We start from the raw sequence: 45758 nt of genomic DNA, 5'->3' as shown, positions 1-45758 counted from the left end.
GTGCATACGAACAGCATATACAGTATTCTCAACTTTAAAAGTTAATTATGAGAATTTAGTTTATCAGGTAATTTTTGAGCCAGGATCACAGCTGCGCCATTGTGTTTGAGAACGGATTTTACAACCTCACGCGGATATACAGAGGCACTATCAATCGTTCCCTGAAAAAGCTCTACGGCTTCAATTAGTCGGTGCTGATTATCGAGTATTAGCAGCATGAAAATTTCACGCTCAGATGTAGCAAGTCGAGCCTGGCAAAAGCCTTTAACTAGATCAGGACTGGTAAAGGCATCACAAGTTTTGATTTTTTTTGCAAAAATAGCGGCTGCTTGGTCAATGATGCTTTGTTCTTCTGGTGTAAACATTGCGTTTCTCCATTTATAGGTCATGGAACATTCCCGACCTTTCGTAAACAATTATACCGCCCCGCTGTGGCGGTGTCTACTTTTTTTAATTTATTTCTTCATTATTTCCAATGTGCAATAAGACTTTAGGGCTAACGCTCCACTCAAAAATTGATAGCATTTACTCTTGGCGTAAAAACAATCATGTGTCTTTTTAAGAGGTGTTCATTTTAGGTATGCTCTATTTACCTAGTGAATGTTGATAGGACAATATAAGTGAACAGCAAGGCTATTTGACCAGCCCAATTTAACCAACCCAAATTGGCTAGGTTAGGCTGTTTTCTAGCAGCTAAAAGGAATAAAGCTATTGGATTTCCTTCCTGGCGTAATTTTCATCGAGTATAGGGGTCACACGACGATTCGGAAAACATTGTACGTTAAGAGCCTAACGCAATGATTATCTTAGCCAAGATAACCAGTTTTCGATGGGTAAACCCAAAAACTACTCACAAGAGTAAGCTGAAATGAAAAGAGCCGACAAAAATCGGCTCTTTTTTAAGTCTGAAGCCCAATGGAACGAAAACGTACGCTAAGCTTCTTACCCATATAAAATCATCATACTTTCCTATAGCTGCTAACACAGATCAAATGAAACTCTCAATAATCCGGTCTACACATGCTTGATTAAACTCTGCAAAATCAATTGCTTCACCCATAGAAATAAGCTGTTCTCTGGTTGGGTAACGTAATGTTCTTAGGTCTGTAGCATTTACTTGAGTATGACCGTTCATCTGACGGAAATACTTATCTACTAACGTGCTGTTAAGGAATACCCATAGACCTTTTGCAAGACCATCATCTAACGGCTCACCCAATGCATGAAAGTAATTTGTTTTATTTTCAAAACCCACTACTTCAACATCAGCAATATCAGCTGTGTAGATTGACGCAACGATTCTACGTTTCTCTTCTTTAGCGGTCAGTCTGCGAGTTAGAACATAAGTTCCGTTTTTAACCATCAGGTTAGCTGTGCTTTCGTTGTTTAAAAGTGCGTTCGGCTTTTTGGCATTTTCTACTGGCCATTCAATCGCACATTTTTGTAAATGTTGTGGAAAGATTAAAGGCACTGAACCATCAACAAAGTCGGTGCTTAAATTTTCTCTAGTGCGAAAATCTACAACTTTACCTGTGCTTGCCTGAATACCAAGATCTTCAAGTGAACACGGTAAACCACCTGCTCTAGTTGCTACGCTCTGTTCTTCTTCATCAGTGATGATATGAATAAAACGCTCTGGATTGTTTTCACTTACTACTCTGTCAAAAGGCACTTCATAAACATACGGGCTTGGATCTTCTGCACAAGAGCTAGAAGTGACAATAACCGTGTCTCTTTGTGGTTCACCTTTTGTTAAGTGATAAATAACGTTTTCCTGCAGCACTTTATCAGCCTTGAATGCTGATTTACGGCTATTAAAAACATGAATTTTGTTGATTGAGCAAGAGTCTAATAACAATCTACGGAAATCGTTGAAGTATGGACCGTTACAGAATGAACGGGGAGTGATTGCGACAAGTTCACCGCCTTCTTCTAATAATTTTATCGCTAACCCTACAAACGCTGAGTATAGATTTCCAGTTTCAAAACTAACCTTTCTTAGTGCTGCTCGCTCAGTGCCTTTTGAAGAAATTTTTAAGTAAGGTGGGTTAAGAATGACTTTGTTATATTTAGGTTTGAAATTGTCGTTTAAGAGCTGTTCAACTGAGTGTTGAATAAAATCATCTTCAACTACGGTTTGATCCCACTGGACACCATATGATTCACACGTATTTGAACAATGCTTTAATGTATCAGACAGGTAATGATTCATTACGCTTGATAGTTCGAAGCAAGTTGAATCAATGCTTGTTGCATCGTTCTTAACTCGCTCAACAAACGCAGCCGTTAACGATCCTACTCCTGCTCCTGCATCAAGTAGACGGTGTTCACCATCTACATTTTCAAACATATCAGCAAGAAGCTTAGATACAGCAGAAGATGACATAAACTGACCTAATTTCCCTCTAAGCTTTTCATCGAGTTTTCCATTTGCCGCAACTCGGTTAACATCCGCAATATCATTTAAGTTAAGGGGTAAATTTTGAGCCAATTCAGTCATATATGTTTTTTTATACAGTTGTGTGTTGGACGGGCAGTATCGCAAAAAACCTGCACAAAAGGAAGAAAAAAACCTGCACATAGGTTACATTGTGGGATCTGTTAGTTTACTGGCTGATAAATAAAGAAAATGAGAGACAAAAAACTAGAACAAGCTAAAGAAATTCTCAAAGCTTTAGGCTTGCCAAAACAGCAATACAACGACAGATCCGCTTGGGTCTTTCTTGCTCTTGCTAATGTAAAACCAACTGACGATTGGAGTGTAGCGACAGCGCCACTTTTACCGACTGTTGATATTATGAGTTTTATACGCTCAGAGTATGGAAAAGATTACCAACCGAACTCTCGTGAAACGATTAGAAGACAAACACTCCACCAGTTCGACCAAGCTCAAATCGTTGATAGAAACCGTGATAATCCTGCTAGAGCTACAAATAGCAAAGACAATAACTACTCATTGAATCAACCTGTCATCGAGATTCTACATACTTATCCTAACGGTAATTGGAAAGAGCTTGTGAAGAAGTTCCTTTCTGATGTTCCAACGCTGCAAGAGATGTATGAACGCACTCTTAATAAAGAGAAGATTCCTGTGCTCTTACCTGACGGTAATGAAATCAAGCTGTCCCCAGGTGCTCATAACCAACTTCATGCTGATATTGTTCACGAATTTTGTCCTAGATTTGTGGGGGAAGGTGGTAAAGTCCTCTATATCGGCGATACAGCGAGTAGCCGTGATGAAGGTGGTAAACATATGGTTCTTGAAACTGAATATCTTGAATCATTGAACGTCCCTCCTATGTCTCACGACAAGTTGCCTGACGTTGTTGTATATGATGAAAAACGCCAATGGTTGTTTTTAATTGAAGCTGTAACGAGCCATGGACCAGTCAGCCCTAAACGATGGCTAGAGCTTGAAAAAGCTTTGAACGGTTGTTCTGTGGGGCGTGTTTATGTCACCGCATTTCCCCATAGGGTTGAGTTTAGAAAAAATGCAGCAGACATTGCTTGGGAGACGGAGGTTTGGATTGCTGATAATCCAGATCATATGATTCACTTCAATGGTGACCGATTTCTTGGGCCACACAATAACAAACCTGAGATTAGCTAACGTTCTTCTCCTAGAATTAAATAACAAAGGTAGCGAGGAATACCTTGCTGCCTTTTAGTATTAACCCTCTTACAGCGATTATTCCTTTATAAATATAAAGTTACGTTCTTAGCGTACAATATTTTCCGAATCGTCGTGTGACTGTCGGTGGACAACAAAGTTTGAAACTCGAACAATAAAGATTAGAACTATGACAATAAAGTACGAAACTTTTCGGTGCCATTTGTCGTAGTTTGCCTTCTTCTCTGAGACGATTTTGCCCCAAAGCTAGCTAGATGCTATTGCATGTCTTATTAGTATATCTAACTTGAAATGTCATAATTACTATTTGAGCCACTTGTAGCACCATCCATCACTCATGAGCAATTTCCTGATTTTTGCTCTGTCATTAGCTTTAGCTCGCATATATATAGAGCGTATTTCTTGCTCATAAGAATCAGATTCAAAACCACGGTTAATCGCTTTTTGATACCACTCATGACCTTGGGAGATATCTCCACTCAACATTTTGCACGCACCAATCAAAGTGCATGGGCGGTAGTCCTGTAGAGTCAATTCATGAGCCTGTATGCCAAATTCGATAGCTTGTTCTAGCATATTTAAATCACGTTTAACACCGCCAGCCGTAGTAAGCAAAGCAGATTTTAACTTCTTATTTCCATTCGCAAATTTGAATGGAAAGTGCTTATTCACCAAGGTTAGGGCTGTTTTTGCCTTATCTGCTTTACGATAATCAGCAAGAGCATTAACCAAGTTCCACGGCTTATTGGTCGTATTCCATATTCGCTTGGAGTTCTCTGCGCGACGAAGGTAATACATGCTATTCACCTGATCATTCTCAAAGCCCTTCTGCTTAAGCCACAAGTAGTCGGCATCAGTGATCATACCTTTGTTGAGAGTCGTGAGAATATAAGCTGCTTTAGAGTGCCTACGAATCGAACTAATATTGAGTGAGGGGAAGTCGATGAATTGCTTATCATACTTAGCTCTAAGATCTGCAAACATCTTGTCAGACGCTATTTGCCGCTGTTTTAGCTTTTGTTCCTGTGCTTTTTGTTGCTCGATTCTTTGCTCTTGAGGAGTTTTTGTCGTGTTATATTTAGCGAGTTTTGACTCGATAAACTCTATATTCGTTGAAAACTCAGCACCTTCAACTGACTTACGTTTTTTCACACAAACCTTCAGGCTCAAGAACTCACTAAACACATCAGGGTGATCTTCAAGCAATGAATTCAAGATCGCTACATACTCTAAACCCATTGCACTTGTTATACAGTTGGCTTCATCGAGTAATGGTTTATCGAGCACGCTGCCATCTATAGCTTCAGATAAAAGCTTCAACCAAGCATGGTGAAGTGGGAATTGAACTCGATCAAACAGCCTAATTACTTTAGTGACCAACATAACGATTTAATCTCCATCCTCGTTTAAAGCACTGTCCATCATAAAGGGGCCATGCTAAACCGCACCACCAATTATAGCGGCTGAGTTTTTCGAATTTTCTATACTTGAAGTTATCCATACTCTACTAATTTAGTAAAGTCACTGAAACGAAATTGTCCAAAAGCGAGTTTCAAACTTTGTTGTCACACTTTCGTTGGATAGCCACATTGATTGAGTCTAAGTGTCGATCTTTATTGTCAGTATTGGGTTCTTTTAGCCACGATAGTAACGCACTTCGGAAATAGAAAAGTTTCAAACTTTAATGTCCTCCGACAGTTATTATCCTTGGAGACTTAGTGTTAAACGATACTGGCGTCACCAGATATGTAAATGGGAATGACTTCGATGCCCAAGGCGCACCTAATGATCTTCCTGGGCAAGATGCTGAATTTGGCGCTGATACTGACTCACCAAACTACTTAGATGGTTATGCAGGTTTCTCTTTTACAAAATTAGACGTTTCCGGAAACCACCTTCCTCATACAGCGACGGCATGGTCATGTGTCTTGGATAACCGAACAGGGATCGTCTGGGAAAACAAAGGTGATGCAATTACTGATATTCCATCTTCACTTTCGGAAGCAGAATTCAAAGCCCTAGTAAATGATGCTTGGCGTGCCAGCAGAAACCCAAGCTCAAAGGATTATGTTCCTTACCCTTATTATCACTGGCATCAAAACTGGCAAGCTAAAAACTACCTATACACCTGGTACAGCAAAGATAGAACTAATGACGGTGGCAGTGCTGGTGGCGCTTCACTAGAATTCCAAAACCGTAATGCTCCTGTTCACGATAAGGCACAATGCGCGTTCCCTACGACAGATAACGCTGGCTATGTAAAAGTCACATCATGTAGTACCGATGACTACATTCGTGCGGCCAACGAGCTAGCCGTTTGTGGCTATAAAGATTGGCGATTACCTTCCATTGAAGAGCTACGTTCTATTGCCAATTATGAAAACAGTCAAACACTGCTCGATACCGACTATTTCTATAACTACGAAGGTGGCGCACCGATTTGGTCTGGAACCCCGAGTTCAAATGGTGAAGGTACAGCATGGTGCATGGACTCAAGCAATGGACAAGCTAAGTTGTGTCATAAACAAAGCAACTCGGCGAGCATTCGTTTAGCAAGAGGAGGGAAACAGTGATGAAGTCCAAACTAACCGTTGCGGCAAGCATTCTTTGTCTTGTAGGGATATCAACTCAAACTTACGCACAGACTTGTAAGTCAGATATTATCGCTCCCACCACCAATATAGAGCAATTTACAGTACATAAAGACGGCACAGTTACTGACGCCGCAACAGGCTTGATGTGGACCACTTGCACTATGGGACAAAGATATAGTGCCGATAACTGCATTGGAACTCTAAAATCATTTCCTACTTGGTCTGATGCGTTACTAGCTGTGGACGACGCTAACAGCAGCAATTTACTAGGGTACTCTGACTGGAGACTACCCAACATTAAAGAGCTTGGTTCCATTGTCGAAAGGTCATGCTCAGCTCCTGCGATCAGATTGGAGGTATTCAAAAGCACCCCAAAAGTACTTTATTGGTCAAACACTCCTGACAGCAAGGTTAACCCTCAGTTGAAAGCGCGAGTTATTGATTTCAATGAAGGAACTGAGTTCGCATCGTTAGCACAATCTAATATATATCTGCGGCTAGTTCGTGACCTTAAAGAAACGTCCAACTAATTCCATCGTAAGCCCCGGATTTTATTCTGGGGCGTTCCCATAGTGAAGTACACGCGATGAACAAAACATTACCACCTGATACCCCAGAGCAAGCCCGAATCACCAACTATCAAGGAAACCAACTGATAGTTAGGGCCTATGCTGGCACGGGAAAGACAACAACCCTCATCAAATATGCTCTTGCTAATCCTCGCCTAAGAATGCTGTATATCGCGTACAACCGAGCGATAAGAGATGAAGCTGCGGAAAAGTTTCCCCGAAATGTTACGTGCAAAACCTCTCATCAACTAGCATTCGCATCTGTTGGACGTATGTTTGCGCACAAATTAGTGGGAAACATTCGCCTGACCGATATAGCACAAGCGTTAAACACAAAAAACTGGACTCTTGCAAGAGACTGCCTGGATACGCTAAATGCATTTATGTGCAGCGCAGATGACCAAATTCTGTATGACCATTTCGAAAGAGCAGATACTGGATTACTACTAACAACAAAGCAAGAGAGATACGTAATAGAAGTCGTTCAAAGTGCAGAAGATATTTGGAAGAGGATGTGTGAACCTCAAGATCCTTTCCCTATGGTTCATGATGGATACTTAAAGCTGTACCAATTATCTCACCCCAATTTATCATTGAGATACCAGGTAATCCTCTTTGATGAAGCACAGGACGCTAACCCAGTAACTAGTGACATTGTAATTAGGCAGCGCTCAAGGACTATTCTTGTTGGAGACGTCCACCAGCAAATCTATCGTTTCAGAGGTGCAAATGATGCGATGAATAACCCCCGCTTCTCGAACGCAGATCAACTCTACCTCACACATAGTTTCCGATTTGGGCCTAATGTAGCGATGGTTGCTAATGCCCTTCTCGAACTAAAAGGAGAGACCAAGCCGGTAATTGGGCGCGGAGCTAAAGATCAGGTTCTTATGATGCTACCTCAAAATATCGGGCATCATGCTGTGTTACACCGCACGGTAATGGGAGTTATTCAAACTGCTTTGGGCTACACAGGTGCGGGACATAAAGTTTTCTGGGCTGGTGGTATAGAGTCTTACCAAATCGACTATCTGGAAGATATCTTTTGGTTCTCACGTGAAGAAAGAGAACGTGTCAGAAACAAGCAGATACTTAATGATTATGAGGACTATCAAGAGTTCACCGAGATAGCTCGTGCGACTCAAGACAACGAGATGTTTAGAGCGATGGCAATTATCGAAGCCTACGAAGATCTTCCTGAACATCTTGCGATATTACGCCTTAACACCGTAAAAGACGAATTGGTTGCAAATGTCACTGTGTCTACCAGTCATAGAGCAAAGGGACTGGAGTGGGATTATGTCCAACTATTTGATGACTTCCCTGACGTTTTGGACCCCGAGCTAGAACCTGAGGCACGGGATGATGAGATCAATCTACTTTACGTTGCAAGCACGAGAGCCATGCGAGCACTTGCGCTTAACGCTTCAGTGGAAATGGTGATCAGGTACATCACCCATAAGCGTCAACTTGAAAAGATTCAGCAGGAAGAAGCAACTAACAATCAGTCAGAACACATAAAAACAGCCTAATCGACCAAAAATACAACAATAAAACCTCCCCTAATTGCCCTAAATGGGAGGTTTCAGATGCATTCCTTAATCCTCCCCCCCGTTACCATATGCCTGAATGGGAAAATATGTGTGGTGACATGAACAACAAGACTTTAAAGAAAGCTACTTTAGCGCTGGCATTGATAGCCTCAATGCCAAATATCTCCGTAGCAGAAGACAGTAGGCCCGGCTTTTACGATAGAAAGGCGGAAGGATGGTTTTTCTATGAAGTCGAGCCAGAAGAAAAAGAAGTACCTAAACCTAAGCCAGTAGCAGTGCAACCTCCCCCACCACCTCCTGAGCAAGAACAGATGGCCCAGAGTGAAGGACCTGAATATTTTTCTGCTGCGTGGTTTAGAGAGAACTTACCTAAATACAAAGATGCTTGGTGGGATAACCCAACCATTGAGAACGCTAAAGCTTTTGCTTACATGCAGCGATTCGCAATGGATCGTTCAGAACAAGCGCAAGATGCATATGAACTGGCTATTTTAGGTGATCCTTATCTTGATGAAGTGTCCAGAAGACCTTATGCCACGTTCGCATCTCAGCAAGTAGATAGTAAGGCTGGGAAGGAAAGGCAGACATTACTTGGGACTGTAGCAAGTCGTGTGGGTCTATTTTTCTTCTACCAGCCAAACTGCGAAATGTGCGAAATACAGGCTCCAATAGTCAAAATGCTTGAGCAAGGATATGGATTTACTGTCGTGGCAGTATCTTCTGACGGCACCCCTTTCCCAGGAAACATTTTCCCCGAGTTCAAAGTAGATAACGGCCATGCCGAACAGCTAGGTGTCGTCACCTACCCAGCTTTATTCTTAGCTTCACCAGATGGGAGTTTTGCTCCTGTTGGGCAAGGGGTAATGTCACTTCCAGATACAGCCAATCGAATTCTAGTTACTGCTCGCCGAGCAGGTTGGATCAGTGATGACGAATTCAACAAAACAAGAGCACTGGTTAATACCGACAACAACATTGCGGAAATTCTTACCGATAAAACAGGTGAGGCTTCCTTAGAAGAAATCATGACGGATGATAAAGGGAACTATATCCCGCCGGAACAATTGATGGACTTCATCCGCGAAAAAATTAAGGAGAAATAAGATGTTCAGAAAGAACAAGCTGCGGAAGAAAGCTCTCGCTATTTGCGTAGCATCCGTTCTGTGGACAGTACCGAGTATATCTACAGCTAACGGCTTAAAGTCTGAAATGGACGCCCTTTTCAATGAAATGAGCAATGTCACTCAACCAGGTGTATTTGAAACACAGCGTCGAGGGGTTCTGGCTGGTGGTCGATACACCACGAAAACACGCATATTTAATGAAAACCTAGTGTCATTCACACCTCCATCATGGAAAGCTGGTTGTGGTGGTGTTGACCTATTTGGGGGCTCATTGAGCTTTGTTAACGCAGAACAAATCGTCACTTTGCTGCGTTCGGTAGCTGCAAATGCAAAGGGATACGCATTCCAATTAGCATTGGATAACGTCTTTCCTGATGGTGCAAAATGGATAGAAAACTTCCAAAAGAAAATACAACAATTAAACCAATATTTGGGTAATTCTTGTCAACTTGCACAAGGTATCGTAAATGACGCTACCTCTTCATTCGATGTTAAACACAAAACTGACGCTTCCATTACAGCTACCACAACGGGTCTGTTTGACGATGTATTCTCATCTAAGCAAGAGCAAGGCGGTTCTACACCACTCGAACAATTGAAATCAAACAACCCAGATGAGTACAAGAAAATGATTGGTAATATCATCTGGAAGCAATTGAAGAAAAATAATGCAAACGCATGGTTCACATACGGAGACAACACATTACTAGAAGCCATAATGTCTGTGACGGGAACAGTAATAATCGGTGATATTGTTAATGATTCACACGCAAGTATTACGGAAAAAACGACACCAATCACCACTTTACCTGGCAATAAAATCCAAATTTCAGATCTAATCACTGGTAGTAACGTTGAAATATACTCATGTGGTTCAGATACTGAAAATTGCCTAAGCGCTGGGGCAACTGGTGGCGGTGTTAAAACCGTCAACATCACAGGCATAAAGAGCCAAATTGAAGATATGCTTATTGGTTCAAGTACATCTACAGGTATTATTTTCAAGTTTGCTAGTAATGCTGGAACACTATCAACTAGCGAGCAAAACTTTTTAGCTAGCTTACCTGTTGGTATAGGTGCAATCATCCGAAATCTTTCTGTTCTATCTAAAGACTCTGCAATGTTATTTGCCTCAGAGTCGTCTGGAGCGATTTCTCTAGCAATGATGTATTCATTTACTAATGAGCTTTTCAGAGCTGCATTTATTGCTATATCAAACAGTGATAGTCCTTATAAACAGCAAGCGTTGGAAGTATTACGTGAATCTCAAGCCAACATGAGAGCCGAATACTCAATTCTTACAGCTCAATATGGAGATCTCTCTTCTCAAATCGAAAAGTACAACAACCTCCTAAATAACGTTCGAAAGCAAAAATATATGTTATCGACGCTAACTAAAGCACCAAGAACAAAGGAGTAAAACTTCATGCCTGAATTTACTATTTACTCCATTGGCGACTCAGCATTTCTTGAGCAGATATTAATTGCTGTAGCCATGATCACGGGGACCAATGACTTCACCAAGATGGTCAGTGTTGGGTTGCTTATTGGTGTAGTGATGATAACCGTTCAATCTGTTTTCCAAGGGGCAAAACAGATCAATATTCAGCAAATTTTTATGGGGTGGCTACTATACGCCTGCTTCTTCGTACCGACTTCATTAGTCAAGATTGAAGATGCTTACACCGGGCAAGTTCGTCCTGTGGCAAACGTGCCGATTGGTATAGGCTTTGCCGGAGGTGTTATATCGAATGTTGGCTACACCCTAACAAAATTATTTGAGACTGGTTACGGCATTATCGTACCCAATGTTACTGAAACTCACTTTTCTGAAACACTCAAGCTACTGAATGATGTAAGACGCGGTGTGTACGATAGCGCTATTTTTACAGCCCTAAACCAAGAGCAAGGTGGTGGCTATGTTGATGTTCGTCGCTCAGTTTCTAATTACATTAGAGAATGTACGCTAACAAAAGTAGATCTCAACCTGATGAGCTTAGATGAGCTTCTAACACTCCCTTTAGATCAAGCCTTACAATTCAATTCTTCACTATACGGAACGCGTGTATATCTAAACGCGTCGAATCCCGATGGTGGTGATTTTACTTGTAGTGAGGCATGGTCTACAGCTGAGGGGGTTGGCATTGTTGGGGCATTAAATAACCTAAGTGGGTCCAATGTAAATAACGCTTTAAACAATCTACTTGGTGTAGATCCTACCTATACAGGTGTAAATGCTCTAACAAAGATAGCTGACTCATTACAAGCAGTAGGAGCAATTTCCACCTCAGCAGTAGAATATACAAAAGTCGCTCTACTAGAGCCTTTGTATTATGAAGCAGCTGCCGGACGATACCAGGACCTTCAAGACTATGGTTCTGCATTGATGATTAACCAAGCGATTCAACAGCGAAACACTCAATGGGCAGCAGAGCAATCTATGTTCATGTCAGTCGTCAGACCGATGTTAACGTTCTTTGAAGGTTTTGTTTACGCGATAACTCCTATAATGGGCTTTATCATCGTTATGGGTTCAATGGGAATGACGTTGGCAGGAAAATACTTCCAAACGGTTCTCTGGATACAGCTATGGATGCCAGTTCTATCTATAACAAACCTATTCATTCATACAGCAGCGACTAATGAAATGGCAAGCCTGTCTACACCAGGCTTAAACTCAATGTATGCATTATCCTCAACAGGAGACATTCTACAGAACTGGATCGCTACGGGGGGAATGTTAGCAGCAGCCACTCCTATTATTTCACTATTCATAGTGACAGGATCAACATACGCATTTACCAGTCTAGCTAACAGGGTTAACGGTTCTGATCATGTCAATGAGAAAATTCAGTCGCCTGACGCTTTGAATCAAGGCCCAGTAATGAACAGTCAACCTGCATATAACCACAACCAATTTAGTGGGACGATGGCAACAGGAGCGGAAAGCATGATCAGTTCATTTTCTCTTGGCTCATCTATTGGAAGCGGGGTTAGCTCAGCAAGGGCAGTACAAAGCCAGAAGTCAGAAGCATTCTCAGACACCCTTGGCCGAGGTTTTTCTCATGGCGTATCACAAGACCAAGCATACTCCCGTCTTTCTAGCATTGGCCGAACAATCGGTTCACAAAACACTCAACAAAGCCAGTTGGTTAATCAACAAGCTAAAAGCTTCATGGATAAGTTTCAAGTTGATGATCAACATGCCGATGCTGTAAAAGGCGCGTTCGCAATGCAGGCTACAGGCTCTTTAGATGTAAAAGAAGCTGCGGCAATGGTAATGCCACTGATGGGCACCGCTCGTGCAGCAGTAAAAAATGCAGTTAAAGGTCCCTCCAAAGGAACTGGTTTGGCAACTATACCTTCTCAAGAGGATGGAGCCAAAGGCGGTGGTGGTGATATTGTAGGTCTAACTGCTCAAGCCCAGGGAAAAACGGAATCGTCTGCAACAGATACGTCAACATGGTCTGCCAGTGATGTATCGCAATTCATGAAAAATGTTTCATGGGGGAAGACTGATTCTCAGGCACTTACCAATCAATTAGCTCATGGCATTAATAGACAAGGTGGCGAATCCTTTAAACAGTCATGGGGTGATAATTTATCTCAAAATCTATCTAAGTCTGCACAAGAGCTTGTTTCTGCCACTAATGCATATACAACAATGGATCAATTGCAAAACTCTATGGGCTCGATGACAAATAGCGACTTTAAAACATTGGGTGGCGAAGTCGCTCGCTCGCCAGAAGCAATGGATTACCTCAACCAACATTATCAAAATGCACCGGACTCAGTTCGAAAAGAAGCGGCAAATCTCGAACAAAGATATCGTGGTTATGGCATGGACCCAGGTGTAGCTAAAGCGGCAGCTAGACTGACAGCTATGACAAATACCAACAACTATCAGCCAGGGCAACAAGTTGGAGGCTTCCAAGCTGCTGTTAGTGCAATCAACTTAGCTACCGGGAGAAATAGCGGATTTGAAAGCGACCCTCTACAGTACAGCGGCCTCACTCCTCCGACTGTGCCAGAGAATTTAGGGCAGACAGTTGGCAGCAACGTTGGAAGCGGTCCTGTTTTACCTTCCAATTTTAGGGAGAACACAATCAGTACGTCTGGCACAGCTCCGGTAACAGAAACGCCACCAACACCTCCTGTTACTCCGGTAACTGGCGAACATGATGCAAACCTCCAACAATTAGGCAATCTTGCAAATCAGACTAACCGAGCTGTTTCTAGCCCAGAAGAGCAAAAAGCAAGAAATAATATGCTCAATGCTTTGCCGGATATGTCATGGAGCGCTTCCACTTGGGGGGCAGTAGACAATACTGGAGACTGGTTGGCTCGAAGAGCTGAGCAAGTTGGTGGTGCAGCAGTAGCTGGTGGACAGGCGACAGCGAGCGATTTTTCAAATGCAATGGATCAGTTGCGAACCATGACACCAGAACAAAGGGACCAGTTTATCGAAGCGACTCAACGTGGTGACGACTATATATCCGAAGAGTACGGCTTTGGCGGAGAAATGGCAGTTGCAGCGGCAAAATTAGGTCGTAATGTTATTGGCGCAGCAGCTAGCGGTTACAACGCAGCCAAAGAGTGGTTAACGGGAGAGTCGGATCTCTCAGAAGCAGCTAAAGGAATGAGCTTAGAACAACGAGGGGCATTCTACGCAGCAGCGGCAGCGTCGGCAGCGGAAGCTGGCGGTAGTGCAGCAGCTAATTTCATGGAACAATATGGAGATGAATTCAAGCAAACTATGGCTGAGCTCGGGACATCGAGATACGGTTTAACAAACGAACAAGCGGCTGTTTATGCTGAATCTTTTGATACTAACCAAGATAGAATGAGTCAAGCTGTTAACAACTTAAAAATGCAGTATGCTGAAACTGATGCTAATGGTTCAGTAATGATGAATGAAGATGGCAGCCCTGTTTTATCTCAACAAAACCAAGAGTTTACAGACCAACTTGTGAATGTTTTACAAAATGCAGGTGACGCTGGAGATAGATCAGGAAGTTATCTTACTGCCGTTCGTGGCTACAACATTGCAAATCAGCAATTCGATTAATTCTTCCCTTTCACCCGAATCCAAAAGGAGCACCAAGTGCTCCTTTTTATTTAGAAGGTATTAAAAGGATTACCATTTGAATCTACATCCATACCTTTGTGGCCCATCATTGGCAAACCTGTAGCGGGATTGTGTCGTTTTTTCTTTGCGCATCTCCCAGTTCCTATTTTATTAACACCACCAGAATAAACAGCGCGCATCCCAACGAAAAGAATAAAAGCCATCATTGCTACCAATGCTACTTGCCACTGTATGTATGCGACAGCAGACCAGAAAACAATCGCTGCAAATGGACTTTTATGAACCAATAACACAAACCCCAACGTCCAGTACATTACAGGAACAGACATCAAAGCCCATCCCCAAGCAGTATCCGCTGCCATAACAAACCCCAGCAGCAACAGAAACAAACCGATAATATTAATGACATGCTTCATGCTCTTACCCTCAACGAATTTCATAATACCAATATAACACAGAATCAAATAATGCAACCATGAATCCGTCTTCTACTACTCACTTTCACATGTGAAAGTGCCTATAACGCCATCTTCATATAGAAAAATATGAAAAATGTGACTTTCACTCAGCAAAAATGTGATGAATACGCTAAATATAATAAAGAACCATTTGTGAAATCAGTTGATTATAATTTTATTAGTGGTTAAAATGCACCCTATTCGGTCAAATGTAATGGTTGCAATTGCATCTGATCCCATCTGCAAGTCAGAGTATTAATAAGAATCACCCTTAGGGTTAGTTGTGAATTTATTAGGAACCAGCGCCCGCTCGGTTCCTAAACCTTATTTAGCTTACTACACACACGTAGAGTACATTCCTTTTTGGTACTCTGCCTCTTCGTACCACTCCCCCGAATGGTACGCCTATAGCCCATGACTCCAACCCAACTGGGCATAAAATTCTAGCAGGTCAAAAGCACCTGCATAAAAATTAAACTTCAAATTTCAATTCGCTTACTGCAAAAAACGTTACCACGCAAGATAAAACTATTTTTAAAGTTTTTTTCTGTTGATAGGCTCACTTTATGATCCTATAAATAAGGTCATAATACGTCAAGAAATGTCAACAAACGACAAGAAAGCAACTTTAAAAAGAGTTTGGTAATAGAGAGACAAAGGATGTATTTGAATAGCGAAATTCCCCAAAACGAAGAACAGAAACGCAGTTGGATAAAGTATCAATTAAAGATACAAGGGAAATCCCTGGCATCCCTGGCAAGGGAGCACAAAACATCTCGACAAGTACTTTCTAACACTTTGTACGAACCGTCCCCGCGCTGGGAGTACGTTATCGCACAAGCGTTAAACAAAAAGCCTACTGAGATATGGCCGGAAAGATACGAAGACGGATTACCAAAAGAAAAATTGAAAGTTTAAGGGATCACCCCGAAGGACTGGCTAGGAAAATAAGGGTTTTCATATATGGCAAGGGTCAAGAAGTTTATAGCAATTACGTTGCTCGGGATGTCTAGCGTAGCAAACGCGATTGACTTAACTGGTACAGTATTCGAAAAGGCAGCAATAAAACACGGTGTAGAAGCGAAGCTTTTGTACTCTGTTGCGTTGGCTGAGTCAGCTACAGGTCGAGGTGATGGAAACATTAGCCCTTGGCCTTGGGCATTAAGGACACTCAAAGGTGGTCCTCATTACGAGACCTCTCTCGAATCAGCCAAGTTAAAACTCGATGCACTTCTCGCTCAGCACGGAAGAAATGTTGACGTAGGTATGATGCAAATCAATCTGCGTTGGCATGGAGATAAAGTAAGTTCTCCAGATGAGCTCTTGGACCCTGCTAAAAACGTTGACGTCGGAGCTGGTTACTTAGCCCAGTGCATTTCGTCCGCTCCTGGAGATTTGGAGCTAGGCATCGGTCGTTATTACACCTGGTCTGATGAAGCTAGAGCAAGAAATTACGGCAGTCGAATCCTTGCCATTTATAGAAACTTGGATACTGAGGGCATTTAGGATGGACTACTCATGTTCTTACAATATGAATATTGCCTCTCTTAGTGAATCCCAGGCTGATAGAAATGTTTACGAATTTGATCTGTCTTTATGGACATTGTTGAAGCACCTAGCAGAAATCCACCCACGAGAAGTCTCGGAGCAATTTTCTCTTCCACTGGAAACAGTGGAAGCACTTGCGGATGCTACAAAGCATCAATTAGAGCTCTTATCATCAGGTGTAATCCTTTCTTTTAAGCTTTCCTCGCCAGAAAAAATCTATATCTCACACTTGGAGCAATCCTTCGATCAAATTTGTTTGACGCCTTCTTCTGACTCTGGATTTGGGGCTGCATATTGGCTGCTTATGGGAAAAGTGTCACAGCAAGACATTAATATTGCAGCGCAAACTTTCGGGGTCTCAGTCAACCTTACAAAAATCGTATCTCAAGCCTCTGATAATCAACTAAGAAACTTAGCATGTAGCCAGGACATGCCATTTTCGATCAGGTTTTCACCTGAGCTGGTGAGAGAAATTCTGGACAGTGACGAACAAAGGGTTACACACCTCATTTTAAAGAAGCATCAACAATCTATAACTACAACGGGAGGCGGCAATGAGTTGTAATTCAAACTCTTTGGCCCGATGGATATCGGCTAGGAACATGGCTTTGGCTGGATACATTACCAAGATCATCATGGTAGAAACAGGACTTACCTACAAGCAAGTACGTAGAATGTACAAAGAGCTAGAAGATGAAGGTCTTGAAATTTGCAGGAAGAGTAGAACTGCGCGTGGAGGTGCAACTTTGATTCATAGCCATACATCAAAGATTGAAGCGTCTCTATTGATGCAGCTTTATTACAATATAGCTGGCGAAGCGGCCCTTCGTTCAATAAACATTGATGCACTCCATGTGGCTTACCAAATGTATTGCGCTATTAGAAATGAGACGCCTGGAATGAAAGGAACTCGTTGGCAGATGCTCGACATCACCGATGCGTGGTGTTTAGCCCAAGAGCTGCGTTCTGGTGAAGCTATGATAGAAACTTGTCATAGCTGCAAGTGCAACTACTTCACATCAGTTAATCAAAGAACAAGTGTGGATTGCCCTTTCTGTAAAAACCAAGCATGTAGCGGAAAAAATGAAGAAGAATCGCTCACCCATGAAAGCAACTATTCTTATGCTTGATTTGCTCATTGATTAAAAAAGGGGTGAGATTTCTCACCCCTTTTCTATTGGAACAACGCTCTATTTACAATCTGCGTCATACACTTTGCAGCAATTTACCTTTCAACCCATTCCTAGCTTTGTCTAACTTATTATTTTTCTCTTCAACCTGCTCTTCAAGTGGAGGGCTAAAGTGTTGGACTGTAGTCATTGCCCCACCTCTAAGAGCATACATACCTAACATAGCTAAACATCTAAGACGGTCACAACGTTCCTTATGATGCATTTGAGATAGCTCTTGATAAAGCTCGGGAAATGCCTGCTCTGAGACTTTGAAATTACTAATTTTCCCATCCCAATCACTACTAGCCATATGTCCCCCTTAACTAGCCGCAGAACCAAAAACCACGAGCATTCGATGCCACTGCGTTGGAAGGAACCACAACCTTTGAATGAGGGAACAGTTCTTTTGCAGCTTCTTTGTAAGCCGAAGCTCCTCCACCAGCAAGCAACACAGCATCAGCAGCCATACCTTCTTCACGCATAGACTTCTTCATAGGCGTTAATGCATTTGGAGCAACCTTAGACGCAGCCTTATCGAAGTACTCACTAAGAGGAACTTTCGAACCGTGTAGAAGCAATTCTTTCTTATTCGAGCGGATAGCTTTTTCGATTTTTTCTAATCCAGGTCCCGTACCATAGTCCTCTTGTATTAGTCTATTTAGTTCCTGTAGAAGAATAGACATTGCTTTCAGAGACGTACCAGAAGATTGATAACGTACCTCCCCCTCTTCGAGAGCGACCCAATCAACACTAAAAAACCCAGGGTCAATAACAACTGTTCGACCTTCATTTATGATTTCTAACAGTTCCTCATCATCGCAAGAACTAACCACATCCATATACGCTCCGGCAGGCTGAGGCACGACTACAACTGATTTCACCAGCACCTTTCTTTTAGGTGAAATTTGATGCTCACCAGTAAGACGTTCAACAAGTGCATCTCTCTTAGACTTATCCATAAACTGATCAACAGGAAGACCAGTTACAAGAACATCAATCTCTGAACGTCCGCTCAAAAGTAAGCCAGCTAAAAATAAAGCCTTATACGATTTGGTTGAGGGATAATCACCATGTAACTCTCTTTCCCAACCCTGCAATCGATCTGGCTCTACCCCAGCGACCCATTTTTCTCCGTCTATGTCCACCAGGATACAATTAGACGCGCCTCCCATTAACTGCTGAGGCATAAGCTCTGCTGGCCCAGCGCCTACAGGCAGAACTTCAACCTTAGGCTCTTCCCCCTTCTCTCCGTATGCAAGTTTTAAGTTTGAGTATCCAATATCTAGACCAAGAACAAACATGCCCCACTCCTATTAAATCAAAAAGTAATCACAAGATGGCTTTTAGATGCAATTCAGCCGATGAGAGACAATTTACATCACGACATTTACCAAGACCGCCTCCACAATTGCCCAAAAGGGGCGTTTAGATTGCTTTTCGATTAAAAAAACCAAAAAAAAGCAACAATCGAAGCATTTGCTCAAGACTCTTTAATAACCTCGCTGGTGTATAGTGAAATATTTATGAGTAGAAATCCTATATCTATCTGGATAAAACCGATACATAATCATAAAGATTGCAATATCTAGGATATTGGTAACAAATTATCCAGATAGATAGAGCGTTGACAAAAATAATTCACGAGCTATCGTAAGAGAGTACCTATCTATCTGGATAAAAGAGTTAAATCCTCCAGATAGATAGGTATTTGGATAGGAATTGGTTAGGAATTTTGCTATTAGCCACGCTAAAGCCAGCTCAGGAGCCTAAGAAATGAGTACGGATAAAACCAGTAAGAAGGCAAATATAGACTGGGATCTTTTGTTAGATCCCAAAAATGAGGATGAAAGATCTGAACTGTACCTTGATGACATTGAAGCAATATCAAGAGACTTTGTTCTAGAGATACAAACCGCACTAGAGCAAGAGATGAAAGTTCTTATCGTTGAAGCAAAGAAAAGAGCAGACGTACATTGGGCATCAAACAGAATAGCCAGAGAAGAAGAGGACGAAAATAATCAATGGCGATTCGGAACTAGGGCAAGAATGAATGGAAGAAGCCTATCTGCCGAATGGTTTTTAAACCGTTTCAAGCCAGATCCAAAGGGGGGTAAATCCCAAGTGTATTCAACATACCTCAAGAAAGGGACAGGCAATCAATACGACTTGTCAGCATTCAAAAAAGCCACTGACGATGAGTTCAAGTCCATAAAAATGACCGAAGAATACTACGCAGTGCTAAGACAACGCTCAAATGTACTAATGAAGATCCGTAGGCTTCTGAATGACTACGAAAAACTTATTGATAAGCGAAAGGTTGAACTATAAGAACAATGAACCAAGGAGACCAACATGAATTCTGTATCAGCCACTGAAATGGCAAAATTAGGCAAATGTGAAAAAATGATCAAACGATCACGAGTGAGTAAAAGGATCAACGAGAGAGCGCCTAGAAAGCTCTCTAACGCTTTTAACGGAACCAGTGATACATTGCGAGGTGAATTTGCTCACTTCTCCTATGAGAGTGCCACACAGCGCTTTATGACAGACAAACAAGTTAAATGCCGTCGTGTGCTGCAACTATGTTTAAGCGGTGCGTTCGCTATGGGATTGCTATCACTAGTAGCTTTATACGCAAGTTAAGCAAGGGTAATTTGCACTCACAAGACACAGAGGAATTGGTGTTAGTACAAAACTTATCCACTTTTTCTGTGGATAAAAACATCATTTGTCACCTCACAACAAACCTTACTGATACACAGAATTTGCACGTTGTTAAGAGCAGCATTGAGACACAGCAAAGGTTTTAATGTCAGAGTCGAAATAATGGCTTACATCCTCTCGGCTTACTTCCATTAGGTGATTACCCCCAAACACAACGCTGCCCTCTACAAATCACCAATCGGATACTAAACATGATTGCCAGGTAAAATTCGAACGAGACGAGAGCTCTAACAATGTCACAGCAGAACATAGCGTGACAAAACACAAATGACGCACCAGAACACACCAAGCCAATTAACATACAGACCCGATCAGTTAACCGATCGCGCCTTATGTCTATGAATCAATATCAAACCTACCCCAAAACCAAATTAGGGAGCTCTACCAATTAGCAACCTAAAAGACTCCAACAGTGCAGGTCCTAGAGTTAACGAAACCACTTGCTGGTCTTACGTTAATCCAGAAAATCAATGTGTATACTTGCCTTGCGGCCAGCTCAGAAGTTCTATTCTCAAGTATTGCGAGCTTTATTACCTTTGCAAACGCGGTATCCAGCTCACTATCGCCATACGATGAACGTCATAAAAAATGATGCAGATATGAATGTCTTGAAGATACCGAAGGATTTATGTAATGCTTGGTACTACCTAGTTGTGTTTCCTTCGGTCCATAGGAACTGCTTTGGTGAAAGCAAAGAAGATAAATAGCACTAGAGGCTAATCAATGAATTAGAACCCGGTTTGGTGATGTTTCCGAGCACCGAAATAACATCACACATCGAATCAAGACCGGATAGACAACTCAGAACCATTACTCGCCATAACCTCCACAATACCAAACAGAGCTAACGAAAGAACAAACACTCCAGCAAGCAGTAACATAAAGTACCCTATCTCTTTGACTGCGAACTTGAGAGCTGACAACAGAGAGACCTGTTTGCCGGAAATCTTTGAGTAACCCCACTGAAATGCCAGGAACGAAGCTAGGCCGCAAAACGCAACTATACCTGCAACAACCAGAGGTTGTTCTATCAAAACATCCTTATTCAGAAAGCCTTTTGAAATCGCTACTGAGAACAATCTACCAATCAAAAACCCAGCCCCCACAGCCACTCCACTGCGAATTAAGACGACCTTAAAAGACTGGGAATAACTTAGCGTTGTTCCGTTAGTACGCCGAGAAGTGTATTGCACCACCAGCGTGGATATAGCTAATCCAAAGAAAGTAATAACGACAAATTCCATACAAGGCTCTCCAAGCCAATTCTGAGCGTCCAATAAAAAGCATAGGACACTGATTTTCTTTAATCGACCGTACTGACATTTACTTTAACCAGCCGTGAATTAGTGTATTGCATCATCTTTATAAGGTCATATAATGAGCTTAAAAGGCAAACCGAAAACGGACTTGGCTTTTCAATGTGAAATATCGAAAAGCAACCCAAAGACGACATTTAGATTGAATGCTGGGTATGCATAAAAATAGATTGAATGCCGTCAAGAAAAGCAAAGTGCCTTTAAGGTAGTGTTTTGATAGATAAGGTAAAGTTGCATTGTTCACTAAAGGAACACAAAAGCAACCTAAAAACAACTTAGGAGTTAGGTAATGATAAATGGAAAACTAATAGGTTTAGGCGTGTCAATAATGTCGGTAATAATGACTGGTTGTGCGTCAACTTCCCAACCAGTGTCATACGATGAATCACACAGTCGTGCATATAACATCGCGCAGGCTGGTGGATTGTACGATGTAAGTGACAAATACGTCCCAAGAGAGAATTACGAGTCTTTGCAATTTGCAGGCAGCGCTGCGACAAACTCTCTTTTGTTTACCTCCTCCTTCGGTGCGAACCTAGATTTAACATCAGGGTTAGGATTGGGGCTTGTCACCTCTCTTTTAGAGCAGCCCGACACAGCATCCAGAAACAGCGTAATTGCATGGATGCCAAAGTCCGAAGCGTCATCCACCAAAAATGCTCAAGAAAAACTTTTGTCTGAAATGAAAACGGCCATTGAATCAACGCTAGAAGAAATGGGATTAGAGTATGAAGCAACAAATGGCAATTCCGAACGCAAAGTAGAGTTCTACTTTCACAGTGAAGAGTACGGTTGCCCCATATACAAACCAGGCATGACAAATGTGGATCTCTGCTACATAGCAACCGAAGTCTTTGAGCCCCGCGAAGCAAAGGCCCCTAGCTTTGTCGGAGTCGATGAAATTGATTCGTATGCTTTTGAATCAAACCACAGTGTTTACTACAACCGATTCCGAGTTACTCCCGGCAAAGGTAGCCATGTCCCAAGCGACAAAATATATTCACTTGTAAGCGGAAAACTTCCCTCTTGGGCTTATGTTTACGTAGCATCTGGGAACATACAGGTAGGTGAATCTAAATTTAAAACGCCTTATCTACTCGACAATGGCGAACCTCTATTGTTCATACACCCAGAGAACTAATTAGCTCTCCCCAAGCATTTTGCTTAGGGAGATTGCCTTTTTCAGGAGGTAGACATGCAGCAGCAGAAAGAACAAATTACACGCTCAACAATTTCATATAGAAACAAAAGAGCTAAAGAACAAATCCAGCACATACTCCAACTTGCCGAAAGGATTACCTCTGACGTCGAAAAGGAAAAACGAGAGTCCATGCATTTGTGTTTATGTTGCTATTACGCTCGTTCTCAACGAATAGGAGGAGCTGCGATAACATCAAAACCTTGTGGTGTTTGCGAAGAAACAATGCAGTTCGGCTCAACTGCTACTGATGCAGTCTGCGACAGCTGTGCAAAGGAACAGGGGTTATGTAAACAGTGCGGAGCAGACATTGAATTGGCGGAAAGAAGAAAGCCGTACCCTTTTGAGAATGAGATAAATAAAAAGGAACTTTCAAATGATCAATGAGGAATGGTTTTCTGAATTAGAAACAGTTCTGTTTGTGTTGGAGGACTGTCAGGTTGACTGTGATGGAATGACTTATCTAGTAAGCCATCTTCTGAAACAAGCCAACGTTGAACACTGTTGCATGTTCGGCTATGTAACAGAAAAGTCGTCAGGAGACGTAGTAACCCCTCATTGCTGGATTACATTGCCAGGAGACTACATCGTTGATCTCAGACTTAGAATGTGGCTTGGGGATTTCGATCATATTCCCCACGGCGTATTTAAATCAAGCTGCACACCAGATATCGTCTACGAAGGAAAAGGGCTAAGAGACTCAAATTTAGATGTAGACACCTTAGATATGATGTCTGACGGTAGACTTTCACATGTGAAAGTCCCCTCTTTGCTTCACTAGTGCTCCACCAGCTGCAATAGCCCCTTCTACACGGGGCTCTTCCCTGCCCTAAAAGTCTTTCACGCTACCCCTTCCCTCATACCGAACCTAAATGCTTAGTACTTCCTAAGTGGCTACGTGACAAATATTTAAGGGGCTATATAATGATACTATAAAGTAATCGAGAGTATCTTATGAATATAGTCTTGTTGTTAGTTTCACTGATTGTCGCTCCATTTCTAATTGCCAAAGTAGACCTATGGCGGAAAAAGCATTTGCATGAGGTGCTCAGCTGGTGGAGTGAAGAAAACATGCCAAAAGAGTTGAGAAACGCAACTCTGTTTCTTTGTGAAGAAGATGTGGCAACAACACTACCTGTACCTCTGCATGGAAGAGTTGATCAGGTTTTTTTATCAAAAAAGAAAGTCCTTATCCCTCTGGATACCAAGTTAAGGAAAGATAACAGGATCTTTGAATCGGATGTAATCCAGCTATCTGTATACCGAGTGATTCTTAAAAATCAATACAACTTAGAGGTATCCGATTACGGGTACGTTAGAACGGTTGTCCCACAGCCCGACGGAAAGAACAAGGTTCGTTACATCAGAACAAAGTTACTGAATGAAAAAAAAGTCGTCTCTCTCTACTACAAATATCAGGCTATTAGGCAAGGACTAATAAAGACGTCCTGTTCGTGTGAGGGATTGTTTCATTGAGTTCTCAGTTGCCCTTATTGGGCATGTTGCCGTGAGAAGCTTTTGCTGTTTATCCGTTACTCTCATGGCAAAGGAGGGCTTATGCCATTAACAAGAATCAATAAAGCAATGATGTTGCTGATATCTATCGGCGGAGTAATTGCTGGTCTTGCAGGTAAACCTATCGTCGCCTGTACAGCATTAGGGGTAGTTCTTTGGCTTGCGGCCAAGAATGGAGGCTCAAACTCCATCATAGAAATCCGCAAAAAAGCAGCCAAATCAGCGTTCGACAATATGGATCTTGTCATTGATAACAAACGCTGGCTCGGGAAGGATGCAACGGTTGTTAAGGTTTCAAACATCACTGCGGCCAACGAGATAAAAGTGCCTTGGAACCTACAAATTCTTGCTAAATCGGTCAGAGGCACTTGGTTCACTGTAGATATGAGTGTGATTGGGAAAGACCAAATCCTAATCATGGCAATTAATGAGATTGATGAAAGCACAGTCAAGCGTCTGTTAGCGAATGATCACGACTTATACCGTCAATACTTCGGTGAACCAGAGTTGGCGTAAGGAGCGAAATGTGGAAAGAACTCAAACACCAGAAAAAAGTGAAGAAAACCTTAGTAACAAGCCATTGAATCAAGCTGGCTATGCTCAATGCCTGTTTATCCTTATCCAATCAGTGCTTTTCCCTGAGCTTGGCGCTGGTGGAGCAATGATCGCTGCCTTATGTGCAATGATGCCTTGGATGGTTATGTACGCTAAAAAAATGCCAGCACGAGTATTCGGTATGGTCATGGCATCTCTACTGCTAACCCCCTTCTATTCAATGCTATGCCTATTTGTCTTGAAGGTCATTGGAGTTGGAGTGTAGTGCGCATGGATCTATTGGCCCCATTCCTAATATCCGACTTGGAGAGACATGGCGCGAGTCAAGAGCTTATTCGTAATGCACAAAGCTTAAAACACTCGGCTTTCCGTTATAAACAAAAAGATATTGAAGAGCTGTCCAGAAAGCTTGGTATAGAAAGCCAGGAGTTGATGGATGGGCATGTTCAATATATGACTTCAAGATTCACGAGGAAAATGAGCGGCATCATTTCATCATACCTAATGAAAGATACCGGACATTTCGCTATTCAATGTACAGAGCTTTGCCGAGAAGCAGAAGCACTTAGCCTTAAACGCAACCGCGAAGGAAAGCTGGTTCCGTATAGTGCAGCAAATGCTGTGGCTGTTGATCGAATGCTTGATGTCGTCATAGCCAGGGCAACGGAGCTTAAAAATAGAATAGCGGATGAGTTCTTCAACGCAGAAACTAGCTCTGTCTTCATAGAACAAAGAGAAGCTGGCACATTTTGCCCAGAAAAAAAGACTAAAAAACGTAAAGCAAGGCGAAGAAAGAGTTCACCTATTTACGTCAAAGGAAAACCCTACGCTAGTTTAACCGAACTGGCCCAACAAACTGGTAAAGCAGAAAGGACTCTCTATTCAAGGATTAGGGATAAAGGGCTATTAAAAGCCTACCAAACCAACACTATGACAGATGAGAACTGGAACTCAGTCTTATCTGAACCACCAGCTCCAAACAAGGGCCCAAAGGCGGCCAACAAACCTATCACCTATAAAGGTGATTCCTACCCCACGTTAAACCATCTAGCCGAAGCCGCTAACTTAACGTACTCGGCTCTCTACCAGAGACTTCGACATCGAGAATTATTGGAAAAGGCACGATGTAACGAGCTTTCAGATATGGACTGGGAAAAGGTACTCAACGCTATTCCCCCTAATCGAAAAGCCGATGTTGAAATTGTGATAAATGGCAAGGGATACCCTTCCGTTGCGGCAGTCGCTACTAATTTCGGGTTAGCGGAATCCACGTTATCAGAGAGGTTAAAACAAGCCGACAAACTTGAATTAGCGAAAGAGAACAAATTAACCGAGGAAGAATGGGAGCTGTTTCTGGTTCCACCTCACCCAGGTCGAAAACAAACCACAACTAAGGAATAAACATGAGTGAAAACAATAAACCAGAAGCATGGGAAAAAGACATGATTAAAGATCTGGTCTTTACCCTCCATAAGGAACAGGTAAAAGACAGAAGATGGCGAAGAGGGATTCAGTTGATTCGCTCCCTTGGCTTTGTCCTTATGATAGTTGCATTTCTAACCGTAGCTTCAAATCCAGGAGGACTACCTTGGCAGACATCCAAAGCTGACACTCCACATGTTGCATTCATTAATATCAAAGGAGAAATCGCTGCGGGTTCACTTGCAGATGAAGATCATCTAATACCTTCCATTCAGGCTGCTTTCAAAAATCCCCATGCAAAAGCTGTCGTTCTACGAATAAACAGTCCTGGTGGAAGCCCTGTGCAAGCAGGTCGAATATACGAAGAGATTCAAGCTCAAAAAGCAGAATACCCAGAAAAACAAGTTATCGCTGTAATTGATGATATCGGTGCATCTGGTGGCTATTACATCGCCGTGGCCGCAGACAAAATTTATGCGGACAAAGCAAGTATGGTTGGCTCTATTGGTGTCATCAGTTCTGGCTTCGGATTTACCGGGCTCATGGAAAAATTGGGTATTGAAAGACGAGCTATAACATCTGGTGAAAACAAAGCTTTGTTAGACCCATTCTCCCCTCTTTCAGAAGAGATAACTAGCTTCTGGAAGGAAGTGCTATCGAAAACCCACCAGCAGTTCATCGAGCGAGTAAAAGAGAGCCGTGGTGAACGACTCAAAGCCGATCCAAAAGTGTTCTCTGGATTGATCTGGAATGGAGAGCAAGCACTTGAGATTGGGTTAATTGATGGTTTAGGAAGCCTACACTCTATTTCTCGCAATGTTATAGAAGAAACAAACCTCGTTGATTACTCACCAAGTGAAGACATCGTTAAGCGCTTAACACAACGCGCAAAAATGGAAGCTTCAACCCTGATTCATGAATTGGCAACTGTAAAAGTTTACTAAGGACAAAATGTAATGTCAGAACAAACCACACCACAACAACAAAAATCATTCAGTCCAATGCAGAAAAAGCTACTGGCCGTTGGTGCTGCTATGACCCTAATTTTGGGAGCGTCTGTCGCTACAGTGGGATATCAAATTTACCAGACCAAAGAGTTGCTCATTCAAGAGCGCGATTCTCTCCAGTCGAAGATTACTCAACTAGAAAGTGACTATCGCTTTAAATCAGAAGAGCGCTTTAACAATGCAGTTCAAAAAGCACTGGAACATTTCGTTCAACAGAAACGCGAACAGGATATTCAGGCTAAATACGCAAAATACGAATCAGCTCCCGAACAAGTGCCTGACGATAAACGCATATATGGAAACCTGAACGCTCGATTCACGCTGGTGGAATTTTCTGACCTGGAGTGTCCGTTCTGCAAAAAATTCCACGACACACCAAAAGAAGTGGTGGATGCAAGTAACGGGAATATCAACTGGCAATGGAAACATCTGCCATTGAGTTTTCATAACCCAGCGGCAGAAAAAGAAGCGTTAGCAGCGGAATGTGTTGCTGAACAAAAAGGCAACCGTGGATTCTGGGTGTTCTTAGACGAAGTATTTGCCAAATCACAAGGCAATGGTGGTGGAGTGCCTAATTTGGCAGAAGTTATTGAGAGTGTTGGTGCCGATGCTTCCCTAGTTCGAGAGTGTTTAGCTTCTGGCCGTTACGACCTGAAAATAGCAGCAGATGTGAAGCAAGCTACTGAAAATGGCATTTCAGGTACACCAGCGACTTTCATCGTAGATAACCAAACTGGGAAAACTCAGCTTATTCGTGGGGCACAGCCATCACAAGCTATCGCGGCCATCATTCGAAAAATGATGATTGAATCCGAAAACAACTAACAACAGAGGATGTAATTGATGTTAAGAAGAACAGCTTTAGCAGCTGCTCTACTATCAGTGTTGGCAGGATGTGGTGGTTCCAGTGGAGGCACTGGAACTACTTCCAATGGCAATGGTAGTGAAAGCAATAACCAAGACAACTCAACAGAAACAACAACGGTCGCTAAGCGAGAATGGCAAAAAGAAGTGTTACTGAGCTCTCCAACAAGAGATGCAACACTTCCTGTCATCCAGCTACAAAACGAAAATGGTTCGGCTGTTCTATACAGTGCCTGGGTCGAAGAAGCCAACAATGACAAACCGGATGAGCTATATGCTTCTGTAGCCCCTATCGAAGACTATGCGAATGGCAATGTACCTAACAAAGTCAAGATAAGTGCCGATATTGGTGAAATACTAAGATCAGACTGGCAACCATTCATTGTCGATGAAAACCACTACAAGAGCTCTGTTCAAATGAGCCTTTCAAATCATGGTAATGCCTATATTACATGGGTACAGAGAGACAATAGTAACAACCAGAAACTGAACGTTTCCTATTACGACGCAACAACACAAGAATGGTCCCCACCATTAGAAGTTGATCATGTACTTATGACTGACGCGGCAGCTACGAATGAGGAAAGTCGAGTAAAAATCACCGACAACACTCTCTTCACTGACCCGTCAGGACAAAGCATCGTTATCTGGCAAACTCCGATTTTTGGCTCCGATACAAATGCATTGGCAATAGCCTGGTTAAGCAACGACGGCACAAAAGCCAATATCATTGCAACGACAGAACTTTCGAGAAATATAAAAACAAACAGTGACGGTGAAGTTAAAAGTGCTATCTCGATACATTCAGTAGAAACTTCTCCTGGCGTACTTGAAATCCTAAGTATCGAAAAGGGCGCTGATGATGAAAATGATGTCCTAGCCAAACATACCGTCAAACTTGGTCCATTCAATACGCCTGTAGTGGAACGCAGCGTTATTGATGATGATGGAGTCAAGAGTGGTTTAGCATCTATCAACACTAACCTTACTAGCTATGCGCTATGGTCTGAAAGCCGAGGGTCGGGTTCTTCTGACCTAATCGGCGTAACATGGCGTAATGACAACAATGGTTACTCTCCTATCTCAGGCATTCCCAATATAAGTGCCGATGCAGGGCAAGCTAGCTTAACCAGTACCAATGGAGATGTTCATGCTGTGTGGCGTCAACGCGACAATGTTGTTGGCAATACCATCAGAACAGAGAAGCTAATGTTTGCCACATTAGAACAATCCATAGCAAGTAACGTCACAGAGCTCAATTCAAACGGTGCTATATATCCACGTTTGTTTTCTGGAAATGACGACAAGTTATATACAACTTGGAATGGCGAGTACTTCCATATCAAAGAGGCATACATCGAATCTGGAGATATCCATTGGCAAGAAACATATCGTCCATCCTGTGACCCAACAACAGCGATTGATGACCTCTTGTGTGGTCTAGGTGTGCGGGAACGGTACAGCGCGATGGTCGATGGAGATTATGGTGCAATGTCATGGCTGAAAGATGTAAATGGCACAAAGTCAGTATTTATCTCTATCAGCACAAATTGACTTTCACATGTGAAAGCGGCCCCAGTAATTGGGGCCTTTTTGATTGGAGACTACTAAGTCCCCATCCAAAAAGGGCTTCTGGTTCAACGATGACAGTATCCGTCACAGCTATGGATCGGAATTAAATGAAAAAACAACCTAAAAACAACTTTCACATGTGAAAGTGGAATAGGTAAGGAGTGTTATGAAACCACAAATGATGATAAAAATGGCAGCAGCCTACATGATGGCATCAGCTGTAATTTGGAGTGCTGGAGTATGGTTACTAGAACTACCCTCGCCTCTTGGTACTCAAACATGGACGACGTGGTTGGGAGGTCCAATTTTAGTTCTAGTATGCGCATCTTTCATTTCGTACTTGCTTGTAACCTATCACTCAACTGGATTGCTCTTCACTAAAATTTGGATGCTGTGCAATGTCTGCTTGTCTGGGTACAGCCTATTCATGACGTTCAATGATCTAATGCTGGCTGGTGGATGTTTAGCGATTCTCTTAGGGTCTCTTTGGTTCTTGAAGGAACTGGAGCGACCAGAAATGAAAGGGGCCTATACCGCTATTTCGGCATTACACAAACAAATGTGGAATGCTCTATCAGGACAACAGTAAGGAATTAATCATGCTTAAAAAAATTCTAACTACCACCCTTCTCTACTTCGTTTTTAATGCACCAATTATGGCTGAAACCTTTTATGGGAAGGTGGTACGAGTCAGCGATGGTGACACTATAAAAGTCCTCACAGATGCCTCATGCACTGGCACCTATCAGTGTACCGATGGTAAAAAAGAACACCGTATTAGACTTGCAGAAATCGACACACCCGAGTCGAAACAACCCTGGGGAAAGAAAGCAAAACAAGCCCTTCTTTCTATAGTGGGTGGGAAAGTCGTTCGTGTAGAACAAACCGACGTTGATCGTTATGGCCGCATTGTTGGTCATATCTACGTCGATGATTTGTGGGTAAACGGACAACTGGTAAAAACGGGTAACGCATGGGTATACAGGCGGTATGCAAAAAGCACTGAACTGTTTTCTTACGAGCAAGAGGCAAAACAGAATGGTGTAGGCTTATGGGCATTGCCGGAGGCAGAAAGAATGCCACCTTGGGAATGGAGACGTAAAAAGTGAAACTATCCATTAACAACCAACTGGGTAGGGATGTAAGCACATTGGCTTTGAATGTATTTGGTATTTTTGTCTATATCAGCCTGATCCGGATATACCTCCACCAGCTGACGCTTCCAGAGCCACTACTTTTTGCTCTTATGTTCTCCCTTGTATTCAATATCTACTATGAGTTTAAAGCGGGGATATCCCGCTTAACCCATGTAAGAATACTGTGTACCATCATTATCTTTTGTGTTGCGGCATTCCTTGCCCAAGAGATTAGAGGTGTCTATCTAACAACTATGACCGAACTTACAAACTACGAGAACGCAGAAGAACTCATAGGGCAAGAGTACTTAAAAGCTGCTCAAAATAGAGTTGTTGGTTACGGTGGGTGTTTTGCAGTTGGTTTGGTAACGGCGAGAATGTTGCTCTACAAAATCTTAGTTAACGTGGCAAGTAGAGTTTTGGTATTGCCTAACTATCGCGGTAACGTTTGTCCAATGTGCCAGCAACCGACACAAATCCACTAAATCCTCAGCCGACTTTCACATGTGAAAGTCGGTACTTCATCATATCACCTGACGATAGAAGCCCTTTCTCCACAAAGCATTTCATCAAAGACATACTCAAAAAAAATCGCTCTCGCTCACTAAGGTTCAAAATGTTGGCGTTATGCATTTCACGATATGCAATTACCGTCATCATACTTGCTTCAAGCGGTTCTGCTTGGCCTATTACTGCTTTAATGTCTGGCAGGCTATCTAGATCCACGCCAGGCACAGCTTCGTGCAGTGTATTTAATTTAAACACTAATATTTACCCAATAAATAAGTTGCTTTCAAAGGTTCACGATAAGTAATAGTTAATATAGTAGATCTTATCAATGAACATAAAATGTTCTGTCAGAACATCGCAAGGATCTCATTATAGATAAAGAAGATCCAACTCGCACTTTCACATGTGAAAGTCTGTGGCATAAGTTGGCAGGAATCTCATATTTTACAAAACGTTACCCTAGCTAAGTCGCCATAAACTCAACAATGAATCACTTTAAAGAGCTCCCATTATCCAATTAGTTCAATTCCATCGAAGAGATATACCGACATCTCTACAGGATTTAGATATTGCCATTTCATTTAAAGAACTATAAAATGATTCTATGAATTATTAATATTGGTCTGGAGCATAAATGAAACCAAACATGCAGGGGCAGCTGGAGCTTTTCCATGTGGAAGAAGCTTATGCACAAGCTGATGGTCCAATGACCAATGCCGAGCTATATGCGAAGGTAGCAAGTATAGCCGGGCTATCAGAGGCTGAAATCAATACTAAAGCCGAAATCGGCAAAGCCAAGGCACAACACAGCCCTATCAAAAGAAAAATTCGTTGGTTTCAGCAAACATTAAAGTCCATGAATATCATCCAAAAAGTGGACGGTGAGCGTGGCGTATAGAAGCTGGCAAACAAAAATAAAAAAGGGCTTCATGAAGCAATGGGCGAAGTAAAGCTTGTCGCATATTCAACAAATCTAGGCATCGCTATTTGGGGAAATAGCAAAAAGGTATTCACAGAGCTTGGAGAACCGATCCACCTTTGTGTGACATCCCCTCCGTATCCTTTAAAAATCGAGCGCGGGTATGGGAATGTTAGTGAACAGGCATGGGTGGACTTTATCACCGAGTCTTTGGAACCAATTGTAGAAAACTTGGTGCCAGGGGGTTCTGTGGTACTCAACGTGAGTAACGACATTTTTGAAAGTAAACGCCCTTCGCGTTCAACTTACCTTGAACGTATGGTCTTAGCTCTAAATGATCGATTAGGGCTTTCATTAATGGACCGTTGGCCCTGGATAAACACATCCAAGCCACCAGCTCCAACCCAATGGGCTTGCGTTAACCGTATGCAGCTTTGTTCCGCGTGGGAACCTGTTTACTGGTTTACGAACGATCCAGACCGAGTTCGCTCTGATAACCGAAGAGTTTTGGTAGAGCACACTGAGCAACATAAGAAATTACTCGAACAAGGGGGCGATAGTCGTATCGCTACTTACGGTGATGGTGCTTACCGATTAAGAGGGAATGCCTTTTCCAATAAAACGCAAGGCAAGATCCCTAAAAACATAATCCAACGAGGTCATCGTTGTGCTGATACATCAGCAGTAAGGAAGATAGCCAAGGAATTGGGTTTACCACCACACCCTGCAATGTTTCCTACAGACATTCCATCATTCGCTATTGAGTTCCTAACCAATGAAGATGAGCTGGTGGTTGATCTCTTTTCTGGTAGCAATAAAACCGGACTGGCAGCGGAGAGAGCGGGGCGACGTTGGGTTGCATGTGACTTAATTTTAGAGTACGTGCGAACACAAGCTGAGTTGTTTAGCTCGTTTGCTGGCTTTTGGATGAATCCTGCTTTGGCCTGTGTCGGTCGAAGTGTTAAATAAACTCGTGATTACTGGAGAGTACATTATGAACAAACCTTCAAACACACCAAGCACACTGGTTGTATCCATGCTTTGTATTTTAGTCCTGGCTCTGGAGTTTGCTGCTGTAACCCATTTTACTGGTTCTACTTCACCTTTAGATTGGGATCGCATCACGCTTATCTCCGTTGCTTATTTAGCCGCAAGCACCATCTTAGGTGCCACATTTTGCTTGGTTAAAAGCAAGTTGCGTTTCAATACTCTGCAACATCAAAAAAATCTGGGATAGCAAGAATGCCAGAGCAATGTGATAAAGCAGGACTAAGCCGTTGGTGCAATAACCAGGATGTTCGACAGGTTCAGCAAAGGGCCTGTCGTACATATGTGTAGTGAGTATGATTTCGACCATGCTGTTGGTTATATCGTTCAAGTACGAGAGAAGCGTGACGCATATGGCTCTGAACAATATCTTGTGCGTCATCCAAATGGAGAGCTACACACACATGAAAACCAATCCTTCTGGCTACTAAACGAAGAGCATCAAGGGCAAGCTTTAGCTTTATTTGCCCAAAAGCCAACAGAAGAGGGGAGCGATACTGTTTACACGGTAGCCGAAGGTTTTCCAGAATCCGGCTATATCATTCCTTTTAAAAAAGGTGCGCCAGAGAGCGAAAATCAGCATCTAACTATGGCAATTACTATCACGGAGAACAAATAGAATGGACCCTAAAAAGAAAGAGCTTGCGGAAATGTTCATTCAGAGTTGTATTGAGCAAGGCTTAACTATGGACGAGTCAGCTGAATTGTCAGCTCATATACTCATATCAGCTGTTAGTGCAAACGGGAAAAGTCATACGAGAATTGAGATTGCCAATCTCGGCTCAGTGGAAGTAGATTGCTAAGGGCTCTAGGAGGCAAGGATGGCTCCTAGAGAATGGCAAATCCATTGCCAGCGATATCAAAGTGTTTGTTCTTCATCACCAGACCAGAAGAAGGATTAACTATAAACCGTTGCTTTTTAATAGCAGGAGTATTTGGAACGCGCTTGATTGAAGCTGTGGCCGAAAAAACAACAAACGCCAAAAGAGCAACTACGGCAACCTGCCATGAAAAGTAAGCTACGCCAGACCAAAAGACGACCATTACTACTGCATTTTTATGAACAAGCCTAAGCAGAGGCATCAACCAGAAAACAACCGCTACGCTGATTACAGCCAAACCCCATTGATTATCGTTAGTTTCAATCATAGCAACGCCAAGAAGAATCACTGCTAAAGCAACTAGGTTAAGTATGTGTCTCATTTTTCGTCTCCTTAATTGACTCTGGAAAGCTATCTCGGCATCACCGTCAAGCCCTCATTCAATTCAACTTACACTTCCATAATATCATGGAATTAAAAAATGCAACCGTGACCCAGAAACACGCTTAGCCCACTTTCACATGTGAAAGTCTTATGTAGCAATGCCTAAGAGCGTGATCTGGCTTTTCCTAAAATTAAGGTATGGTCGAACATTTCCTAAAATTAAGCTATAACGTGAAATGTAAAGCGTTCTATTGTCCTTTTTTAAGGTATAAATCACATCTATTTGGCTTGTTTTCCTCTTTTTAAGGTATGTGGTATGCTTCAAAAAAACATTACGGTATTAAAAAATGAGTAGTAACACAGACAATTTAGAAGGGTATTTCCCTGCTGAGATAGTCAACGAGGCATTTGGCAGCAGGCCATCGACTACTACGTTAATGGATTGCATCTTTTTGCCAGGTAGAATTCCGCGAGACTTAATTACAAGGATCAGTGGTAACAAGGCTGAACTTGAGCAACAGCTACTGGCACAAAAGCCTCTTCTATCCACCAGCTTGTCAAAGCCATACTGGAAGAAGGGGACTAATAAACGTGAATTCGATGCCGTTAGAATCGACGTATACAGTGCTGTCTGCTTGGCCGATGACAGACATCTACTGGAAGGGATCGTTAGTGTAGGGGGGATGTACGTAGACCTATCTGGCTTAACGCTTCGCCAGGCTATTGAGCTCGCGCAGATTAATGTCGAACTGGATAAGTTGTCACACCAATACCACAACCTTCTCGATACAAAAATGTTTAGTGGGGTATACGACTACTTCCTTTGTGACTTCACAACACTGTTTGAGTTCTTGAACCTGAAAAATCAAAAGGCCAACAAGAACACAGTAATGACAAGACTTCAAAGGCTATCACAAATGTTACTGGTCTTGGATTACGAGAAGGATGGTGAAACGCTACCTCACTACCACACGCGAATGAAGCTGGTGGACAGCAACTACATTCCATTGCTGGTTCTGGATGGGATTAAAAATAAAGGATCTATCAGGGCAGATACGATCACTCACTTCATAGTTGGAGTGCATAAGACTTTCACTGCGTCTTTGCGACAAGAGGGAGCTATTAGCCGGAAACGTTTTTTAAAAGTCTACCCGCAGCTAACGGGCAAACATGCTGTTACTGACTTCTGTAAATATATTGATGCTCATAAGCGTGAATATGTACATGGTAAGTATCTGAGTCACCTTATTAAAGATTACTATGCCAACAAGGTTAGAGTGTCTAAACAGCATCTGAGTCGCCATATCAATAACACTATGGCCGAAGTCATTTTGAAAAAGGATGTGTTATTGCGAGATTTCCGATTGCTACTCCAAGAGAAAGTACGTGACGATGGTAAGCAAGATATTATGCTGTTGTACCTGGGCGATGAAGAGAAAGAAGAGGTAACGACATGACAACAACACTCCACAATGAGGATGTTATCGCTCTAAGCGAAGAAGACATTAATGAAAGTTTAGCCAATTCCAACAAAGAACAGATTTTGAAAGGTTTGTTTCGAGGCAGTGTCGGATTTCTGATCGCTCCACCTGATTCTGGTAAGAGCTATTTGTCTTTATCAATAGCTTATGAGATGGCTTTGCCAGAGTACCCATTAATTGGTGTACGGGATGAGGAAAACAAAGTGCTTAGAACTTTGATATGGCCGATCGAAGATTCCTTGCCCGGAACACTTCCGCGTATCAAAGCACATTTGACTGAGTTCTCCACCAGCATCAAAGACCGATTAAAATCGAGCATTGGGATATACAAGCATTCTGATCCAATTTGTAGTTCAGGCTCATCTAAACATACTAAAGAGTGGGAAGAAGCATCCAGTGCACTGGAAAAACTTATTGCCACGGCCAAAGGGTACGACTTGGTAGTTATAGATACATTGCGTGATGCAATTGGCTCAGCTGACGTAGTAGATGATGACTATTACATCAGAATTGCTTTGGAGAGGCTTGCCAATGAAGCGAATGTCGCGGTTCTTGTTGTTCACCATCCGACAAAAGATGTGAGCAGAGGAAAGGAGATAATCAACAGCGTCTCTGGCTCTGGTTTATCTTCCACTCTCTCAAAGTCAAAACTTCATCTGTATTTAGATCAGTTGATAGACAAGAAAGATGGAACGGTACAAGAGACTCGTTTGCGTCATATCAAAGCTAACTATGTGCCTTTTGACCAGCAGTGGAGAAAACCGATAAGGCTGCACTGGAGTAACAATTCACTATTGCACGTTGATCAAGAAGTCGTTATCCAACTTAGAAATGATCAATTAGACGGTGATAGTGATAATGAGAAAAAGCCAGGAGCAGATAAACCAGTTAAAAGACGGTTATCGCGTCTTTCAGAAGAGCCAGGATTGATACACAGAGATGACTCCCTTCTATCTGAGGAATCGAAGCGCTTGGCCCAACAAACCAGTCATGGCCCATTTGGTGGTGGCATGGCATCAGAGCTCTCCGAACTTCGTACTGGTAAGTCCTCCAAGTAATCCAATTCCTTAAATTAAGCTATTGCTTAACGCCTTTTTCCTAAAATTAAGCTATATATACGGATTAAGGCGTTTCCTCATTTTAAGCTTAGATATAGGTGTGTTTCCTAATATTAAGCTATGTGATAGAGATGAACTTCCTAATATTAAGCTTCAATTTCCTAATATTAAGCTTTAGCTTACAGAAACAAAGCTTAAAGTTAGGAAATTTCCTGATATTAAGCTACCTAACACGCTGCATGATCTTATGATCCTATGGATCTATATATGATCAGTAGCGTTCACCGCTGATGCGGCTTCGCTGATCACTCAACTTCGTTTCACTGCTATGAGCAGTAAAACAAAGTCGAGCGATTCAATTAAAACCCGCTTCCATATTAGCCATTGTTTCATGTCTGTATGCGCCCGTATAGGGCAGTTAAGCATGAAGTTAATCTCTTTGATTAAGTTGATAATAGAGTCCGTGTAGAAAGTAATTAATGGACTTTAGAAACCAGTGGATCATTTTCATACTAACTTAATCGCAAGAGCTTGTTTGTTAGCACTTATAGTTCCTAGTGCTGTTTCTGCTCAGTGGCGTATCAATGCCAGTGGTAGTTCAGAAATTGATGCAATGAGATTTGATCTCCCAGAGCAAGCGCATGAATTTTTAAGGGACTATAGAATTAACGAGCTCGCAAGCACACACAGCTATGTGAGTGAAAAGCTATACCCGAGTGAAACGTATAGTGATGGAAGACTAATCTCATGGCTATGTATGCATCGTAGTGATGCTCCAGGTAGTTATGACCCTGACACTTGTTACTTTGGAGCTCTCTCTGGAACTACACTGACAAAATTCATAATTCCTGGGGAGATGACTGATTCTCCACTTCTCAATAGAGATCTTGGTAAACCAGAGACAGAACTGTGCGTTGGAAACCCTATCAACCTAGCTACTGGTAATAAATATCAGCAAGAAACCGATTATGTAAGCGCTGGTATGGAGCCTCTTGTATTCACACGACATTACAACAGCCAGTTAGCTTTGAGTGGTAAACAAAGCGATGTTGGTATTGGATGGAGCCACAACTATTCAAACAAAGTGATTTTTGACAAAGAAAGTCACGGAGAGAATATGGTTGTCTTGCATCGGCCAGATGGGAAAGAGTTAGCATTCTACCGGACAAATGCGGTTTGGATGCCAACATGGAAAAGTGATGATCGGTTATACAAAGATTCTGGTTGGAGATATCAGAGGGCTGATGGTGTTGTCGAACTATATGATAGTAATGGTCAGTTGATACGTATTGTTCATCCATCGGGAAATGAGCTGGATCTGAATTATACCAACGGTAAGTTAGACTCTGTTTCTGACAGTTTTGGCCGGACTTTAAGGTTTAGTTACGATCAAGGGAAGATCATAAAGATGATCGACCCTGCTGGACAAACCTTCTCTTACGATTATTCGAATGAATTGTTAGTTGCAGTGCATAAACCGGATGCCAATCAGCGACGTTACCACTATGAAGACAGTTTAAACCCAAGCCTTTTGACTGGCCTTACGGATGAAAAGGGAAGCAGATTTGCTACGTGGTCTCATGATCCTTCGGGTCGCGCTGTTCTGAGCGAACATAGCAGTGGTGTTGATAGGACAAGTGTTACATACAACCCTGATGGTTCAGTTACGGTAACGAATGCTCTAGGTCACGAACAACATTATCTGTTTAGTCGTTATAACGGAAAACTAAAGCCTGACAGTATACAGGGTGCTGCATGTACTGGCTTTGCTGGTGGTACGAAGTCGTTTGGCTACGATACCAACGGTGAGTTGAAGTCAATTATCAATGAAGAAGGCCAATCATTCTCTTACCAATATGACCAAAGAGGACTTGAAATTTCGAGGACAAGCTCGACTGGTGATACGATCACAACACAATGGCATTCAGAGTTCCCAAAACCAACCAAAATTACATCGTCATACTTGGTCCAAGAATTTACCTATGACGACCGCCAGCGGCTGTTAACGCTTAAATTGATTGACCGAACCAACTCAGATGTCAGGCAGTGGGCATTTGAATATTATCCAGACTCTCTTGGTGTTCCTGGACAACTGAAATCAGTGGATGGTCCACGGGTGGATGTTGATGATGTAACGCGCTTTGAATACGACGCTCAAGCCAACCTAAGCCGAGTTATCAACTCTCTTGGGCACGTAGTGTCATTTGACAATTACGATGCTCATGGAAGGGCTCAGAGCGTCACAGATGCCAATGGAGTAAGCTACTCGCTTAACTACAACACGTTAGGTCAAATGATTTCTTCTACTGGTCCAGATGGAACTACATTGTACTCTTACGATGAATCAGGACTCTTGGTATCTATCACCTTACCAACCAATAGCACTTTCACTTATGAGTACGATGCTGCTCAGCAGCTGATGGCCGTGATTGATGCAAATGGAAATCGACAAAGTATCAATCGAGATTCACTAGGAAATATTGAGCAAGTTGAGCTGAAAGATAACAGTGGCATTGCTCACTGGAAGCAACTGCATAGTTACACTTTGAATGGTTGGCTTTCATCAACAACAAATGGAACGGGAAATGTTTATACCTATTCCTATGACAAGACAGCCAACCTAACGGGCAAAGTTGACCCTTCTGGAAATGCTTATGCCTACCGCTATGATGGTTTTAGCAACCTGCTCCAATCAATTGACCCTGTTAACCGCGCCACTGCAATGCAGTATAACGATAATGCCTTAGTAACGAGAGTCACTGATCCAAGAGGGCGGAGAACTTACTATTCATACAACGGATATGGCGATGTTCTCTCAGTACAAAGCCCAGACACAGGCACGGCTCATTACACTTATGACAAGGCTGGAAACCTGATCGGTAAAACAGATGCCAACGGTCAGGTTTTCACTTATCACTACGACGCGCTTAATCGCCTTTCTTCAATCACTGTGGATGGTCAACCTAATGCTAGTGTGACATTCCGCTACGATGAGCCAGAAGCGCTGTATGGGGTAGGGCAGCTTACTTCCATTACAGACGCTTCTGGCGTATCAAAATACAGTTACACAGCCAGTGGTGAGATAGCCAGCCAAGAACTAATTGTGGATGGCCGCACCTTGTTAACCAATTACACCTATGATGGTGCAGGGCAGTTGGCGAGTATCGAGTACCCGAGTGGCCGCAAAGCGGTTTATCAGCGCAATGTAGCTGGAGAGGTCATTGGCATTACATTGAATAATGGTGTTAACAGCAGAACATTAGTCTCTGACTTGGTACGGAAACCTTTTGGGCCTGTAACTGATCTGACTCATGGAAATGGGCTTTGGGAAGAGCGCCAGTACGACATGAACTATCAATTGGAGTCTGTACAGGTTGCTGGTGCAATGCACCGCAGTTATCTCTATACGGCCAATAGCAATGTCGATTCAATTACAGACTTAATGGATAGTGGCTATAGCCAAACTTTCAATTACGACAAGCTGAGCCGCTTGATTGATGCTACTGGTGGTTACGGGACCCGAGAGTACACCTACAACTACAACGGCAACCGGACGGCTATCTACCGCGACGGCGTGAAAGATTCGTACAGCATTGTGTTCAATAGCAATCGTCTAACCAAAACAAGTATTGGCTCGATCACCTACAGCTATGATGCAAACGGAAACACGATTGGCCGAGGAACGGATGTCTTTGTCTATGATGCTTTCAATAGATTGACTGAGGCTACGGTCAATGGCGAAACATCAATCTATCACTATAACAGTGCTCATCAACGAGTGAGGAAGTCAGCTGGTGGCGTAGATGTGCTTTATGTTTACGGCCTCGATGGCGAGTTACTGGCCGAGGTGGATGCCGGAACCGGGCAAACCCAGCGAGAATATGTCTGGCTTGACGGCCAGCTGATGGCTTACCTGGTGAATGGCACCGTTTACCACGTTCACAATGATCACCTGGGCACACCGCAGGCCCTGACAGACGAACTGGGTGAAGTAGTATGGAAAGCGCAGTACACGCCATTTGGCCGAGCCAGTGTCACGACAGAGCTAGTCACCTTTAATCTTCGCTTCCCCGGCCAGTATTTTGATACCGAGACTGGGCTGCACTACAACTGGCATCGGTACTATGACCCGTCTCTGGGGCGTTACCTGCAATCAGACCGCCTTGGCTTGTTCGATGGAATGGATACCTATGGGTATGTGCGTGGAAATCCGCTGTCGAGCATAGACCCTACAGGTGAGTTCGCATGGGGAGTGGTGTTCGCCGGGATAGATTTGGCATATCAGCTTTATGATAACGGTGGGAAAATTGATTGCGTTAACTGGGGTGATGTTGGATTGGCAGCTCTTGGGGGTGGAATGTTCAATGCCGTGAAGGTAGCAAAAGTTCATCGCTTCAAAAGTGCTGTCACTACTAAAGGCAACCCCCATTCATGGGGAGCAACGAGAAGGTGGTACGCGAAAAACATAAACAAGGACATCCCGCCACGACAACATATTCATCATTGGCTTGTTGAAAGAAGACACTTTGAAGGTAATCAAAAATTAGAGCGTATATTTAATCAGCCTTGGAACCTTAATCCAAAACCATTCACAAACATCTATCACAATACAAAAATTCACAATAACGGAATTAAAGGTTGGTTTAATGGTGTTCCAATATGGGCAAGAGAAACCGTAGCAGGCTTAGGGTTAACAGCAGCAGGAGGGAATGGTTGTGGGTGCAGTGAAAAATAAAGGTATATTACTGAGTAAAAAAGAAAACTTTATGCTGCCTATCTATGAGGAAGCCCTAGAGAAGGCGTCCGCCTCGGCTAAAAAGATAGGAAATCGCTATGTTGGATCGTTACTTATCAAAGGAGATGGTAGCGTCTGGAGAATTGACTCAGTACAAGAGGTTAGCCCTCGTTTTATACAACGAGTTTGTTTGCAGTTATTGGGGAAGCCTAGAGACATCAAATGTTCTCTTCACCTAGTAGAAAATGATTTTGTGGACTGGGTAGAGATGATCGCTAATCTGGCTACTGAAAGCGGTTCGTACTCTGTGTGGGGTCAATTCTATGACAGCAAAGCCGAGTTGAAAAAAGCGGTGATGGGATGTAAGACGCTGGAAGATTTATTCGCTGTGTTCAGGCTTGAGGATGATAATGAATTTTCTAAAAAGTTAGTTTGATAATTTCTAAAGAAAGCCGCCAGCGGGTTAAGCCTGCTGGTGGCGTGGACAGTAAGAGGGGGTGGTTGTGGAACTTACATATCCAGTGCTACTGGTCAGTAAAAAGAAAAAATCAGTTCACGTAGAACTAACCGGAAGCCATTTGGGGAAATGTACTAATGCCGCTCTAAAAGGTGGGTACTTTAACCAAATGGAAATATACGACTCTAACGGAAGGCATTACAAAGTAGACGAGGTAGTTGGGGTCAAGCCTTTAAACGCTGTATGGCGATGGCCTTTAGAGGTGTTAATGTTTAACTCTAGGCTATTGAAAGCTGAGCTGAAAACAACATTGGTATCTCAGTTGGAACTGAAAGAGTTTAAAAGCGTAGTAGCAAAAGTGATCAATGAGCAAAAGGAAAGTTGGGAATCAGGGGTTGGGCGTGAAGCAATGTTGAACGATCTTGCGGCTGCAAATGGCATTGAAGAAGTAATCAGGATCTTTCGACCTGAAAACTGATATTTACTTAGTCTAAGCAACTCCGCCAGCGGGGTTAAGCCTGCTGGTGGCGTGGATGTGCTTTATGTTTACGGCCTCGATGGCGAGTTACTGGCCGAGGTGGATGCCGGAACCGGGCAAACCCAGCGAGAATATGTCTGGCTTGACGGCCAGCTGATGGCTTATCTGGTTGATGGCACCGTTTACCACGTCCATAACGATCATTTGGGTACGCCGCAAGCATTGACCGATGAAACGGGGGCCACGGTATGGAAAGCCAGTTACTCTCCGTTCGGCAAAGCGACTGTCACGACAGAACAAATCAAGTTCAACTTGCGTTTCCCCGGCCAGTATTTTGATGCAGAGACTGGGCTTCACTATAACTGGCATCGCAACTATGACCCGAATACAGGGATATATATCACCAGTGACCCAATAGGGCTGGCTGGTGGGATTAACACCTATGCCTATGCATTGAATAATCCTGCTATTTACACCGATCCTACTGGTTTATGGGTTCCGCAAATTATTGGGGCAATGGTTAACATAGGCTTTGAAGGATACAGACAATATCAAACTGGTTCGTTTGATGCGGGGCGACTTCTTGTGGCTGGTGCTACGGGGGCACTTGGAGGGTTTGGAAGCACTCTAAGGAGAGCTGTATTTTTTGGTGCATCATCAGGCGCTATTGGCAATATGTATATTCAGTTAACTGAAAAGTCTTCTGGTTGTGATCAAAGGTATCAAAAGAGCCTTGATTTATATCAGGTAGGAAGAAGTGCAATTCTTGGCTCGTTTGGTGGAGCAGTTGGTTTTGGCGGGGGAATATTAGGCAAAAATATTTTGAGACCACGAGACATAATCGGGGTGGATTTGAAAAAAAGGGTTAGTTTTAACTACGAATCGTATGGTTCGGCTATAGGTTCTGCTGGGGGAACAACAATTGGAAATCAATAATTGGCTTGACTTTGTTTTGTACACATTCATGACTTTAGGTGGGTTGCTTATAGCAATTCCATTAGGGATAAGATGCCTTTATGTAGGTCTTGTTGCACTATTTAAATACAAGATTGTGAAATTCAAAAAAGATAGCAATGTGTCAGTGTATGCAAACACATCTATAGAGCTAGTTCTTTTAGGTATTTTCTGTATTGGAGCTTCTATTTGGTTTCTGTTCTTCGATAAAGGTGGCCACCTCTTACATTACCTTCCGGAAGTGATGAGGTTCTTCGCTGGAACATAAGGCAGATTACGCTGGTGCTGGCTGTGGCTGATCGCCTTGGCTTGTTCGATGGAGTGGATACCTATGGGTATGTGCATGGAAATCCACTAATAAGGATCGATCCTACAGGTGAGTTTGCGTGGGGTTTGGTTGGAGGTGTGAATATGCCAATAGGTAACGGAGAGTAAATATGGCATACAAAACAGAGATTTCTATATATCTGATTCTGATCCCTTTAGTGGGAGTTATGACGGGACTCATATCCTACGGTGCGTATAGATTGATCGGGTATCCTGAATCAATATTTGTTCTTTTTATGATGATTGCTGTTTGGGGAGGGGTATGCCTAGCTTTAGGAGTTTGCAGCACGATTCGTTGCTTAAAGCAAAAAAAAGGAATTGAACGACACATGAGAGAGACGAAAGGAAATAGCCAAGAAAAGTGATGGTCTCAGCTAATCTTTCACGAATTCCAAAGTTAAATAGTTACCTGGTGGATGGCACCGTTTACCACGTCCATAACGATCATTTAGGTACGCCGCAAGCATTGACCGATGAGACCGGAGCCACGGTATGGAAAGCCAGTTACTCTCCGTTCGGCAAAGCGACTGTCACGACAGAACAAATCAAGTTCAACTTACGTTTCCCTGGGCAGTATTTTGACGCAGAGACTGGGCTTCACTACAACTGGCATCGCTACTATGACCCAGCACTTGGCCGTTACTTACAATCAGACCGCCTTGGCCTGTTCGATGGAGTGGATACCTATGGGTATGTGCATGGAAATCCGTTGAAGTTTATTGATCCTACAGGCGAGTTTGGATGGGTTGCTTTTGGGGCTTTCGTTGGCGGTTCGCTTAATGCGATTGCTCAATACCATTCAGGACAGACGTTTGACTTTGCATCTTTTGGGGCTGCTGTCGTTACAGGGGCTGCGGGAGGTGGTCTTGGTAATTTAACTAAGGGGTTGTCTTGGGGGAAAAATATCGTTGCCAATTCATTGGGTAGTGGGGTAATTGGAGGTGGTGTGACAGCTGCTAAGAACAAAGTTACAGGCAGCTGTGATGATATTTGGCTTAACTCAGGGCGCAGTATGATATTAGGTGGATTAGGAGCAGGGGTTGGTAACTCATTTGCTGGGCTAGGAAAAATAATTCCAAAGATGCAGGCTAACCGATGGTGGGATAAAGCGTCATTAGAAAAACGGTTAAAGAGTTCGTCGAATGCGTTTCACCGTTAAGATGCACCTCCAACGCTAACGGTATTTTTTGTCACCACTGGTAATATCGGAAGCAACATCATTGCTAATATCCCATAAGTGAGAATTGAAGATGAAGATGAAAGGATTTAGTGCATTCATGATAACAGTATTTCTCCCCTTTTTAGTTGGTGGGGCCATTATTGGTGCTGCATTTGGGGGAGTAGGATATTACATCACAAATTGGTTTGGTTTATTTGAAAGACAAATTCAGCACGAGATGGTTTTTTGGTTATTTTTAGGTATGGGGGTGTTTGCTGGGACAGTAGGAGCGGTACAGTCGCTAATTGCATTCATTAGACATCCCGGTGTTCACGGTGACACATAGCAAACATTCATGCTTGTAACACGCCGCCAGCGGGT

48 protein-coding genes are annotated in these 45758 nt (G+C 42.7%); 39 read left to right on the top strand and 9 right to left on the bottom strand.

The genetic code is table 11. The features are described 5' to 3' along the window. Positions 1-41: 41 nt before the first annotated feature. Together R7070_RS14180 and R7070_RS14175 are read right to left on the bottom strand one after the other, a co-directional pair. Entirely contained in the window at positions 42-365 is a 324-nt protein-coding gene (locus R7070_RS14180) for a JAB domain-containing protein (protein ID WP_318141229.1), read from the bottom strand. Positions 366-988: 623 nt separating this feature from the next. After that, entirely contained in the window at positions 989-2500 is a 1512-nt protein-coding gene (locus R7070_RS14175) for an Eco57I restriction-modification methylase domain-containing protein (RefSeq protein ID WP_101905902.1), read from the bottom strand. A 129-nt stretch (positions 2501-2629) separates the two neighbouring features. On the opposite strand from R7070_RS14175, the gene R7070_RS14170 reads away from it, so the two are divergent. After that, positions 2630-3610 carry a BsuBI/PstI family type II restriction endonuclease gene (locus tag R7070_RS14170; RefSeq protein WP_101905903.1) on the top strand — a complete coding sequence of 327 codons (981 nt, stop codon included), beginning with the start codon at positions 2630-2632 and terminating at the stop codon, positions 3608-3610. 324 nt (positions 3611-3934) lie between these two features. Here the strand turns inward: R7070_RS14170 and R7070_RS14165 are convergent, their stop codons facing one another. Next, a complete protein-coding gene (locus R7070_RS14165) occupies positions 3935-5014 on the bottom strand; it encodes a hypothetical protein (RefSeq protein WP_101905904.1) in 1080 nt (359 codons plus the stop codon). A 335-nt stretch (positions 5015-5349) separates the two neighbouring features. On the opposite strand from R7070_RS14165, the gene R7070_RS14160 reads away from it, so the two are divergent. From R7070_RS14160 to R7070_RS14135, 6 genes are all read left to right on the top strand, one after another. Beyond that, positions 5350-6204 carry a DUF1566 domain-containing protein gene (locus R7070_RS14160; protein ID WP_180827200.1) on the top strand — a complete coding sequence of 285 codons (855 nt, stop codon included), beginning with the start codon at positions 5350-5352 and terminating at the stop codon, positions 6202-6204. After that, positions 6204-6755 (top strand): DUF1566 domain-containing protein, encoded by a 552-nt coding sequence (locus R7070_RS14155; protein ID WP_014386830.1) that lies wholly within the window; start codon positions 6204-6206, stop codon positions 6753-6755. Before R7070_RS14160 ends, R7070_RS14155 begins: the two co-directional genes overlap by 1 nt. A 56-nt stretch (positions 6756-6811) precedes the next feature. Beyond that, positions 6812-8326, top strand: coding sequence for a UvrD-helicase domain-containing protein (locus R7070_RS14150; RefSeq protein ID WP_014386831.1), 1515 nt, complete (start codon positions 6812-6814; stop codon positions 8324-8326). A 119-nt stretch (positions 8327-8445) separates the two neighbouring features. Continuing rightward, positions 8446-9450 (top strand): conjugal transfer protein TraF, encoded by a 1005-nt coding sequence (gene traF, locus R7070_RS14145; RefSeq protein WP_220769851.1) that lies wholly within the window; start codon positions 8446-8448, stop codon positions 9448-9450. A 1-nt stretch (position 9451) separates the two neighbouring features. Then, positions 9452-10891 (top strand): conjugal transfer protein TraH, encoded by a 1440-nt coding sequence (locus R7070_RS14140; RefSeq protein ID WP_014386833.1) that lies wholly within the window; start codon positions 9452-9454, stop codon positions 10889-10891. Between the two features lie 6 nt (positions 10892-10897). Continuing rightward, positions 10898-14539: a conjugal transfer protein TraG N-terminal domain-containing protein gene (locus tag R7070_RS14135; protein ID WP_014386834.1), complete on the top strand. Its 3642-nt coding sequence runs from the start codon at positions 10898-10900 to the stop codon at positions 14537-14539. Positions 14540-14589: 50 nt separating this feature from the next. On the opposite strand, the gene R7070_RS14130 is transcribed toward R7070_RS14135, so the two are convergent. Further along, positions 14590-14976 (bottom strand): hypothetical protein, encoded by a 387-nt coding sequence (locus R7070_RS14130; RefSeq protein WP_109320325.1) that lies wholly within the window; start codon positions 14974-14976, stop codon positions 14590-14592. 702 nt (positions 14977-15678) lie between these two features. Between R7070_RS14130 and R7070_RS14125 the strand changes: the two genes are divergently transcribed. The 4 genes from R7070_RS14125 to R7070_RS14110 are packed head-to-tail and all read left to right on the top strand — an operon-like array spanning position 15679 to position 17696. Beyond that, entirely contained in the window at positions 15679-15936 is a 258-nt protein-coding gene (locus tag R7070_RS14125; RefSeq protein WP_032073043.1) for a transcriptional regulator, read from the top strand. Between the two features lie 45 nt (positions 15937-15981). After that, positions 15982-16524 (top strand): transglycosylase SLT domain-containing protein, encoded by a 543-nt coding sequence (locus R7070_RS14120; protein WP_014386837.1) that lies wholly within the window; start codon positions 15982-15984, stop codon positions 16522-16524. A 1-nt stretch (position 16525) separates the two neighbouring features. After that, positions 16526-17131, top strand: coding sequence for a hypothetical protein (locus R7070_RS14115; protein ID WP_014386838.1), 606 nt, complete (start codon positions 16526-16528; stop codon positions 17129-17131). 37 nt (positions 17132-17168) lie between these two features. Next, positions 17169-17696: a FlhC family transcriptional regulator gene (locus R7070_RS14110; RefSeq protein ID WP_342749706.1), complete on the top strand. Its 528-nt coding sequence runs from the start codon at positions 17169-17171 to the stop codon at positions 17694-17696. Positions 17697-17772: 76 nt separating this feature from the next. Here R7070_RS14110 and R7070_RS14105 read toward each other — a convergent pair whose 3' ends face one another. After that, a complete protein-coding gene (locus R7070_RS14105; protein ID WP_014386840.1) occupies positions 17773-18048 on the bottom strand; it encodes a hypothetical protein in 276 nt (91 codons plus the stop codon). A 13-nt stretch (positions 18049-18061) separates the two neighbouring features. Next, the gene (locus R7070_RS14100) at positions 18062-19039 is read right to left on the bottom strand and encodes a ParM/StbA family protein (protein ID WP_014386841.1); all 978 of its coding nucleotides are present in this window, start codon (positions 19037-19039) and stop codon (positions 18062-18064) included. Positions 19040-19511: 472 nt separating this feature from the next. On the opposite strand from R7070_RS14100, the gene mobI reads away from it, so the two are divergent. Both mobI and R7070_RS14090 read left to right on the top strand, forming a co-directional pair. After that, on the top strand, positions 19512-20066 hold the full coding sequence (gene mobI, locus R7070_RS14095; protein ID WP_014386842.1) for a conjugative transfer protein MobI(A/C): 555 nt from the start codon (positions 19512-19514) through the stop codon (positions 20064-20066). Positions 20067-20090: 24 nt separating this feature from the next. Further along, positions 20091-20381, top strand: a complete 291-nt coding sequence (locus tag R7070_RS14090; RefSeq protein WP_014386843.1) for a hypothetical protein — start codon at positions 20091-20093, stop codon at positions 20379-20381. 863 nt (positions 20382-21244) lie between these two features. Here R7070_RS14090 and R7070_RS14085 read toward each other — a convergent pair. After that, positions 21245-21706, bottom strand: coding sequence for a hypothetical protein (locus R7070_RS14085; protein WP_014386844.1), 462 nt, complete (start codon positions 21704-21706; stop codon positions 21245-21247). Positions 21707-22106: 400 nt separating this feature from the next. Between R7070_RS14085 and R7070_RS14080 the strand changes: the two genes are divergently transcribed. From R7070_RS14080 to R7070_RS14025, 12 genes are all read left to right on the top strand, one after another. Further along, the gene (locus tag R7070_RS14080; protein ID WP_181726419.1) at positions 22107-22919 is read left to right on the top strand and encodes a hypothetical protein; all 813 of its coding nucleotides are present in this window, start codon (positions 22107-22109) and stop codon (positions 22917-22919) included. A gap of 54 nt (positions 22920-22973) precedes the next feature. After that, positions 22974-23363, top strand: coding sequence for a hypothetical protein (locus tag R7070_RS14075; RefSeq protein WP_014386846.1), 390 nt, complete (start codon positions 22974-22976; stop codon positions 23361-23363). Then, positions 23353-23757 (top strand): hypothetical protein, encoded by a 405-nt coding sequence (locus R7070_RS14070; RefSeq protein ID WP_014386847.1) that lies wholly within the window; start codon positions 23353-23355, stop codon positions 23755-23757. The genes R7070_RS14075 and R7070_RS14070 overlap by 11 nt, the downstream gene beginning before the upstream one ends. Positions 23758-24533: 776 nt before the next feature. After that, positions 24534-25007, top strand: coding sequence for a hypothetical protein (locus R7070_RS14065; RefSeq protein ID WP_014386849.1), 474 nt, complete (start codon positions 24534-24536; stop codon positions 25005-25007). A gap of 10 nt (positions 25008-25017) precedes the next feature. Next, positions 25018-25311, top strand: coding sequence for a hypothetical protein (locus tag R7070_RS14060; RefSeq protein WP_014386850.1), 294 nt, complete (start codon positions 25018-25020; stop codon positions 25309-25311). 5 nt (positions 25312-25316) lie between these two features. After that, positions 25317-26447: a hypothetical protein gene (locus R7070_RS14055; RefSeq protein ID WP_014386851.1), complete on the top strand. Its 1131-nt coding sequence runs from the start codon at positions 25317-25319 to the stop codon at positions 26445-26447. 2 nt (positions 26448-26449) lie between these two features. Continuing rightward, positions 26450-27412 (top strand): signal peptide peptidase SppA, encoded by a 963-nt coding sequence (gene sppA, locus R7070_RS14050; RefSeq protein WP_014386852.1) that lies wholly within the window; start codon positions 26450-26452, stop codon positions 27410-27412. Positions 27413-27424: 12 nt separating this feature from the next. After that, positions 27425-28300, top strand: coding sequence for a DsbA family protein (locus R7070_RS14045; protein ID WP_032073044.1), 876 nt, complete (start codon positions 27425-27427; stop codon positions 28298-28300). Between the two features lie 18 nt (positions 28301-28318). Beyond that, complete coding sequence (locus tag R7070_RS14040; protein ID WP_032073045.1) at positions 28319-29893, top strand: hypothetical protein; 1575 nt, start codon at positions 28319-28321, stop codon at positions 29891-29893. A 196-nt stretch (positions 29894-30089) separates the two neighbouring features. After that, positions 30090-30500 carry a hypothetical protein gene (locus tag R7070_RS14035; RefSeq protein ID WP_131815226.1) on the top strand — a complete coding sequence of 137 codons (411 nt, stop codon included), beginning with the start codon at positions 30090-30092 and terminating at the stop codon, positions 30498-30500. Positions 30501-30510: 10 nt separating this feature from the next. Next, entirely contained in the window at positions 30511-31020 is a 510-nt protein-coding gene (locus R7070_RS14030; protein ID WP_041154785.1) for a thermonuclease family protein, read from the top strand. Continuing rightward, a complete protein-coding gene (locus tag R7070_RS14025; RefSeq protein ID WP_032073046.1) occupies positions 31017-31532 on the top strand; it encodes a hypothetical protein in 516 nt (171 codons plus the stop codon). The genes R7070_RS14030 and R7070_RS14025 overlap by 4 nt, the downstream gene beginning before the upstream one ends. A 4-nt stretch (positions 31533-31536) precedes the next feature. Here R7070_RS14025 and R7070_RS14020 read toward each other — a convergent pair whose 3' ends face one another. Beyond that, positions 31537-31812 (bottom strand): hypothetical protein, encoded by a 276-nt coding sequence (locus R7070_RS14020; protein WP_032073047.1) that lies wholly within the window; start codon positions 31810-31812, stop codon positions 31537-31539. Between the two features lie 379 nt (positions 31813-32191). Between R7070_RS14020 and R7070_RS14015 the strand changes: the two genes are divergently transcribed. The 4 genes from R7070_RS14015 to R7070_RS14000 are packed head-to-tail and all read left to right on the top strand — an operon-like array spanning position 32192 to position 34142. Next, complete coding sequence (locus R7070_RS14015; RefSeq protein ID WP_226977602.1) at positions 32192-32455, top strand: hypothetical protein; 264 nt, start codon at positions 32192-32194, stop codon at positions 32453-32455. A gap of 39 nt (positions 32456-32494) precedes the next feature. Next, complete coding sequence (locus tag R7070_RS14010; protein WP_046224247.1) at positions 32495-33445, top strand: DNA-methyltransferase; 951 nt, start codon at positions 32495-32497, stop codon at positions 33443-33445. 25 nt (positions 33446-33470) lie between these two features. Further along, positions 33471-33713, top strand: coding sequence for a hypothetical protein (locus R7070_RS14005; protein WP_014386860.1), 243 nt, complete (start codon positions 33471-33473; stop codon positions 33711-33713). Between the two features lie 57 nt (positions 33714-33770). After that, the gene (locus R7070_RS14000; RefSeq protein ID WP_180827199.1) at positions 33771-34142 is read left to right on the top strand and encodes a hypothetical protein; all 372 of its coding nucleotides are present in this window, start codon (positions 33771-33773) and stop codon (positions 34140-34142) included. A gap of 209 nt (positions 34143-34351) precedes the next feature. On the opposite strand, the gene R7070_RS13995 is transcribed toward R7070_RS14000, so the two are convergent. After that, entirely contained in the window at positions 34352-34726 is a 375-nt protein-coding gene (locus tag R7070_RS13995; RefSeq protein ID WP_052715035.1) for a hypothetical protein, read from the bottom strand. A gap of 349 nt (positions 34727-35075) precedes the next feature. Here R7070_RS13995 and R7070_RS13990 point away from each other — a divergent pair, with 349 nt between their 5' ends. The 10 genes from R7070_RS13990 to R7070_RS13945 all read left to right on the top strand — a co-directional run bounded on the left by R7070_RS13990 (position 35076) and on the right by R7070_RS13945 (position 45723). Beyond that, on the top strand, positions 35076-36185 hold the full coding sequence (locus R7070_RS13990) for a hypothetical protein (RefSeq protein WP_046224245.1): 1110 nt from the start codon (positions 35076-35078) through the stop codon (positions 36183-36185). Beyond that, on the top strand, positions 36182-37267 hold the full coding sequence (locus tag R7070_RS13985) for an AAA family ATPase (protein ID WP_046224244.1): 1086 nt from the start codon (positions 36182-36184) through the stop codon (positions 37265-37267). The genes R7070_RS13990 and R7070_RS13985 overlap by 4 nt, the downstream gene beginning before the upstream one ends. A gap of 535 nt (positions 37268-37802) precedes the next feature. Continuing rightward, positions 37803-42002: an RHS repeat-associated core domain-containing protein gene (locus tag R7070_RS13980; protein WP_014386644.1), complete on the top strand. Its 4200-nt coding sequence runs from the start codon at positions 37803-37805 to the stop codon at positions 42000-42002. Continuing rightward, positions 41983-42438, top strand: coding sequence for a hypothetical protein (locus R7070_RS13975; protein ID WP_133305458.1), 456 nt, complete (start codon positions 41983-41985; stop codon positions 42436-42438). Before R7070_RS13980 ends, R7070_RS13975 begins: the two co-directional genes overlap by 20 nt. A 67-nt stretch (positions 42439-42505) precedes the next feature. After that, entirely contained in the window at positions 42506-42937 is a 432-nt protein-coding gene (locus tag R7070_RS13970) for a hypothetical protein (protein ID WP_101905908.1), read from the top strand. Positions 42938-42994: 57 nt separating this feature from the next. Then, positions 42995-43873, top strand: coding sequence for an RHS repeat-associated core domain-containing protein (locus tag R7070_RS13965; protein ID WP_243641898.1), 879 nt, complete (start codon positions 42995-42997; stop codon positions 43871-43873). Positions 43874-44182: 309 nt separating this feature from the next. Further along, positions 44183-44326 (top strand): hypothetical protein, encoded by a 144-nt coding sequence (locus R7070_RS13960; RefSeq protein WP_206949614.1) that lies wholly within the window; start codon positions 44183-44185, stop codon positions 44324-44326. 2 nt (positions 44327-44328) lie between these two features. Next, complete coding sequence (locus R7070_RS13955; protein WP_101905909.1) at positions 44329-44583, top strand: hypothetical protein; 255 nt, start codon at positions 44329-44331, stop codon at positions 44581-44583. Beyond that, entirely contained in the window at positions 44583-45377 is a 795-nt protein-coding gene (locus R7070_RS13950) for an RHS repeat-associated core domain-containing protein (RefSeq protein WP_032073003.1), read from the top strand. The genes R7070_RS13955 and R7070_RS13950 overlap by 1 nt, the downstream gene beginning before the upstream one ends. 91 nt (positions 45378-45468) lie before the next feature. Beyond that, the gene (locus R7070_RS13945) at positions 45469-45723 is read left to right on the top strand and encodes a hypothetical protein (protein WP_041154783.1); all 255 of its coding nucleotides are present in this window, start codon (positions 45469-45471) and stop codon (positions 45721-45723) included. The last annotated feature ends 35 nt before the right edge of the window (positions 45724-45758 follow it).

Origin of the sequence: Vibrio sp. 1557, from assembly GCF_033340175.1 — a bacterium.
Taxonomy (GTDB): domain Bacteria; phylum Pseudomonadota; class Gammaproteobacteria; order Enterobacterales; family Vibrionaceae; genus Vibrio; species Vibrio alginolyticus.
Note: the sequence above shows the minus strand (reverse complement) of the source record. Positions and strands in the feature narration are given on the sequence as shown.

What these genes read in the sequence shown, in the direction of transcription:
- R7070_RS14180 (WP_318141229.1), bottom strand. Translation starts at nt 365, where the DNA reads ATGTTTACACCAGAAGAACAAAGCATCATTGACCAAGCAGCCGCTATT.
- R7070_RS14175 (WP_101905902.1), bottom strand. Translation starts at nt 2,500, where the DNA reads ATGACTGAATTGGCTCAAAATTTACCCCTTAACTTAAATGATATTGCG.
- R7070_RS14170 (WP_101905903.1), top strand. Translation starts at nt 2,630, where the DNA reads ATGAGAGACAAAAAACTAGAACAAGCTAAAGAAATTCTCAAAGCTTTA.
- R7070_RS14165 (WP_101905904.1), bottom strand. Translation starts at nt 5,014, where the DNA reads ATGTTGGTCACTAAAGTAATTAGGCTGTTTGATCGAGTTCAATTCCCA.
- R7070_RS14155 (WP_014386830.1), top strand. Translation starts at nt 6,204, where the DNA reads ATGAAGTCCAAACTAACCGTTGCGGCAAGCATTCTTTGTCTTGTAGGG.
- R7070_RS14150 (WP_014386831.1), top strand. Translation starts at nt 6,812, where the DNA reads ATGAACAAAACATTACCACCTGATACCCCAGAGCAAGCCCGAATCACC.
- traF (WP_220769851.1), top strand. Translation starts at nt 8,446, where the DNA reads ATGAACAACAAGACTTTAAAGAAAGCTACTTTAGCGCTGGCATTGATA.
- R7070_RS14140 (WP_014386833.1), top strand. Translation starts at nt 9,452, where the DNA reads ATGTTCAGAAAGAACAAGCTGCGGAAGAAAGCTCTCGCTATTTGCGTA.
- R7070_RS14135 (WP_014386834.1), top strand. Translation starts at nt 10,898, where the DNA reads ATGCCTGAATTTACTATTTACTCCATTGGCGACTCAGCATTTCTTGAG.
- R7070_RS14130 (WP_109320325.1), bottom strand. Translation starts at nt 14,976, where the DNA reads ATGAAGCATGTCATTAATATTATCGGTTTGTTTCTGTTGCTGCTGGGG.
- R7070_RS14125 (WP_032073043.1), top strand. Translation starts at nt 15,679, where the DNA reads ATGTATTTGAATAGCGAAATTCCCCAAAACGAAGAACAGAAACGCAGT.
- R7070_RS14120 (WP_014386837.1), top strand. Translation starts at nt 15,982, where the DNA reads ATGGCAAGGGTCAAGAAGTTTATAGCAATTACGTTGCTCGGGATGTCT.
- R7070_RS14115 (WP_014386838.1), top strand. Translation starts at nt 16,526, where the DNA reads ATGGACTACTCATGTTCTTACAATATGAATATTGCCTCTCTTAGTGAA.
- R7070_RS14110 (WP_342749706.1), top strand. Translation starts at nt 17,169, where the DNA reads ATGGCTTTGGCTGGATACATTACCAAGATCATCATGGTAGAAACAGGA.
- R7070_RS14105 (WP_014386840.1), bottom strand. Translation starts at nt 18,048, where the DNA reads ATGGCTAGTAGTGATTGGGATGGGAAAATTAGTAATTTCAAAGTCTCA.
- R7070_RS14100 (WP_014386841.1), bottom strand. Translation starts at nt 19,039, where the DNA reads ATGTTTGTTCTTGGTCTAGATATTGGATACTCAAACTTAAAACTTGCA.
- mobI (WP_014386842.1), top strand. Translation starts at nt 19,512, where the DNA reads ATGAGTACGGATAAAACCAGTAAGAAGGCAAATATAGACTGGGATCTT.
- R7070_RS14090 (WP_014386843.1), top strand. Translation starts at nt 20,091, where the DNA reads ATGAATTCTGTATCAGCCACTGAAATGGCAAAATTAGGCAAATGTGAA.
- R7070_RS14085 (WP_014386844.1), bottom strand. Translation starts at nt 21,706, where the DNA reads ATGGAATTTGTCGTTATTACTTTCTTTGGATTAGCTATATCCACGCTG.
- R7070_RS14080 (WP_181726419.1), top strand. Translation starts at nt 22,107, where the DNA reads ATGTCGGTAATAATGACTGGTTGTGCGTCAACTTCCCAACCAGTGTCA.
- R7070_RS14075 (WP_014386846.1), top strand. Translation starts at nt 22,974, where the DNA reads ATGCAGCAGCAGAAAGAACAAATTACACGCTCAACAATTTCATATAGA.
- R7070_RS14070 (WP_014386847.1), top strand. Translation starts at nt 23,353, where the DNA reads ATGATCAATGAGGAATGGTTTTCTGAATTAGAAACAGTTCTGTTTGTG.
- R7070_RS14065 (WP_014386849.1), top strand. Translation starts at nt 24,534, where the DNA reads ATGCCATTAACAAGAATCAATAAAGCAATGATGTTGCTGATATCTATC.
- R7070_RS14055 (WP_014386851.1), top strand. Translation starts at nt 25,317, where the DNA reads ATGGATCTATTGGCCCCATTCCTAATATCCGACTTGGAGAGACATGGC.
- sppA (WP_014386852.1), top strand. Translation starts at nt 26,450, where the DNA reads ATGAGTGAAAACAATAAACCAGAAGCATGGGAAAAAGACATGATTAAA.
- R7070_RS14045 (WP_032073044.1), top strand. Translation starts at nt 27,425, where the DNA reads ATGTCAGAACAAACCACACCACAACAACAAAAATCATTCAGTCCAATG.
- R7070_RS14040 (WP_032073045.1), top strand. Translation starts at nt 28,319, where the DNA reads ATGTTAAGAAGAACAGCTTTAGCAGCTGCTCTACTATCAGTGTTGGCA.
- R7070_RS14035 (WP_131815226.1), top strand. Translation starts at nt 30,090, where the DNA reads ATGATGATAAAAATGGCAGCAGCCTACATGATGGCATCAGCTGTAATT.
- R7070_RS14030 (WP_041154785.1), top strand. Translation starts at nt 30,511, where the DNA reads ATGCTTAAAAAAATTCTAACTACCACCCTTCTCTACTTCGTTTTTAAT.
- R7070_RS14015 (WP_226977602.1), top strand. Translation starts at nt 32,192, where the DNA reads ATGAAACCAAACATGCAGGGGCAGCTGGAGCTTTTCCATGTGGAAGAA.
- R7070_RS14010 (WP_046224247.1), top strand. Translation starts at nt 32,495, where the DNA reads ATGGGCGAAGTAAAGCTTGTCGCATATTCAACAAATCTAGGCATCGCT.
- R7070_RS14005 (WP_014386860.1), top strand. Translation starts at nt 33,471, where the DNA reads ATGAACAAACCTTCAAACACACCAAGCACACTGGTTGTATCCATGCTT.
- R7070_RS14000 (WP_180827199.1), top strand. Translation starts at nt 33,771, where the DNA reads ATGTTCGACAGGTTCAGCAAAGGGCCTGTCGTACATATGTGTAGTGAG.
- R7070_RS13995 (WP_052715035.1), bottom strand. Translation starts at nt 34,726, where the DNA reads ATGAGACACATACTTAACCTAGTTGCTTTAGCAGTGATTCTTCTTGGC.
- R7070_RS13990 (WP_046224245.1), top strand. Translation starts at nt 35,076, where the DNA reads ATGAGTAGTAACACAGACAATTTAGAAGGGTATTTCCCTGCTGAGATA.
- R7070_RS13985 (WP_046224244.1), top strand. Translation starts at nt 36,182, where the DNA reads ATGACAACAACACTCCACAATGAGGATGTTATCGCTCTAAGCGAAGAA.
- R7070_RS13955 (WP_101905909.1), top strand. Translation starts at nt 44,329, where the DNA reads ATGGCATACAAAACAGAGATTTCTATATATCTGATTCTGATCCCTTTA.
- R7070_RS13950 (WP_032073003.1), top strand. Translation starts at nt 44,583, where the DNA reads ATGGTCTCAGCTAATCTTTCACGAATTCCAAAGTTAAATAGTTACCTG.
- R7070_RS13945 (WP_041154783.1), top strand. Translation starts at nt 45,469, where the DNA reads ATGAAGATGAAAGGATTTAGTGCATTCATGATAACAGTATTTCTCCCC.